The organism is Sphingobacterium sp. SG20118, from assembly GCF_044740685.1.
Taxonomy (GTDB): domain Bacteria; phylum Bacteroidota; class Bacteroidia; order Sphingobacteriales; family Sphingobacteriaceae; genus Sphingobacterium.
This window is the reverse complement of the sequence record NZ_CP172826.1, coordinates 2,364,532-2,422,202: the sequence shown is the minus strand read 5'-3', so window position 1 is coordinate 2,422,202 and position 57,671 is coordinate 2,364,532. Positions and strand designations below refer to the sequence as shown.

Genomic DNA, 57,671 nt, shown 5'->3' with positions numbered 1-57,671 from the left:
ATGGTGAAGGTACAAACGTTACTGATGCAGGTATGTTTGTGGAGTTCGATGTACGCAAACAGAAAACGGTACAATTACGTACGGGTGTTTCTTATGTCAGCATCGAAAATGCTGAGGAAAATCTTCGAGAGGAAATCAGTCAACCATTTAAGTGGTCTTTCGATCAGGTTGTTGCTCATCAGCACGCTGTGTGGAATGAATTACTTGGTAGATTGGAGATTACTTCTGATGACTATCTGGAGAAGGAAAAATTCTATACAAATATGTACCGGGCATTAGCCAGTAGAAATACCTTTAGCGATAGCAACGGTCAATGGCGAGATTCGCGCGAAGTTGTCCGTGTGCTAGGTGATAAGAACGATCTAGCGCTTGGCTGTGATGCCTTCTGGAATACTTTTTGGAATCTGAACCAATTTTGGAATCTCGTGACTCCAGAGTGGTCGAGTAAATGGGTCAAATCACAATTGGCCATGTACGACGCCGACGGATGGTTAGCTAAAGGACCGGCAGGGATGGAGTATATCCCCGTTATGGTTGCAGAACACGAAATCCCACTGATAGTCGGAGCATATCAAATGGGGATTCGCGATTATGATGTTCAAAAGGCATTTGCAGCAGTGAAAAAGATGCAGATGACCAGTCCATTGAAATTTGAGGGTGGTTTCGCTGGAAATCGAGATTTAGATGTCTACCTCAAGTATAAGTATGTTCCATCAGATTTGGGACGATTTTCTAATAGTCTGGAATATAGTTATGATGATTGGACGGTTGGTCAATTTGCTAAGTCGTTAAATAAAACCGCTGATTATGAATATTTCAATGATCGTGGTACATGGTGGAAAAATGCAATAGATACCACGACAGGCTATTCACGGATGAAGGATTCAAAAGGAGCATGGTTAAAAGATTTTGATCCATTTAAATCAGGTGCAAATCATCATTATGTAGAAGGAAATGCTTGGCAGTTGACTTTCTTTGTGCCACAAGATCTACCTGGACTTGCAAAGTGGATAGGCGAAGATGTTTTATTGAAGCGATTAGAATGGGGATTTGGGGAAAGCGAAAAATGGCGTTATAATGGACCAAATGACCAATATTGGGATTACCCAGTCGTTCAGGGTAACCAGCAATCGATGCATTTTGCCTACATCTTCAATTATATGAACAAACCTTGGTTGACTCAAAAATATAGCCGTTCCATCGCCGAACGTTATTATGGACAGGGAATTTCCAATGCTTATCTGGGAGATGAGGATCAGGGACAGATGAGCGCATGGTATATTATGACCGCAATCGGTTTGTTCCAGATGGATGGTGGTACCCGAAGTAATCCGGTATATGAAATTGGGAGCCCGATGTTTAAAGAAATAACGATCAAACTGGATAATAGGTATGGTAGAGGCAAGCAATTCGTGATAAAGGCTCATAATAACAGTAAACAGAATATGTACGTGCAAGCAGCTACTCTAAATGGAAAGAGACTCGATACGTTTTATTTTGATGCTTCCGAACTATTAAAAGGTGGGGAGCTTGTACTTGAAATGGGGCCAGAACCAAATAAACAATGGGGACTCATGAAGCGCTAATATATAGATCCTATTACTATTATTGCAGGTAAGTCTGAGGCGGAAATTCGTAAAGGTTGGAAAACAGGGTCTTGAAATCTATAAAGTGATGCGGAAAAAACACCTAATTTATCAATAATAGTTTTCTAATCCTGAGACTATTTCTTAACTTAAATAGCGGTTTTATCTCTTTACCTAGGCATGTATAGGTAAAGAGATAAAAAATCAATGCCTATTCAAGTATCTGTTTCTAGCTGTAATATTTCTTTTTAAGCCAAAGACTAGTCCTCACTAGGAGAATTAATACTGGTACTTCAATCAATGGACCTATAACACCCACAAATGCCTGAGGCGAGTGTATCCCAAACACCGCTATAGCCACTGCAATAGCTAGCTCGAAATTATTTCCAGTAGCTGTAAAGGATATAGCCGCATTCTTATCATAGTCCACCTGCATAGATTTATTCATGAAAAAGCTAATAAAGAACATCAGTACAAAATAAATTACCAATGGTACTGCCACTTTAACAACCTGCATGGGCAATTGAACTATTTGTTCACCTTTGAGGCTAAACATGAGGACAATCGTAAATAATAAAGCATATAGAGTGAATGGGGATATGAAAGGTATAAACTTACGATTGTACCAATTTTCACCTTTTACTTTAGCGAGGTATCTATGGCTTAAAAACCCAGCTAAAAAAGGGATTCCCAAATAGATGAATACGCTTTTTATGACTTCGCTCATTTCAATTGAAACCGTATATGCTGCAAATCCAAAATATGACGGTAAAACATTGATGAACAACCATACGAATAAACTGTAAAAGAATACTTGAAAAATACTGTTTAAAGCAATCAGAAGTGCTGCGTATTCTCTATTCCCTTTTGCAAGGTCATTCCATACGATTACCATGGCAATACATCTCGCGAGACCAATAAGAATCAATCCCACCATATAATCAGGTTCATTTCTTAAAAAGAGAATTGCTAGAATAAACATCAAGATAGGTCCAACAAACCAATTCAGGACAAGTGATAAACTAAGTACCTTTTTATCTTTGAAGGCCAAAGGCAGTAAATTATAGTTTACTTTTGCCAGTGGGGGATACATCATGACTATTAATCCGAAAGCTAATGGAATATTTGTCGTCCCAATTGACATGCTATCCATTACATTGGAAATACCTGGGAATAAATTTCCAATAAGTATCCCCATTCCCATGGCAAGGAAAATCCAGAGGGTTAGATACCGATCTAGAAACTTCATTTTGACTTGCATAATGTATTAATTGATATTTGAAAAGATGTAAAACATTTCGGATGCAATCTCTAAACTTCGGTTCTTATATACTTGATCCTGTTGTTCAGTATTGTCTGAAATTTTAGGGTCTTCATAAGTAATGGGTATGCGTTTTTCGGCACCGGCAATAAAAGGGCAACCAGCGTCTGCCTGTGAACAGGTCATAATAGCTACAAACATGGATTGCGGATTGAAAGGGGTATCGTATTTTTTTGAAAACCCTATTATCGGTAATGCATTTTTATCATATTTTAGCGCATAGATTGGATTCGAAGTATTGGAAATAATATTGACATCGAGTCCTGCATGTTCAAATGTTTCTGCAATTTTAGAAAACATCGCTGTTGCTTCTGTACCACCTGAATAACAATTTACCTTTGCTATCTCATAATATGTAGCGGCTATTTGTGCCCATACTTGAGACAGGTGACTTCTTCGTGAATTATGGGTGCAAATAAAATTGATGTTGATATCTGAGCCAGATGAAACTTTATTTTGGATATAGTCAATCAAAGGCTGTAAAACAGATTTGCGCCCTTGATTGATTTTTAACTTTAGAATGCTCGAAATGGTGTTGTTTAATTTAGCGTTCATAATGGTGTTATGATTAACAACAGCCTGAACCTGGTGTACAGCTATTCGTACTAGAAGCAACAACTGTCAATGGGGTGGGAATACCACAAGCATCCTGAGCTAAACATGCAGTTGTCTTGTTTGTTAATACGAAATTCTTTCCATTGAAATCTAACCCATATTTCCCAATCGTTCCACTTTGATACTCTACTTCAATCTCATGATCCCCGATGTTTAATTTCTGTTCAGATAGTTCGATGATATGCAATAGCTTTCCAGGTTTCAATCTGTGCTCGTAATCATCGGCATTCCATAGTTGGAAATTTACAGTGTTTTCTGTACGGGTTACACCGCCACAGTCAATAAATGTTTTAATGACCTGACCAACTTCCGTAACATGGAAATGTTCTGGAACGAATGTTCCATCTTCTAATTGGAATTCAACATTTTCTAATGTTGGAAGGATTTGCTTAATTTCTGATAATTTCATTGTAATACTATATTAATACATCGTTATATTACGATGTATGTAGGTGAAAAATTTTAACAACATTTTTGATCGTTCACAGACAAGATGATGTCTCCAAAATAGGACTTCATGAATCTGAATGTGTTTTCGTCTATGCAGTAGCATATTGACGCACCTTCAATACTCCCTTTTATAAGACCAGCATTTTTTAACTCTTTCAAATGTTGTGAAATCGTAGACTGTGCAAGAGGTAATTCTTCTACAATATCACTGCAAATACAGGTATTGGCTTTTAAAAGATATTCTATTATTGCAATACGAGCAGGATGTCCAAGTGCCTTTGTGATTTTGGATATGAGCATTTGTTGATCAGTAAAGTAATCTGTTTTTGTAATTCCCATAGTAGAATATTAATACATCGCAATATTACGATTATAGCATTAATAAATAATAATTTATTTAAAAAAAAGATTTAGAAATGACAAAATCGAAGTGCTATGTTTTGTATTTCGATTCCTAAATGGAAATATTTTCATCGATGATTATAAACCTAATTTATTAAGCGAATTCTCAAACTTTTGTATTTGCAAGATTGTTTAAGAGATAAAATACCCCATTGAAAAACCGTATAAAGAATTCAATACCATGGAAACAATTGTTTTTTTAACTGACTTTTCTGTCCCCGCTCGGCATGCCTTTAATCAGCTATTGACCGTTGCTAAACAGACAAAAATTAAGAATGTAATTATTTATCACTCGCTTGCATATTTTAATAACGGGTTTTATAGTACAGGAGATTTTATGTTACCACCTCCGCTGATGGATGAGGCAGAAATAGCTGATGTATCTGGAAAATTACGCCTTCTAAAACAAGAACTGTTGAACATTTCTCCCATGACAGAGGTAGGTGCACATTACGATAAATTGACCGTTAAAGAAGGTATTCTCCGAATCTCTGAAAGTGAAATTATCGACCTCATTGTGGTTGGTTTGAGAGGAAGTGACGATGGAGGCAAAAATAGTATCGGATCAACGACAATCGATCTTATACAAACACATGCCTACAATCTGTTATTGGTACCAGAAATGAATCCGGCACATGTATATAGAAATGCGCTCTTGGCTGTAGATCTATCACATTTACGAGAAAGGCTACCTGTAAAAACGATATTCCGAATTCAGAAATTTTTTAATTTAAATTGGCATGTTGTTAATGTAAGCGTTCAAGGTAAGCAGTCAGCGGCAGAATTGATAGAGGAGCAGTCATTTTTACATACAAGTTTAGATAGTCTTGAACCATCCTATTCTTATTTGGAAGGAGAAAACATGATTGAAATGCTTAGCTCTTATGCAGAGGACCACGAAATTGACATCTTAGTTACTGTGCCTCGGAAATTGGGATTTCTGGCTACATTCTTTCAAAAAAGAGCTTCAAAAAAAATGGCGGTCCACACCAAGATTCCAATTTTGATGCTCGTACCTTAAGTCAGGTAATCGTCCAATTAGTACATAAGCGTTCGTATCCTTCAGTTGAAGGATGAGCGTGTGGACTTACAAATAAAACCCTTACATGACTATACTTAAATCCCCCAATCGTTAATCGTGAATATGGAAATCTATTTATTATCGAATCAAAATTTAGCTCGCTTAAGGTTTTATCGATATTAACTTTACGCCTCAATGTAAGAAAGGTCATATTCAGGAATCAATTTTGTGGGTTGAGAGAATAATTACTGTTATATTCAGTCAATAAATGCCACCTTTGTAAAAGGAAGAATAGACGACATAACTAAAGTTCTGCACAATTAATAATTCCCGGATTTTTAATAAGCTAAGTGAAGTCATTATTAGTTGATAGAATAAGTCGAATTGAAACTCACAATGACAGAAGTGGATAGGTGAATATACCATGAAGCCATCTGTGAATTATCAATAGATAAAAAAATATACAATTATGGGTCAAATAGATAAACGATTTTTACCAACTCGTTTCAAACAAATGCTGTTAGTTTTTTTTGCATTTATATTATTTTATCTTGTTTCGTATATATTAGATCCATATAGTATTTTTTGGAAAGAATATTTCAATAGAAAACTCCACGAAATTTTTACTGAATGGACAGTGTCATTTCTATTTTGCTATCTAATATCTGGATCTAGCGTATTTATCCATAAAAAACTAAATTCTCGAGTACCTTGGACAGAAAATAAGAGCAAGCGATTATTTCTTGAAGTTTTCCTCAATTTCAGTGTCGTTGTTATCCTGATCTTGATGAATATGCTTTGTTTTTCTTTGATTTATTCCGACTTACCTGACATAAATTCTGTTGAGGAAATTACAGGATTTTTACAGTGGATAGTGACAAGCTTGCTCATATCCTTTATGATTATAAGCGTTAATACGGTGAGCTATCTCATTAATAATTGGATAGATACCTCGTTGGAAATGTCTCAGCATAAGATTCAAGCAGCTGAATTGAAACAGGCATCTGTAGAAGCAGAACTCAATACTTTAAAGCTACAGCTTGATCCACATTTTATTTTTAATAACCTCAGTGTATTATCTGAATTGATTCTAGAAGACCAACAACTCGGATTTGAGTATTCCGAAAATTTCGCGAAAGTGTATCGATTTCTACTTGTAAATAGTAAAAAGAATCTAATTTGTTTAGATGATGAAGTCAAATTTCTCAGTTCATATATATTTTTAATAGAAAATAGGGTAGGTACGGCTGTACATTTTAATATTGAAATTCAGGATCACAGTAGAAATTACTATATACCACCGCTAACATTACAGTTATTGATTGAAAATGCTATCAAGCATAATACTACTAATCAAAAAAAACCACTGATTATCAATATATCAAATCCTGAGGTTGGACGAATAGTTGTTGAAAACACACTTTCTCCTATTGATAACAGTAAGATTATATCAACTGGAATAGGATTAAAAAATATAAGCAGTAGATTTAAACTTTTGGGGAAAAAGATTCCAGAGGTCAATCAAGATAAATATACCTTCAAAGTTTCTATTCAATTAATAGAGTATGATAGAGAAAATAGTAATAGTTGAGGATGAAAAACTCAATGCAGACCGTCTTAAACGCTTAATTAAAGAGATAGATCCAAATGTGACTATTATTGCGGTCTTGGATAGTGTTATGGATACAGTGGACTGGTTCAAGGAAAATGAAGAACCAGATGTGGTCATGATGGATATCCGCCTATCTGATGGGGTGAGTTTTGATATTTTTGATAAAGTCACGATCCAATGCCCTATTGTTTTTACAACTGCATATGATGAATATGCAGTACAGGCTTTCAAATATAACAGCGTAGATTATATATTAAAACCAGTTCAAAAAGAAGAGCTAAAAACAGCATTAGACAAAGTAAATGCTTTTAAAGCACCTGCGGAAAATCAATTGTCGATAGACAAATTACTCAACTATATCAAGAAGAAAGACTATCGTTCTAGATTTTTAATACCCTATCGGGATGGTTTTCAAACGATATTGGTCACCGACGTGTCTATCATTTATATGGACTCAAAACTGACGAAAGCACGTTTGAAAAATGGTAAAGATGTCATTTTAAATATGAGTCTTGATGATATTGAAAAGCAACTCGATCCAAAACTATTTTTTCGAGCTAACCGCCAATTCATTATCCATATAGATGCGGTCAATCAATTAGTGAACTATTTCAATAGGAAACTTAAAATAATCATTTCCGATTCGGATTTTGAGATAATTGTGAGCAGAGAAAAGTCGACTTTATTAAAAGAATGGCTTGATTCATAATCTGTATCACCATGTTTATAGATTAATGCTATATCAGTGAGGTTTCAAAGAAAACGATCGGCTCTGAAATTAGAGCCGATCGTTTTTTCACCTATTCATTGCAGTTTTGTTATTCAACTCCACCACCTAAGGCACGATATAAATCTGTGGTTGCATCAAATCTCTCTTTTTGGATTGAGATAGCTTCAAGATCATTTTGAAGAGAACCATTCTGTGCCGTAATCACATCAAGATAAGTTGCCATTCCACTTTTATAGAGCAACATGGCATTATTAACAGCTTTTTGCAATGCTGATTTTTTCTGATCTATCAAGAGCATACGTTCACGGATATGCTGTCTTTTTGCTAAAGCATCAGATACTTCTCCAACAGCTGTCATCATTGCCAGTCGGAATTGTTCTGCAGATTTTTCCTGTTCAATTTTAGCTATTTCATATGCCGTTTTTAATCTCTTATTTTGAAAAATTGGCTGTGTAATATTACCCGCAATATTCTTAACAAGGGACCCGGGTAAATCAAACCAGTTGTTAAACTGGAACGAATTGATACCTATCGAAGGAGTGAGCTTAAAGGATGGGTACATCTCTACCTTGGCAAGACCCGTATTCGCGTTGGCAACTACAACAGCATATTCTGCAGCTCTTACATCAGGGCGCCTGCTGAGCAGATCTGCAGGTATACCCAAAGGGAAACTTTCAACAAATGGAGTACTGTCCAATGTATTTGCACGTTGGACACTATCTGGGAATGATCCACACAGAATACGCAATGCATTCTCCTGTACAGCAATATTTTGCTTGGCAAGCGGAACAAGTAATTCGGCAGTTTTCAATTGCGCCTCAGCTTGATTGACTGCCAGTGAATTGGTCTGTGCCGACTGAAACTGAAGTTGAATCATCTGCAGCGTAGTATCGCTTAATTCAATATTTCGGGAAGCAACTTTAAGCTGTTCATCCAATGTAATTAAATTGTAGTAAGCCTGTGCCACTTGACTTACGATACGTGTTCTTAATGCAGACAGATTTTCGTGTTGCATGAAGAAGTTTGCTCTTGCAGATTCCTTTTGCATCGCTACTTTACCCCAGATATCTGCTTCCCATGCAACAGTAAGCGTAGCAGAGTAATCATCCATATACTGATTCCCTGTAAATTGTTCGCTCAAAGAACCGTTCATAGAACTTTTTGACAAATAGTTTCTTGCCGCAGATATCGAAAGATCTGCCGTTGGAACAAGTCCCAATTTTGCCTGTTTATAGGAAAGATCTAGCTGACGGAGACTCATCATAGCGACCGATATATCCTTGTTCTTTTCAAGTGCTCTATCGATCAAAGCCGTCAAATGAGTATCTTTAAAGAAGGTTTTATAGGAAAGACTAATGGTATCACCTGTCACCTCAACCGTATTCCTATAATTTTGCGGAGTCTCCAACTCTGGACGAATATACTTTTTGTTTACAGAGCAAGAGGACAATAAAGTTGCCACTCCAACACCGTAAATTATATTATTTATAGATAATGCCATTATTCAACATTTTGAATTTTTTGATTTTTATTTTTACCCGATATCTTTTCCTGAAGATATTGAAAGAGTATATAAAGGATCGGTATTACAAATACACCTAATATTACGCCTGAAAGCATCCCAATTGCTGCCCCCGTACTGATCGACCTATTACCCATTGCCGAGCCACCTGTCGCAAACATCAATGGAATCATACCTGCAATAAAAGCCAAAGAGGTCATGATGATAGGACGTAACCTCGATTTTGCTCCATCAATAGCAGACTCTACGATAGAAGAACCTGCTGCCCGACGTTGTACGGCAAATTCTATGATTAAGATTGCATTTTTAGCTAATAGACCCACAAGCATAATTAAACCTACCTGTACATAAATGTTATTATCCAATCCAATTGCTTTGATTGAAGCAAATGCCCCAATTATACCTGTCGGAATAGACAGGAGAACTGCTAGAGGTAATAGATAACTTTCATACTGTGCTGCCAATAAGAAGTAGACAAATAGGAGACACAACGATAAAATTATCATCGTTTGGTTACCTGCAGACTTTTCCTCTAAACTTAATCCAGTCCATTCATATCCATAGTCCGAAGGGAGTTTGCTTAAGACATTTTTCTCCAGATTATCCATGATATCACCATTACTAGCCCCTGGTAAAGGCACTACGCTAATCGTAAGTGCGTTAAACAAATTATATCTGCTTAAGGACTCTGGGCCATAGACCTTATGTAGTGTCACCAGCGACTTTACTGGAACCATTTGATTCTGGTCATTACGTACAAATATTTCATTAAATGAATCTTCATCTGTTCTGAATATTCCATCAGCCTTTACATTGACCCGGTAGAATTTACCAAAGCGGGTAAAGTTCATGGATTGATCACCTGCGAAATAGGTTTGGATTACGTTCATCATGTTACTGATTTCAACGCCCATTTGCTGAGCTTTATCCTCATCGACTTCAAGTTCTAGCTGTGGAAAATCGGTACGGAATGTCGTATAGGCAAACTGTACCCCGGGTTGCTGCATAATTTGTCCGATAACCTCATCAGACATCTGTTTCAGTTTTTCAGGAGATTTCCCGCTTTTATCCTGTAGAACGATTTCGGCACCACTTGTTACCCCGTAGCCATCTATCGGAGGACTTCTAAAAGCCATTATAGTAGCCTCCTTGACAGTCGCAAACTGTGCTGTTAGATTTCCTAAAATCACATCGATGTCTTTCTCTTCACCACGATCTTTTTTATCTTTCAACTTGATAAAACCCATCGCATATGCTGGACTGGCACTATTAGATAAAATATTGAATCCTGTAATAATGGTACTATTCTGTACAGATTCTTCTTTTTCCAACATATCATCTACACGTGCAGCAGCAGCAGTTGTCCGATCTAAGGCAGTACCCGGAGGCATACTTAAACTGAAGATAATAAATGAATCATCTTCCATAGGAACAAAGCTTTTTGGTGTACTGATCATCATCCAGCCTGCTAATGCAGTAATCAGAATAACTAAACCTGCACCGATCCACTTTTTAACAATTAGGAATCGTAATCCTTTAATGTATTTACCCGTTAGGTTTTCAAAGCCAGCATTGAATGCTGTAAAGAATCGCTTCCCAAATCCTTGTTTTTCAGATTCGCCATGATGACCATCGGCATGATTATTTTTCAATAACAAAGCACATAGAGCAGGAGTAAGGGTTAATGCATTTACTGCCGAAATGATAATGGCAATTGCTAAGGTATAAGCAAACTGCTTATAAAAAATACCCGCAGAACCTGTCATAAATCCGATCGGTATAAAGACAGCCGACATCACTAATGTAATCGAGATAACTGCGCCAGTGATTTCACCCATAGCGCTATGAGTTGCCTCTTTACCGGTCATATTGGTGCCTTCCATTTTACTATGGACGGCTTCGACGACGACAATAGCATCATCGACGACAATACCAATTGCCAACACGAGTGCGAAGAGTGTCAGTACGTTTATGGTAAAACCAAAAGCAAGTAGAAAGAAGAATGTTCCTATGATCGCTACCGGTACCGCAATTGCAGGTATGATGGTGGATCTAAAATCTTGTAAAAATAAGAATACGACGATAAACACAAGTATAAATGCTTCAATCAAAGTAGATTTTACCTGCCCTGTAGCTTCGTCAAGTCGTTCTTTTGTACTCATCAAACTCGTGTAATCCACGCCTGGAGGAAAATTTTTGGAGGCACTCTTCAGTACATCGCGTACACCGATTTCGATATCATTGGCATTCGACCCCGTAGTCTGGAGAATCGCAACAGTAACTGAATTTTTACCGCTCATGGTTGTATTTCCACTATAACTAAGTGAACCAAACTCTATACGGGCTACATCTTTCAAGCGTACCAAAAGTTCACCATCTCGTTTTACAACGATATTTTCATATTCATGAGGCTGGCTCTTTTTACCTTTATAGCGCATCACGTACTCCAAAGCTGCATTTGATTCTTCACCCAATTTACCCGGTGCCACTTCTAAACTTTGGGTACCGATTGCATTACTGACATCAGCAGGTTCTAAACCATAAGAGGCCATTTTCTGCGGATTGAGCCAAACACGCATCGAATAGTCCTTTAAGCCAAATACTTGTGCTTGGCCTACACCAGGTACACGTTTGATCTGGGGTATGACATTGATGTTGACATAATTTTGTAGAAACAACTCATCATATTTATCATTATCATCCGTGTATACGTTGAAGATCATGATCATACTATTTTGTTGTTTTGAGGTTGTCAGTCCCATCCGGATTACCTCTTGAGGAAGTATCGGCGTAGCCTGTTGTACTCTATTCTGCACGTTTACAGCGGCCTGGTCAGGATTGACACCTTGTTTGAAGATGATGGAAATGGAAAAAGAACCATCATTACTTGCAGTTGATTTGATGTACTGCATGTTCTCGACTCCGTTAATCTGTTCCTCCAGAGGTGTAACTACAGAACGGATAACAGCCTCACTATTTCCCCCTGGATAACTTCCCGACACCATGACAGTTGGTGGTGAAATATCTGGAAACCTTGTTACAGGGAGTCTTAATAACCCTATAACGCCCAATATTAATAGCACAACCGAAATAACGGTGGCCATTACTGGTCTATCTATAATCTTTTTTAACATGTTGATACTCGTCTAAAAATTAATTTTTCAATGAGTCTTGACTTATTACTTTAGGTTGAACAGCGACTCCCTCTGTCAATTGGTCAATACTATTTACCGCTATTTTATCGCCCGATATTACACCCGATTTGATGATATAATCTGAACCTGTTCTACCATTTATTTCGATAGCTTTCATGGCCACTTTATTACTATCAGCGAGTACATAAACAAAAAACTTGTCCTGTATATCTTTCACTGCCGCCATCGGTAAGGTAACTGCACTATTTAGATTCTTTGTTAAAACAACACGAGCAGCTCCGCCCGAACGTAAAATTTTATCAGGATTTGCAAATACTGCCTTTAACGCTATTGTTCCCGTGTTACGATCAATGTTACCACTTGCGATTTCGACCTGACCTTTTTGACTATATCGGTTACCATCGGCCATGATAATTTCTACCGTGTTCATTCCTGCATCATTCTTTCTATCATTCATGAATGCAATAAATTTTGCCTCATTGAGATTGAAGTAGACAAACACTTGGTCTATTTCGGACAGGCTTGTTAGTGGATTAGCATCGGAAGGTGTTACCAAATTTCCGACTCTGCTCGGGATACGTCCGATATATCCACTTACCGGTGCTTTGATAATTGCGAAAGCAGCATTCAGCTGGGAAGAGCTCAGCGCTGATTTTGCCTGAGCAACTTGTGCGGTCGCCGCATCATATTGAGCTTGTGCAGTTTTTAATTGTAGCTCTGAAACAACTTTCCCCTGAACTAACGGTTTTATTTTCTCAAGTTCGACCTGTGCGTTGGTTTGAGAAGCCAAAGCCGATTGTAAAGACGCATTACTGTTATTAATCTGTTCATTGAATACGTCACTTTTGATCTTAAACAGTGATTGTCCTTTTTGTACGTATTGCCCTTCCTTCACATATGTTGCTTCGAGGTAACCAGAAACCTGTGCTCTAATATCGACATTGACTGTTCCCTCTATGGTACCCGGATAAGTTTCTACGATGGTGGTTGGAGATTCTTTTAGTTCAATGAAATCAGCATGAATAGCTTGCTGTTCATATGATACATCCTGTTGTTGTCCGCCACATGAAATAAATAATAAACCGAAAGCAAATACGGCTATATATAGATTGAAATTGTTCTTTGCTTTGAATTCTTGCATGACCATTTTTTTATGATTAAAATTTCAGGCACAAAGAACAGGAGATTCGACCGTTTAAGAAAGAGATAAGTGACTGAACTGGAGAAAATAGCATCTGAAACGAAACTGTTGCCATCTGAATCAGCAGATACACTTCGTTAAAGAACCTTATAGTTATGTAGTCATTTGGGAAATGTCAAATAGCGTTTTCGTTTGTACTATTATTACAAACGAAAACGCTACATCAATTACTGACATAAAGAAAAGATTTAATATTGGCTTACCTAATTGGATTCGATTCTAATTTTATAAGGCGTTTAATGTCGGTATTTATATCATCCACTTCAAAACATAGGTGCCTCTGATATATTGTTAAATATCAGAGGCACCTACTGTCATTATTTTTAAATATTCCTTTGCTTTCAACTTTTATATTTTTAAAAGTTCATTGTCTATGACTCTCAATTCGTCTTGCGACAACTTGAAATCAAGTGCCTGTGCATTGGCAATTGCCTGCTCTGCATTTCTGGCTCCAGCCAAAACAACACTGATCCCGGGTTGAAGGATCGTCCACTGTAAGACCAGTTGCGAAAGTGTAGAACCTTTGCTTTTTGCAATAGGTTCAATTGCCTGCAAAAAAGATTTTACTTTTGCCAGATCAAATTGGGAGAAATAACCATTTCGGTGGTCATCGCCTTTTAGTTTGCTTTCTTTGAAGTATTTACCTGTTAACAAGCCTCGTTCCATTGGACTGTACACGATAATTCCCAATTCATTTTCCAGTGCATAGGGCACCAATTCATTTTCGATCGTACGATTCAACATACTGTAAGAAACCTGATTGCTGGCTAATTTAAAGGTTATTGAAGCTTCGCCTAATTGATCTACACTGTAATTGCTGACTCCAGCGGCACGGATTTTACCCTGTTGTATCAATACATCTAGTGCTTCCATCGTTTCTCCGATGCTTGTTGAATTGTCTGGCCAATGCAGCTGTAATAAGTCTATATAATCCGTGCCCAAGCGTTTTAGGCTTTCTTCAACCTCTTTAATAATGCTCGCTTTAGCTGCATATTTGTAAACAGGTATTTTCTTTCCACCTTCTTCAGCATCAAAAAAAAATTCACCTTTACCTGCATTGCTTTCATCCCAAACCAACCCGAACTTGGTTAACAATTGGATATTGCTTCTGTCTTTTCCTTTAATAGCTTCACCGATTATTTCTTCACTTAGACCAAAGCCGTAAAAGGGAGCTGTGTCAATACTAGTAACACCATGATCCAGTGAAGCATGGATAGAGTCGATGGAGTCTTTCTTCTCATTGCCGCCCCACATACTTCCTCCGATTGCGAAAGCACCGTGTGTAATAGTAGATAATTTCAGTTCTGTATTTCCTAATGTTCTATATTCCATTTTGTGTAGATTTTATAGTAATGTTGTTAAAAAAATTGTCGGTTGTTCCTGTAACTTCTCCGTAACAAGTTCTCCAAATGCCCTGATGTAGGGTTGATCATTGTGCTCCGTTAAACCGTCCCTACTTTTCCATATTTCGTAGAATGTGAATAGGTTTGGATCTTCCAAACCTTGATGGAGATTGTAGAGCTCACATGCTTCTTCTTTTCGGGTTTGAAGCACCATGTTTTGCAATATGGAAGCAACTTCTTCACGGTATTGTTCTTTAACCATAATAATGGCTGTTAAATGGATCTTCATTTTTTTAATTGTTGTCCAAAAACCTTTTCAAGATGTTTGGTATATTCAGTCATATCTCTTGTAACGTCAGCGTTTTTTTCTACATCATAGAAGTGGAAGCTCTCCATTTTTTCAAGTGAGGCAAAAGCATTCATACGGTGGAAGCCGAACAAAGGGCCATTGTCAACGCTGGTTTCGTTAAAAAATTCACCAGGTAGCGTAAATGCTGTCTTCGGGGCATTCCAACTGCTTGTTACCATATATTTCCTGCCTTGTAACATACCTCCAGTGCCATAGTTGATTTCAGGGTTTTTCGAAGTACGCCCATCGCTGTTATAGATTCCTTTCTTGTGTCCAACCGTAAAGACTTCATCAATGTATTTTTTAAATCCGTTAGGGATCTGAAACCACCACATGGGTGTGTGATAGATGATGTAATCTGCCCAGACGAAATTCTCTACTTCTTCTTCATTGTCATATCCGTCTTCGATATTGGTCAATTTCACTTCAACGTTTTCGAATCTTTCAAAAAAGGAAAGCGTGTTTTTGGTAACTGTCTGATTATATCTTCCGCCGGAATGAGCAAATTTTTGTCCTGCATTTATGATTAATACATGTTTCATGTTTGATCGTTTTTAAATTCTGATACAAAAGTATAACAGTAATTTCTATTACGAAAATAACCTAATTAATAGCCTGATATCATAATTATAATAACTACTCAATACTTGGCTTTTATACCTATTTCAATTGTTTATCAGCTCAATATTATATTTTAGGATAAATTAAATCAGAACATACTATTATTAAAGTAATACAATTTATACCTTTACATAGTAATTTTAGTATCATGGTTAACTTAGAATGGTATCGCACTTTTAAGGCGATTTACAAAACAGGCACATTGACAGGTGCAGCTGGAGCCTTATTCATATCCCAACCGGGAGTAAGTCTACATTTAAGTTCTTTGGAATCTTATGTGGGCTATAAGCTATTTGACCGCACTGGCCGCAAAATGATTCCAACGGAACGAGGAAAGGTACTTTTCAATGCATTAGTGGAACCGCTGACAAAACTAGAAGAGATTGAAAAGAATTTTCAGCAGTCTACCGAAAAGCATACCCCAACTATCAGCGTTGGCATGTGCTTTGAAACCTTTCAGATTACTTTGGAGCAATATGTATCCACATTGCCTTTTAATTTGATCATCAGCTTTGGTGAGTATCCGGAAATGCTGGATCAATTGGAGAAGGGCATTTTAGACCTAATCATCACGCCAAAAAAAGGCGTATCTCCCAATATTGAACATGAGGCATTTTCTTGTGAAAATATCGTATTGGTCGGGGGAAAAGACATTGACCTGAAAGCATTCAAAGATGTTCACAAAACGAAAAACAGGACAAAGATTGAACTTTGGCTAAAACAGCACAAATGGTATGGAAACTACGGGCGATATGGAACATTTGTTTCAATTCTGGAGTCTGAACTTTGGGAAAAAGCCAGATTTCAGACCAAACTATATTGTACCAAATCTCAATTCCATTGTGCGCTGCCTGAGCGGAGGAAGCGGTCTGGCTGTTATCCCTGATTTCTTATGTCATGATGAAATACAAAGTGGCGAAATCCAATTGGTATGGGAAGGAGACAAGAAGCTAAAGAATACGCTTTATTTTGGAACACGTAAAAAAACGACCCATAATCAGGAAATTAATCATATTAAAGACCTGTTCAAAAAAGTGATGAGCTGAGCGAATGATCATTAAAGTCCGTAAGAAATATGAGAATTCCACTTCAACCATTCTTATGCATAATATCTAGACAAACAAAAGGTATAGCGGGGCCTACATTAAGGTGACTTTTCAATATATCACCTTAATGCTCATTGCCCTTATAAATCCACATCGGTTCGGTTTGGCCAGCACGTGAAAACCCCATTTTCTTGTAGAATTCTGTAGCGTCGCCATCAGCAGTAAGCATCTGCATATGAAATGAACCATATTTCTCCTGCATCTTATCCATGATCATTTTACCGATACCTTTGCCCTGATAATCCGGATGTACGAGTAGGTGAGGGTAGTATACAACTAGATGGCCGTCAGAAATAGCATTACCAAGCCCCACGAGCTGTTCATTGTCCCATGCAGTGATCAATGAGTGCGAATTACGCAACGCATTATAAAGCTCTGCAGGCTTATCTGCAGAGCTCCATTCGTTAGCACGGTATAAGTTAATTATCTCTTCAGGTTCAATGTTTCTACGTTCAGAAATACTAATTTCTATATCATGTTCCATATTATTTTTTTAATAAAGTAATTTCAAGAAGATAATTCCCGAGATGCAAGTCTGATAAACTTAATTATAAAATTTAAAAGAATTCCGTTTTCCATCGATAAGACTCGATATGGCATCTCCTTTAGATTTATTCAAAAGCTAATCAATTAATTTAAAGCTCTTTAATTGCTCCAATATCAAGTGGTCTACTGGAGAAGTTCTGTGCTTATCCTTGTAGGTTATCCATTCAAATGATTCTATTTCGTTCGACGCTATCAAAGCGCCTTCAAATTCAGCAATATAGCATAGCATTTGCACCACAACACCTTCTTTGCGACCATCAGCGGGGGCTTCGAAACAACCAAAGAAACTGACAGTGCCATCAATAATGTGTACATTGAGTTCTTCGAATATCTCCCTTTTGAGACATTCTAAATCAGACTCATTATTTTCTCTCTTTCCTCCAGGGAAATATAGCTTATTCTTTGACTTGGAAAGAGTACTCAATACCTTTCTATTGGATATATTAATTAAGGCAACTTTGTCGATAACAGTATGCTCCATAATTTACTTTTTAAAACGGGGTTTATGATAAAACTTTCTGAATGACCCTATTTTCATGCACCTTGCCCATAATCATTTAACTTATACCTTGTATATATGGTTAATAGAGCCGTTTCAGTGGCCTTATTACCAAACAGATGTTAGCTACAGTTTTTTTATTAATTTATCAATTCTTCTTTTATTCTGTTGTTGCAATAAAGAAGGGTTTAAATTCATCAATATATTCACGATCATTATTGTCAAACCAAATAGCCATTCAGTCTTATTAAATTTCACTAAGGCAAAAATTGTTACAAAAACAAAACCTATTAAATGCTCAATTTCTGAATTTGTCATTTCTTCACGCAATTTATGCAAGTCGGTTTTTTCAATTTTATTACTCAGTTTAAGTTTTTGATTAAAAAATTTAAATGGTGTATTTTTCACCGTCCATTTAACAATTCCAACTCCAAACCATTTGTTCAATTTTTCGCTTCTAATAAAACAAAAGTCTGATAATCCATTGTTGTAAAACTTTGTTTTTTTCAAGACTGCATTAACGGCCATTCCAACAATAAACGAAATAAATGTTATTGCTATACTGAATGATAAATATTTATAAACCATTTTTAATCTTATATTTATATTTGGTCATTTGGAAAAATTTCCTGTTTTAGGAGACCTCCGATTTCTCAAACAGTTAATAAATATAAAGACATACTTTTAAGAAACCAAAGATTCTTGGAGCAGAAACTGCCAAGATCTTGTAAAACGTTTCGATTGTTCCGACATCAGCAAGTAAATCCTTGTGATGTGTTTACATTTAAAAAAAGTCTATTATTTTAAGTAAAAATAATACCGATCTGATTTAGGATATTCAGACCAGTAAAAACTGTTTTTTAGAGGATGCTGCATGAAGATAAAATTGATCAAGGGTTCGTCGAAAAACTACAATTGAGGTATTCTTGGCAATGTAATTTAAGACCTAGATTAGAAACAGATTTTAGAACTGTCGTCTATATTCGCTTGGACTAACTCCTAACACCTTTTTTACATATCGAGTAAAAAATGAATAGCTAGAAAATTCCATTTCATTTGCAATTTCTGAAACATTCATATTCTTGTTCCGCAACATAACAACTATTCGGTCTTTTGTAAGACGTTGTATCCACTGAGAAGCAGGAACACCTGTATTTGCTTTGCAGATCTGATTCAAGTATTTTGGAGAAACATTGAGTCGATTACTGTAGTACTGCACCTCACGTTCCTTCATACAATTATCTTCTACCAATTGTAGAAATCTTTCATAAAGTGTTCCTGCCTGTAACGAACGTCTTCGTCTATCCAACTGATTGGCAAAAATATTCCACATCTCCAAAACGAACAATTGTATCTGAAGTTTCAATACTTCATCATAAAACCGATGTTCTGTTTCTAAATACCTATTGTTCAGCATCTGGAAATTGACAAGAATCTTTTTTTTATCATTTTTATCGTCAGGATGCAAAATAGGGTTCTCCTTATGATATACAATAGAATCTATACTCAGGTTCTGATTGGGGAGGTTGTCCAAAAGAAATTTTTTTTCAATAAATAATACCATTGCCAGAAAATTTTCGGAAAGGAATAAATCTGATACCTCACTTCCAGCAAGCCAAAAAATAAATTCACCTGTTTTACAATGGAATATCTGGTCATTGAATCTGAATTCTGCGTTTCCACGTTGACAGTAAATATGTGTGTGAAATCGGGATTGAAAATCCTTGGGAAATTGAGCTAAATTCGAAGCCTTAAATGATATTATTCTTTGATTCTCATCTATCTGCATACTCAATCGTCATAAAGTTATACGTAAACATAAGTAATATTTAAAATAGTACCGACCTACTTTTTAATAAAAAAATTAATTATTCAAATTTATCAAACGATCAATAATATTTATTATAAGGTTCGATATGTGACATTATTGCTGTACAATATGTAATATAATAGCGCTACTTAGTATCTACTTTTGTACTGTCGCTAGAATGCTAACACAATAAATCCGTGTGATCACATTCGGTTTGTCATTAACAAAAGCAATAATATGAAAAGGATATCAATTTTATTAATCGTTTCTATGATAGTTTTATCTCAGGCTTACGGTCAAGTTTCATCTTCTAAAGATCAAATCAAAATGGAAAATCAAGAACGTTATACCTTTCAATTAAGTGAAAAGGTAACACGACAAAAAATTACCTTTAAAAACCGTTACGGTATAACATTGACAGGTGATTTATACACACCCAAAAATAATAACAATCGGTCGTTACCAGCACTAGCAATTAGTGGACCATTTGGCGCAGTCAAAGAACAATCATCGGGATTATATGCTAACCAAATGGCAGAACGTGGTTTTATCACACTTGCATTCGACCCATCTTATACAGGAGAAAGCGGTGGCGAACCTCGTGCCGTAGCATCGCCCGACATCAATACAGAAGATTTTAGTGCGGCAATAGATTTTCTAGGAATACAGGAAAATATAGATAGAAGTAAAATAGGCATCATCGGGATTTGTGGTTGGGCCGGTTTCGCATTGAACGCCACTGCTATCGACAAACGTGTGAAAGCCGTGGCAGTTACCAGTATGTACGATATGTCAAGGGTGAACGCAAAAGGCTATAATGATGCAATGACATTGGAGCAGCGTACTGAAATTTTAGAGCAACTAGGCAAACAACGCTGGAAAGATGCAGAAGCAGGGATATTCCACGCAGGAGCAATATTAAATGCTGAAAATCCGAGTGATGATGCACCGCAATTTGTAAAAGAATATGCTGATTACTACAAAACTGAAAGAGGTTATCACGAACGTTCTCTAAATTCAACAGGTGCTTGGAATGCGACAAATGCGTTATCGTTTATGAATATGCCCTTATTAACCTATATCAAAGAGATTTCGCCAAGACCACTTTTGATGATTGCAGGAGAAAATGCACATTCACGTTATTTTTCTGAAGATGCTTTTAAGGATGCATTAGAACCAAAAGAACTTATCATTATCCCAAATGCTGTCCATGTGGATTTGTATGATAAGTTGGATGTCATTCCGTTTGACAAAATGGAAACATTTTTCAGGACAAACCTAAAATAGTTTTCGTACTAAACAGATAAGCAAAATAAATCTAAAAAAGAGTTTGGGCGGTCTCAAAAGGGTCGTTATAGGCTACTTTTTGACTTTATTGAACGCGATAATTAAAATAATAAGATGATTTATTTAATCAAAAATATAACAATAGCTGTATTGTCTACTACGCTTTTTGCTTCTTGCATTGGTAGTGAAATCACTCAGGAGGAAGAGCGTACTTACCCAGTTGTGGAGGTTGAAAACAGGGATGTTTTAGGGTATCAAACCTATCCAACCTCCATACAGGGGATTAACAATAATGATGTTCGCACTAAGATTCAGGGCTATATAAGTGAAGTATTGGTAGATGAGGGACAACGTGTCAACAAAGGACAGGTCATGTTTAAGCTAGAAACCAATGTACTCTCCCAAACTGAAAGTGCGGCACAATCAAGTGTTGCTGCAGCACAGGCCAAAGTAGCAGTTGCCCAAGTTGAAGTGAAAAAATTGGAGCCATTGGTCGATCAAAACATTATAAGTCCAATATTATTGGAAACAGCCCAAGTTAGGCTATTGCATGCAAATAGTGAATTGAAGCAGGCAAAGGCAAATTATAACAGTATTGCTGCCAATGTAGATTATGCAATCATTCGTGCACCTGTGGATGGTGTGGTCGGTAAAATAAATTTAAGGACGGGCGCTTTAGTAGGACCTTCCGACCAGACACCTATTACCACCGTTTCAGATATTCGAGCCTTGTATGCCTATTTCTCAATGAATGAATCTGAATATCTCAATTTTCTATATGAAACAGCGGGTAACTCATCAGAAGAAAAACTGAAAAATATTCCTCCTGTTGAATTGTTAATGGCCAATGGTAGGATTTATGACGAAAAAGGTACTATAAGCGCCATTACTGGCCAAATCAATCCACAAACAGGAAGTATGCAGTTCCGGGTTTCTTTTCCGAATAAACAAGGAATACTTACTAACGGCAACAGTGGTACGATCCGAATCCCCAAATCTTATAAAAATACTCTCGTTATACCTGAAACAAGTGTTTTTGAACAACAAGGAAAAGTATATACATATATCGTTACAAACGATACTGTACGATTGACAGAGATAAAAGAAATTGATCGAATCAATAACCTTGTACTGGTTGAAAGCGGACTGAAACAAGGCGATATCGTAGTGGCAGGAGGTATGTCAGGTTTACGTTCAAACACGGCAATCCGTCAGACGAAAACAGTAACAGATAGTATTATTAACAACATTAAGCCAATATTCTAAATTATGATTAAGAAATTTATTGAGAGACCGGTGTTTTCTGCCGTCATCTCTATTTTTATAGTTGTTTTGGGAATACTTGGTTTAAAGGGACTTCCGATGACACAGTATCCTGACATCGCACCACCTACTGTAAAAATAACCGCTAATTATCCCGGAGCAGACGCGATGACTATTATCCGTTCTGTCATTACGCCTATTGAAGAGCAGGTAAACGGGGTGGAGGGGATGACCTATATTTCTTCAACAGCTACCAACGACGGGACAGCAAGTATCGACGTGTTTTTTGAACTAGGAACCGATCCAGATATTGCATCGGTAAATGTTCAGAATCGGGTAAGTAGGGCTACACCTTTACTTCCCCAAGAGGTTACAAGATCGGGAGTAGTGACACAAAAACAGGAAAACTCGGCTTTGATATTTGTCCGATTTTATTCTACAAACCCTTCGTTCGACCAAGTCTATATCGAAAACTATATCAACATCAACGTCATTCCTGCGATTAAGAGAATCAAGGGTGTGGCAAATGCCGATATACACGGTGCTAAAAATTACGCGATGCGCATCTGGCTTAAACCGGAGAAACTGGCATCCTATGGATTAGAACCCGATGATGTGATTGCAAAAATCAATTCCCAAAGTAGAGAAGCCGCAGCCGGTCAGGTTGGCGTCAACGCAGGACGAACCAACGAGTATGTAATCCGCTACAAGGGAAGGTTCGATACTGAAAACGAATATGAAAACATCATTATTAAGGCGTTAGGGAACGGACAATTTTTAAGATTGAAAGATGTTGCCGATGTATCATTCGACTCACAAAGTTATTCTGGCGTAGGTGAAACAATGGGTTATGTCAACGGCGTATTCGGCGTGTATCAAAGTCCAGGTTCCAATGCCCAGGAAGTCAACAAAGAAGTGTTGGCTTACCTTGAAAGTATTGAATCTACGCTGCCTGAAGGTTTACATTGGTTAAACGATTACGATCTCAATACGTTTTTGGATGGAGCTGTCGACCAGGTAGTCATAACACTAATAGAGGCGTTTCTTCTTGTATTTTTAGTCGTATTGCTTTTCTTGCAGGATTTTCGTTCTACCCTTATTCCAGCCATTGCGATACCCGTTTCACTTGTGGGCAGTTTCTTTTTTCTAAATTTGTTTGGTTTCTCCCTGAATCTGCTGACCCTTTTTGCGCTTGTACTCTCGATCGGTATTGTCGTTGACGACGCCATTGTGGTGGTCGAAGCCGTTCATGCTAAATTACAGCAAAAGAAGCAAGATAGCCGTTCAGCAACTATTGAGGCAATGGGAGAAATTTCAGGAGCCATCATTTCCATTACCTTGGTTTTGGGTGCTGTTTTTGTTCCTGTAACGTTTATCAGCGGACCTGCGGGCGTTTTCTATCAACAGTTCGGGATCACCCTAATGGTTGCCATCTTTATTTCGGCAGTCAATGCCCTAACATTAACGCCTATGCTGTGTGCCTTGTTTCTAAAATCTGATCATACAGACAAAACATACGCAGAGAAAAATGTGGTACAGAAATTCAATTATAAGTTCAATGTTGCATTTGATTTGACTACTAAACGATATGGCGTACTGGTAAAAGGATTGATTGCTAAAAAATGGATTGTAGGTACGATGTTTATCGTTGCAATCGGTCTGCTGTTTTGGGCAAATAGCTCCATGCCAAAAGGTTTCGTGCCTCTGGAAGATAGAGGAGTAATTTATATTAATGCAGAACTCCCTCCAGGCTCATCAATGGAACGATCTTATGCGGCAATGAAAGAACTGGAGAAAAAAGTAGTAGATATTCCAGGGGTGGATAGGTTCAGCATTTCTACTGGAGCGAGCTTATTCTCTGGAACTGGGAGCAACAATGCTACAGGTTATATACACCTACCTCCATTTAAAGAGCGAAAAGGAAATGATGAATTGAGCGTAAATACAGTTATTAGGAAACTTTATAAAGAGGCGGCCACCATTCCTGATGCCAACTTCGTGTTTTTTGGTCCTTCGAGCGTGCAGGGATTTGGTAGCAGTGCCGGATTTTCCATGGTGCTGCTCGATAGAGCTGGAAACGATATTCAGGAGCTCGACAAAGTAGCCAAAAATTTCATTGAGGAGTTAGAGAAACGGCCGGAGATTGAATTTGCACAGACCCCGTTCAATGTCAGCTATCCGCAGTATGAAATGGACATCAATGTGGAAAGAGCGGAGGAGTCCGGAGTGGAGGTTGAGAGCATCCTTTCTGCGATGCAGGGCTATGTGGGTGGTTTCTATGCTTCCGATTTTACGAAATTCGGAAAGCAATATCGGGTGATGGTGCAGTCGCTACCGGAAACCAGAAAGGATGAAAAACTTTTGGAACATTTTACGATAAAGACAGGGTCGGGAGAAATGGCACCTATATCCCAGTTTGTTTCACTGAAAAGAACTTATGGTCCGCAGGTGGTCAACCGGTTCAACCTGTTCACATCGGTACAGATCGATGGGGCAAATGCACCAGGCTATAGTACCGGAGACGCGATTACGGCATTCCAGGAAGTAGCAGCACAGACCTTGCCTGTTGACTATACCGTAGATTATGCCGGTTTGACAAGAGAAGAAATCGCCGTGGGAAATCAAACCCTGTTTATTTTTCTCCTCTGCGTTATGTTCATTTATTTATTGCTGTCAGCACAGTACGAAAGTTTTATACAACCACTTACAGTAATTCTTTCCTTGCCTTTTGGCATAATGGGTGCATTTCTGGGGCAGCATCTTGCGGGATTGGAAAACAATATTTATTTCCAGGTTGCCTTGATTATGCTGGTCGGTTTGTTAGCGAAAAATGCGATTTTGATTGTTGAATTTGCGCTACAACGAAGACACGCTGGGGAATCTATTACCGATGCTGCCATCAATGCTGCCAGAGCAAGATTACGACCAATTCTAATGACTTCGTTGGCATTTGTAGCAGGTATGATTCCCTTGGTATTCTCTTCTGGAATGGGAGCAGTTGGAAACCGGTCGATCGGTACTGGAGCGGCAGCAGGTTTGCTGATCGGAAACCGTATGCGGTGTATTGGTGATCCCTGTTCTGTTTGTCATTTTCCAATGGTTACAAGAGAAAGTAAAACCGATAAAATCAAAAGAAATTTCGATTGAAAAACCATAAAATGTTTAACGATAAAAAAACTAAAGTTTTGAAAAATATAAAAATTGCAAAATGGATCCCATTGATTGCCCTACTATTTACGTTGCAGTCCTGTTTTGTAGCGAAACGATATGAACGACCACAGAATGCCCTGCCCACAGCAGATCTGTTCAGAAAGGAATATCAGCAGGTGGATTCCGCGAACATAGGGTTGATAAAAAGGGCTGAGTTTTTTACCGATCCACTTCTTCAGGTGTATATCGAGACCGCGCTGCAAAATAACTTAGATATCAACATTGCTTTGGAAAATATAAAGGCAAGCAGATCTTATTATTTGCAATCTGGTAAAGCATTCCTGCCGTCCCTGAATGTAGGTCCAGGTGTAAACTATACTTCCCAGTCATTGAACACGCAATTTGGTCAAATGATTGGCAAGCGGCAACATCTCTTTCAGTTCGATCTGACGGCTTCAGTATCTTGGGAAGCCGATATATGGGGGAAATTGACGAGCTCGAAGCGTGCGGCTCTTGCCGAAATGCAACGTACAATTACGGGGCAGCAGGCTTTGCAGACCACATTGGTAAGCCATGTCGCTTCGCTTTATTATCAATTGTTGATACTGGATGAGCAGCAGAAAGTTACGGAACATACCATTGAAACAAGGACAAAATCGTTGGAAACTTCAAAGGCTTTGAAATTGGAGGGCACGTTGAGCGAAGCAGCAGTGAAGCAAAGCGAAGCATTGATATACAATGCACAGTCACTTTTGGTCCAGGTTAATAATCAGATTGAAGTTACCGAGAATGCTTTTAACCTACTTTTGGCAGGCGAATCGAAAACAGTTGAAAGGGGAACATTGGACGACCAACAGATTGTAATGGATTTAGCAATTGGTGTACCATATCAGCTTTTGTCCAACCGTCCGGATGTCCGTGCAGCAGAATATGATCTTATGCGTAATTTCCAATTGGTCAATGTTGCAAAAGCCGAATTTTACCCCAGTTTTAGATTGACCGCAAGTTCAGGTTTTCAAAGCATTGATATCGATCAGCTATTTAGTCCGAGAGCTCTGTTTGGGAATGTTATAGCGTCACTGACCCAGCCCGTATGGAATAGACGTCAACTAAAAACCCGACATGAAATAAGTTTGGCAAACCAACAGATTGCCTATCTGAATTACCGTAAATCTATTTTGAATGCAGGTAAGGAAGTATCCGATGCGTTGAGCAATTTCAAATCACAGACACAAATCGAAAAATTTAAAGAAAAGGAATATTTAGCTTATCAGTCCGCCACAGTATATTCACAGAAATTGATGAACCACGGTTTGGCGAATTATCTCGAAGTATTAAGGGCACAAGAGCATGAGCTCAACACACAGATTAATATTCTTGACGCAAAATATCAAAAGCTAAATGCTATAGTACAATTGTACAAAGCTTTAGGAGGAGGAACGAAATAATTAATAGAAAAATATGTATCTTTTATATTCATTAGGCCTATTTATTCATATAGTAGGCATCACTATTACATCTGGAGGATCTATTGGAGGATACCTATTGGAGAGGCAGATTTGGAAACATATACCTGAATCACCTTTAAAGTCTAAATCACTGACTTGTTTATTATCTAAGTACTCTATGATAATTCATACTGGCACTTTATTGATGATTATAAGTGGGATTATGATGTTGGCTGCTTTAGGTTGGGTTGCAGTTGGGCAACAGTGGTTTGTCATAAAAATGGTATTTGTTATAGGCTTGTTTTTAAGTGGATTTTTTATTGCTGGACCAAATAGTATGCGTTTAAATAAGTTAATCATCCGGCAAATGAATGCTGAAGAAGTATCAATAGAGCTCAACAAAGTGAAAAGGAATATGATCTTGTTTCGTATATCAGAGGCCTTGATGGTATTAACCATCTATTTATTAGCCATATTTCGCAATAATATATAACTTTATATAGCATGTTCATTAAATCAATATTTCAAAATGTTAAGTCAAATATAAAACTTATGAAATCTCAGTATTCAATTTTACTATTTTTGCTTTTCTTTGTCATCAATGCCTCTGCATGTGATAGCAAAGATGCGCATCATGATATCCAAAACAATGTTGTGAATAAGGAAAATGACAATATGAAAACGATTAAGATAAAAATTAAAGTCAATTCAAAAGATTTTACTGCTACTTTATTAAGCAATAAAACCACAGAAGATTTCATAAAGCTGCTTCCACTGACAATAAAAATGGAGGACCATCTCCGTAATGAAAAACATGTTGATCTGGCTACAAAACTTCGCATTAATCCATCAAATCCAGGCACAATCCAGAACGGTGACATTATGCTTTTCGGTTCAAAAACGTTAGTTCTATTCTATGACAGTTTTCAGACATCATATAGCTACACAAAGCTAGGTAAAGTGGATGATCCAACTGGTTTGGCCAAAGTTCTAGGTTTAGGAAGTATAACAGTCCATTTTGAATTAAAGTAAATTTCCAATTAAAATAGGACTCTATTTGTATTCTCTCAATTTCAAGAATTAATGGACATGATGTGCTTGAACCAAGCTCACATCTACAATCAAATGGCTGGCTAAGACATCCTAGCATTACGGGATATCTTTTGGATAGACCCAAGGATGGGATGATTCAACGTGCTGTTAAGCAAACTATTTTAAATCCATTTTTAGCTAGATCAGTTTTTTATATTCGTTCGGAGTTTGCCCCACCCGCTGCTTAAATAGTCGCGTAAAATGTTGCTGGTAGTTGAAACCCAGTTGATGCGCAACTTCACTGATCGGTTTTTTCTTATCAAACAGCATGATTTTTGCCTCATTTATCAGCTTGCTATGAATATAGTCCAAAGCTGTTCTTCCGGTTTCTTGTTTTATAAGATCACCAAAATAATTACCTGAAATATTTAATTGCTCAGCACAATAACCAACACTTGGGATACCTAAAGTAAGCTGTTTTTTGGTGCTAAAATATTCATGTAATAAATGTTCAAATCTACTAAGTATATCTTTATTGACATTACCACGAGTTATGAATTGGCGATCATAAAATCGCATACAATAATTCAGAAATAATTCAATGTAAGAGACAATAAGCACCTTACTGTATTTGTCAATGTTTAGATCTATTTCATAAGCTATTTTATCTAAGCAATCGTTTATCAAAACACGTTCTTTTTTTGAAAGATGAAGTGCTTCGTTCACCTCATACGAAAAGAAAGTATAGTTTTTCATTTTCTTGCCTAGGTCAGTATTTGCGATAAGATCAGGATGGAATACAAGTGCTTTACCCGCTGGTTTTATTATCTTTCCTTTACTATCGATACCATAAACTTGACCCGGTGCTATGAATACCAAAGTTCCATCCTCATAATCATAAGGTTGACATCCATATCGCATATCTCCACATTTAATATACTTTAAGAAAATGGCATAAACTCCCATTTTACGTCTAAAATATTGATAAGTTGGCATCATATCAAAGTCTACAATACTAACAAGCGGATGGAGGGTATCAACGCCTACCGTATCGTTATACTGCTTTATCGTATCAATCCTTTCTATTTCTACCATACTTATAAAAATGCTTATATAAACAAATTTACAAAACCTAAATATAAGATCTATAAGAGAATATCATAATCCGTAAAACTGGTAAATATATCTGTATTTTGTATAAAATGACTACCTATTTAATCAGGAACTTTGTATTAGGCGATAATTTCAGGACAAACAAAAGTTTAAAATATAATGTTATAAGGATGTTAGCTGCAATTACCACGGTTCAAGGATACGCATACAATACAGATACGAACTTTAATAACTTGACAGAAGGTGGTAAATAAAAATAAAACTATGAACAAAAATATAATTATTAAAGTGGTGTTATTTATTGTGATTACAATACCTATGACAATGGTAAGCGCGCAGCAGCGCGCTACAAATCAAATTGATTTATCTAATCAACAACAAAGCTTGATAAGCATTTCGGCACTAACTGCAGTTGGGGATTTGGAACAACTTAAAATTGAATTGAATAAGGGGCTAGATGATGGTCTTACTATTAATGAAATAAAAGAAGCACTGGTACAACTTTATGCGTATTGCGGTTTCCCGAGAAGCCTAAATAGTATTCAGGTGTTTATGTCCGTATTGGATGATAGAATAGGTAAAGGTATTAAAGATAAGTCTGGTAAACCTATTATTGTGCATAACAATGTAGAAGACAAATATGAACAAGGAAGGAAGGTCCTCGAGAAATTAACTAATGCTCCGCAATTAAAACCGGCACCAGGTTTTGGAGCGTTTGCTCTTCGTGCTGATGCTTTTCTGAAAGAACATCTTTTTGCCGATATCTTTTCAAGCGACGTTTTGAGCTATCTGCAAAGAGAATTGGTGACCATTGCGGCACTGGCATCCATGGGGGGAGTAGAAGGACAATTGATGTCCCATATCAACATCGGAAAGAATATCGGTATCACTGAGAGTCAGTTTGAGAAAATTGCCGATCTTATTGATGAAAAAGTCAGTACGACACAGGCCAATACTGTCAGAAAACTGATTGAAAAACCTTTGGTTTCGATAATAAAACCTGACATGATTGTTCGTGTTTCAGAAATAGAAATACATCCCACATATTTAGAGGAGTACAAAATTATTTTAAAAGAGGAGGCTGCTGCATCTGTAACGCTTGAACCAGGAGTCGTTGCAATTTTTCCGATGTATCAACAAGACGATCAAACACAAGTACGAATTATAGAAATCTATGCAAATAATGAAGCATATCAATCGCATTTAAAGACACCTCATTTCCTACATTACAAAACAAGTACATTACCAATGGTAAAAGCATTGAAACTGGTTGATATGACTAGCATTGACCATGATGCCATGCTTGACATATTTAAAAAATTGAGATAGAAAAGGGTCATACCCAATAACAGTCCGTGAATGTTGCCCATTCTGGTTAGCTCATCATTTTTTTCATCATGATATCCATTTGCTCATCTTCACCTAATTTGAAAATATGCATATCAAACTCAACAAAACCATTCTTTTTATAAAAATGAATAGCTCTAGGATTCTCCTCCCATACACCTAACCATATAAAATCAACATTTTTAAGAATAGCAATCTGGAAAGCCTTATCATAAAGTATCTGTCCCACCTTTTTTCCATGATACTCTTTTAAGACGTATATACGTTCAATTTCCAATGCTTTTTCATATAGAAGTTCTGTTTGAGATTGTCCTATATTAAGCTTTAGATAACCTATAATATCATTGCCAATCATGGCGAAAAAGAAATCAGAGTTTTTATTATTTAATTCATTTGTTAGCTTTTCTAAAGAGAAACCTTCTTCTAGATATTTGGCCATATTTTCGTCAGAATTGCTTGCGCCAAAAGTATCAAGAAAAGTTTGTCTACCGATTTTTCGCAATTCCTCAATATCATTAATCGATACTTTTTTTACTTGTATAGTCTCCATAAGATATATTTAGTTCCTTAAATCTTTTAAAAGTAATTGTTTTATTTTACTTTTTTATGTTAAGGTATTGTACGCATTAAAAAATCCTCTTTATATTTTACCGCCAATATCTAAAAATTTTATGTTACATCAAATAGTAAACTGCTAGTATATAGATTCGCAAATGGTTTACTTATTCTAGAGATATTTTAGAGTTATAATAGAGGTTTTCTAGAGGGTTCATAGAGGTAAAGCACTAGAAACCCTCTATTTAATCTGTCTATAATTTGTTGATATCCTATTTAATACATAAATTAGAATAAAATGATATATGAATGCAATCAGAGCAGGTGATATATCTATCCAATTTCCAATATAAAATAAACCATTATGGCAATACTAAAAAGTGGAATAAATGGACCATTTTCGGGTAAAGTGGGAAATGTAGTAGGCTATGAACTAAATGGCCAAACCGTTATTCGTTCTCTTCCAGCAATTGTAAAAAGAGCTCCAAGTAAATTGACGCTCATAAATCGCATGCGCATGAAGGTTGTATCCCAGTTTTTGAGACATATCAAAACACCAATCGCATTCGGCTACAAAAATATTGCACCTAAAGGTAGCCGAATAGGGACTTTTCAATCCGCTCAATCTTATTTACTCAACAATGCAATAGATTTTGACGCTGAGCATGTACCGTATGTCAATCCGGAAAAAGTACTAGTCTTTCGAGGAAATCTGGTGCCACCATTGCTCATTAATGTGGAACGTCAGGATAATAAACTTCATGTGGAATGGAACAAGGAGGTCTGCAATGGCCAACCTACTGTTTTAGTTGTGCTCGCATATGTAATTGATACTTTTTGTGCTTTGAATGAAGGCGGAGCTCATTCTACTGAGGGTAAGATGACCTGGGAGCATTCGTTGTTTAGTGGTGATGAACATGTGCACATTTACATCGGGTTCTACGATATGCTTCATGACGAATTATCTGATTCTGTATATGGAGGCTGTGTATGAGAATAATTGATAATTCAGTCAGGTAGTAAAGGAAGTAATAAATATTGGATTTATAAAAGTGAGAGAACGATATGTTTACATCGCCTCAATTCATGCTTAATTTGACTCCATATTTACTAACTTATTATTATAACATGACCTAAATTCAGCTACTGATGATTTGTGATTTTTGCTGGCTGAAATTATGTTATTTGAAGTATGTAATGTGGTTTATTTAGGATGGTAAAGAGCTGTATATTAATCATTAGTGATTAATTATACTAATATAATTAGCACCACTACACTTACCCATGAAGTAATATACATAATCAATAATAGTATTAGAATACTAATTATATTAGCTTTTTATTTGATCATAAAGTTTACTTAAGTTGAAATAGTGAGAACAAACTTTTTACTAATTATATTAGCTAATGAATGAAAGAAGTATTTTCACGCTGCAATATCACTAACAAGCAATTTTCTGCAGACATCAGTAATCGCTTAGGTTTGGATAAAATCTACTTTAAATAGGGTAGCCCGTTTAATCTCAAAATTTCACATTCAGAAGTATTCTTGATTTTAACTTTTAATCATTATTTAAGCTCGAAGTGATTGTGAATTAAGTTAAAGGAGTAATAACTTCAAATTTTCAAAGGGTGTTGATCGCCCCAATTAAATATCCTAAAATATACTGCACTGGGACTGGGTGACGTAGGGGCTATGAAGAATGACAAAGAGAAAAAAGAATCAGGGGGGACCAATTCTCATCCGAATATGTTTATACTTAACAAAAGCTAACCTTAAGATTAGCTTTTGTTAAGTAACTCTTTATCTAATTATTAGCACATTAGTATATTAGATTTACAAGTACTTATCTGCCTCGTTTATTTCGAGATCATTGATGCAAGCATATCTTTTTTGCATCAAACCGTTTTCGTCAAATTCCCAATTTTCGTTACCGTAGGCTCTAAACCATTTTCCTTCTTTATTTCTATACTCGTATTCAAACCTGACTGCAATTCTGTTGTCTGTATGTGACCAATATTCTTTTTTGAGTTTATAATCCAGTTCATTTTTCCATTTATTGGCCAAAAATAGAACGATCTCTTGCCGACCATTAATAAACAGATTTCGATTTCTCCATTCGCTATCTAAAGTGTAAGCCATTGAAACTCTTTCGGGGTTTTGACTGTTCCAAGCATCTTCAGCCATTTGAATTTTTTGTTTAGCTGTCTCCAATGTAAATGGAGGAAGCGGATGTCTCTGTTCCATAATTAAAATTAAGTTATCTACGATTAATTTCGATTTTTCCACTAATTCATTCGATTTATAAAGCTGGCTCCCTATAATTGAACTTTCAAACAATAGATAGATATGAGCGGATAACAATTCTTGTCCGAGTTCTTTTTCAAAGAATAATCTGAGATCTTTTTTATGCGACTGTATGACGGAAAGTATGGCAACCTGTTCTATTGATATTTCTGATAAGGTGTTTAAAAAGCTACATCCTCTAAAGTTTTCCTTTTCGTTCATATAAATTATGAAATCAAAAGCTGCTAATATTCTTTTCTTAGTTCCGTTCGATTCTGAAATGTACGTCATCAATTCAGAAAACCAATATTCATGTCTAGTACTTAAAAATGCTAGACATAAATCATCTTTCGATTTGAAGTGTTGGTAAAAACTAGCCTTAGCAACATTGGCCTCTTTAATAATTTGATTAATTCCTGTACTATTGTAACCTTGTTGATGAAATAGTAGTGACGCAGTTTCTATAATTCTTTCTCTGGGAGTAAGCATATCTATATCCTTTATAAAAGCAAATGTAAGTAATAAATAACATACAGACAAGTCTGTCTGTATTGACATTGCAAAATATATCTTCATTCAGAAGTAATACTGCGATTAAGATACAAGCAAAATACAAGTTTAAAACTGATAAATACAGCTTTTATTCCACCAATGTGATTAGCTATTTAGAGACCCCACATACCTGTAAGTGTTTAGCAGCACGCCAGTTGGTGTGGCCACCGTATTGGCAAATTGAAGTTTTTGGGCATCATAGCTGTCTGAAAGAATGCGTTTTCCTCTTCCCAACAATACGGGATATACTATCAGAACAATCTCATCAATTAATCCGGCGTCGAGTAGCAAAGATGTCAGTGATATACTTCCCAAAAGAATAAGGTCAGGTCCATCTGTAGTTTTAAGGCTACGAATGCTTGCTATGATATCTCCAGCCAAGGCCTTTACTGGTTCCCATTCAAGACTCTCGGGCCTGTGGGTGATTACGTATTTCGTTGCACCGTTTATCGCGTTGGCCATCGGAAAGTACCCAGCATTTGGCCAGTATCCCAAAAACTCATCGTAAGTCTTGCGGCCAATCAGCATGTCAAAGTCAGTACCATACGCTTCAAGTAGCATCGCCATCCCAGCAGGTGTGCGATAAGGTGCTGTCCATCCGCCGTACAAATAGTTCTTATCGTGTTCAATGACACCATCAAGGGAGATGTGTTCGAAAATTCTAATCTTTCTCATTCTTGTTATTTACTTAACGACCTCATTGTCTAGGCGTTAATTAGCCCTCAGCGATGTCAGTTTCAATCAACTTAAAATGTTTTTTCATCGGATCCTGCCAATTGACCTATCAATTCAACCATTATTTATAAGGCTACCCTCCATCATGCTTTAGCAAAGTTGGAGGTAAAAACTGATACTAAAAGGGGTGAGATACGACAATTTAACTGTCAATTTACGACAAATTTATCTACGGAAAGAGACGCTTCATTTTATTTCTTGGATTTTTGAGTGGCTTACATAAGAAACAATTAAAACAGCGAGAAAAATAAATTCTGTAAAAACTTTACCTACAGGATCGCCTACCATATAGTGAGCTAAAGAAGCGGAAGCAAACATAATTGCAAAACCAATATATGCTGACTCCTTTAATAAGCGAACTGGCAACCAAAGAAAAACTGCACCGATAAGTTTTGTAATTCCGATCTCAATTCTGAAATAATCTGGAAAACCTAAATGTTCCATTGAAACTTTCACTTCGGGTTTCAAAAGAGTTTCAAACGCAATAAATATCATCATTGCTGTAATAATTCCTGTTGTAGTGTAGTACGTAATTTTTGTTGATTTCATATCTTTATTTCTTTAAATTTGATACTTCAAAAGTATGTATATTAGCTTACTAAATTATAGTAGTTACTATTATGTTAGTAGTAACTTTTGGGTTAGTTACCTACTAAAAAAAGAAATATGGCGACAAATAAATTAGATTACTCACCCTTACAATGCACAAATCGTCTATCAGCAACAGAAGATGCTCTATACGTTCTAGGTGGCAGATGGACAATTAGAGTAATGATAGCAATTTTAGGGGGACATACGAGGTTCAACGATTTACAACGAAGTTTAAATAGTATTTCTGCGAGAGTACTTTCGAGTGAATTAAAAAAATTGGAAGTAAACCATTTAGTAGAAAGGACAGTCTTTGCGGATCAAACTCCTGTTCTTGTGGAGTATGTTCCTACGGAATACAGTCAATCACTTAAAGATATTATCACTGCTCTGGCTGAATGGGGTGTCACTCACAAAAAGAAAATTACAGCTAATTATAAAGGCTGAAGCGGATGGATTACATCCATACCTCGTGCTATAGCACCCTTCCTTCGCATCCGATAGATGCACATGAAGAAAAAAGATCATTACTGAAAAGATTGTTAAAAAGGTGAATGGTAGGGTGCCAGTACTGAACCACGCTATATCAATTTAAGAAATAGATTAAATAGAAATAAACTTGAGTTTCTAGCCTAATGAAAATAGTCTTTTAGAAGAATTAGACGCTGATATTTTCCAAAAATTCAGGAACGAAGTCCGCTAATCATTTAAATGCTTTGCGATTCCGTCAATAATTACATCCCAATCCTCACGATGCAACTCGTGTCCTGTTCTTTCAAGCGGAATTAGTTTTGACCCTTTTATCTTTGCTAGTAAAGCCTCTGTATTTTTAAAATGCCATATAAGATCGTCTGTACCGTGTATGATTAAAGTCGGCTGTTCGATTTCGTTTAATCTATTGTAATATTCTTCACCACCTTGAAGTGTTGCATGATTAAACATACTAATATAGTTTCTGGCTCTTTCAAATTCAGCCTTTATTAATTTTTCTGCTCGCTTTATATCAGTTCCTTTTCTTCCACTCATTAATGCTGCTCCTTCAATTAAGTGGTTTAGTACTGCATTTTCATTCGTCCAGTCGACGGTTCCAGATTTATTATGAAATTCTAAAATTCGATTATCCATTTCAGGAATAGAAGGGTCTGAATCGCCCCATGGTCCAGTTGAAAGAAGTGTTAGCGTTTTAACTCTATCGGGATACTTTATTGAAGCAATTTGGGAGATTAGTCCACCTAATGATAAACCTACAAAATGTGCTTTTTTTATCTTGTAACCATCTAATATTGAGATAGCATCATTCGTCAAATCAACGATATCATAAGGCGTTGTGCCAGGGTCGTAAAAGGTTGATTTTCCAACATCTCGATTATCGTACCTAATGACAAAAAATCCTTTATCCGATAATTTTTGACAGAACTCAGCGTCCCAATAGAGCATTGAAACTGTTGCTCCCGCAATAAGTAAAATTGAAGGATGGGTTTCGCACCCAAAACTTTCTGTGCAAAGTTCAATGTCACCTGTTTTAATTATTTTTTCTTTTATCGTTGTATCATAATTTTCTTCTCTCATTTCAATCGTTTAAAAAGTAAATATTATTTTCGGAATCAATCTATATTTTCAATTGATAGATGAAACGATTAATTTCTATCTTTAAGATTTCAAAACAGCAAAAATAGAACCATAATATCCTGATTCACAATGCCAATTTACTATCTACTCAAAGAGAGATGCTGGCCCCGCGGGTGTAGCTGGTGAAAGAGGCAACAAAAGAGAAACAGGTGCACAAAGAGCTATAATCAAACTAAATCTGCATGAATATATTTTGAAAATATTTTTCATTCGGTCTACCTTATAAATGCAATTCAATGGTAATTGTATTTTAAAACTATTCTATTCCCTCACAGCTATAACCGATACTGACCATATACTGCATAATCTGGTCAGTATCAATTTCGTATTGATTGGCTTCAATCCTAAGGATATTATCGCCATCAGCAAGATCAAAATTTATCTTATAAGATGGGTATATTATTAAAAGAGAAGTTACTATGTTAGCTACATCTTTATAATTTCGAACGTTTGTCTTGAATATTTTAACCGTTTTTATCTTTGTTATTTGAGATTCACTTTCCATTATTTTATTGTTTGCTATTAAACTATCTAAGTTCTATCACACTGATTTTATCCTTCAAACTCTACTTCTTTTAATTATTCAAGAGCATTTAATGCTTCACTAATATTTTCAACAAAATTAACATGCTTCCCCTTATTACTTTCATAGATAAAATCCTTTAAACTTTTACTCGTAAATTTTGTGAAATCGCCAATTATTACTAGATGAACACGATAGTTCGAAAACTTTTGAAGAATATCTCCTGCCATTTTGTTTTTTAAATCAAAAAAATCAGCAGTTATATTTTTTTGATAAATAAGTATATGATCAAAACCTTGATAATATATATTACCTAGCAAATCCAAGGCATCTTCAGTGTTATTAATTATTATTTTATCAGAAATTATTTCAGCAATTGCTGTATCGTCTATTTTGTGAGTTTTAATATCCATGTTAACAATTTATTTTATAAGACAGCTAAACTTATCGCTTTGTCTCCTATATATTAGAAATCAATATACGAATGATTTTTCCGACTCTTCGGATATTCCTTTTGTACCCTGCTGTAAATCACCTTGCAAGTTCTGATTTGCACCTTAATTTTAATTGTATAAAATCAGGAATTCTATTATTATAGTTTCATTTATCAGCATAAATAAAAATTGCCAACCGCCAAATACTGGCTACGAAAATTTTAAATAAAAGGCTTGTTCATTTTTCCTGATTTTTTACAATCTTAACATTTTGGTATGACGTAGCTTGCAAACCAGCAATTTCATAAAACTATGCAGGAAATACCGAGAAAACTAAAGTCTTTTTTAAGCATACTAGTCGCATTGAATCTTTTGTTTGTGGGTTTTATAATCTATCTATTATGTTTTAAGCAATCTAACTCGTTGCAATTAGAAAGAATAGACATCAAGAACCAAGATGGTGCAAACAGAGTTGTGATTTCGAATGAAAATCACATACCGAAACCGATTATTAAAGGAAAAGAGTATCAACGAAAAATGACACCGGCTGGGATTATTTTCTATGATAAAAATGGTGACGAACGCGGTGGAATTGCCATATCAGAATACGATAATATGAATTTGAATGCTATAGCCTTCGATTATCAAAATGCTGATGCAATTGGTATGTATGCCCAAGATAACATACTGACGAATTATTTTAAAGCGGGGATATCCATCAATGACAAGGATCTTTCTGGTAAACCTGGTTACAATATTAATCGAATAAATATAGTTACAGAAAATGGAAATGCCTCTTTGGTCATAAAAGATGCAAACGAAATACCCAGACTTGTTTTAAAAGTAGATAGTTTAGGTGTTCCCGCAATTGAAATGTATGATAAAGAAGGTGTAGTTTCCTGGAAAAAAGGTGATTAAATTGTTTGTGTTTTTTTGAATAAAATTTGCTGCCGAAAATAATGCCATCCAATTTGTCCGCATTTAAAGAATAGGAATAAATAATTTTTCAGTAACTTCATATAAACATCCACTTAAAGTGAGTCTAAAAGCAAGGTGTAACACACCTGCTAATGAAGTTAAACAAACGTAAATTGCATAAATAAAATGAGTTCAGCGTCCTGATGTAGTTTTATATATTTTGCATTTATTCAGCTAAATGAGAACATGATGGACGGGGGAGAAAATAATATTATTTTTTTTAAAGATAATACGAATAATAAGCGAGTAGAATATAGATATGAACCTTGTGATGCTCTAAAGTTAGCCATTAAAGAGTACATGATTTTAGAATGTACGGAGAGTATGGTTCTCGAAACGCTGCCGAGCACTTCATTTTCGCTCAACTATATTTTGAGAGGAAGTATTTATCTATTACAAAACGATGGTTCACAGATTGATTTGCCTAAGGCGGTTTCTTTCGGTATAACGCAAAGATTCTTTCATTTTACATTTTCTGATTTCGTTACCTTATTTGTTGTTATATTCAATCCAGGTTTTGCTTCGACCATAACCGACAAACCTTTGAATGAGTTTTTTGAAAAGTTTATCCCAATGGATGAGTTTTTCAACAGTAAAACAAATCTAACTATGCTTCAGCAGCTTAAAGGTCAGAATTCTCATGATAAAATGGTTGAAGTGATAGAACGTTTTCTAGTTAATAAGATAGCTTCTAATAATTTAGATAGTATTATATACGATTCTATTTCAGAAATAAAAAAAAAGAGAGGAATCATTTCTATCAAAGAACTGGTCAATAAACTCCCCATCAGTAGAGATACCTTTGAAAAGCGATTTAGGCATTTAGTCGGGACCACTCCAAAGAAATATGCAAGCATTGTAAGATTTAGAAACTTATTTGAAAATCCAGTTGAAAATAGTCGTTTAACGGACATTGCATTAGATGCAGGGTACTATGACCAATCACATTTTATAAAAGATTTCAAGTCTTGTACCGGAAAACTTCCTTCAGATTGTTTTTAAGAGCATATTGGAATTCACGTAGAACGAATATTGCTCACGCTTGAAAAGAATTGCCGGAGATAAAAATAAATTTAGATTTAAGTGAAATCGAACTACCTCATTCTGTATGACATACAATTATAAAAGAGTAGGGGAATACAATAAATTCAGAAAAAATAATAACATTCATAATTCGATCGAGATTTATTGGTTACCTTATAGAAGATAAAATTTGCATTAAAAAACAAATACTATGGCAGAATTTTGGGAAGAAGCATTTAAGGATAAACAAGAAATGTGGGGCTTTGAACCCGCTATATCTGCTGTATTGACCAAAGATTTCTTTGTAAAGAATGGAGTGACAAATATACTCATTGCGGGTATCGGTTACGGACGTAATGCACAAATTTTCAGAGAGAATGGAATTGAAGTGACGGGAATCGAAATTTCGAAAACGGCAATTGAGTTAGCATGGAAACATTACGGAACAGAAATGATAATTCATCACGGTTCTGTATCTGATATGCCTTTTGACAACAACCAATATGACGGTATTTTTTGTTACGCTTTAATTCACTTATTAGACTACAATGAAAGAGCGAAACTTATTTCTGATTGCTACAATCAATTAGCGGAAAACGGTTATATGGTTTTTACCACCATTACCAAAAAAGCGCAAACTTATGGACAAGGTAAACAAATTAGCAAAGATCGTTTTGAAATGTTTGGTGGTGTTAAAATGTTCTTTTATGATAAGGAAACAATACAAGAGGAATTTGGTAAGACAGGACTATTTGAAATTACAGAAGTAGCCGAAAATTATCCTTTCTACCTTATAAAATGCCAGAAAATAAATACCGCTAAGTAGGAGCAATAAAATAACAGTAAGCAGATTATTGAAGATGAATTAAATCGAAATACCGCTTCCGCCTACAACTTTTATTCCATCGGAGAAATTTTTCCAAAAGCGAATATATCTATATTGGGCTTCAAATGGCTGACTGTCATAATTCCCTTTTAATTTCATTTTCAACGTAATAACTGCTAAATCATCTATAATATTTAACTGTTCAACTGTTGGAATAAGTTCAACTATTTTTAGATTGCCATTACGATAGGTTTCTAAATCCATTTCTTTGGTAATGGTTTCACCACTTGGGACGATGAAAAGTAAATCATTGTGCAATAGTTTATCGAGTATTTGTAAGTTACTACTTTTCATAGCTTCGTAAAGCTGGTTTTCAAGAGTTAGGATATCGTTTTTTGTTATCATTTTTTTCAATTTATAGAGATGTTATGTTTTAATCAGGTTACAATCAAATCTCAAATTATCACAACGGCATTTTGTATGTATGAGTTATTTCCTCAACTACTAAAATACAAAAAAATATTAATCACATTGATTTTCATTTGATTACATTTTCGATTTCACAGTTTTGAAATTTAGAACTATGCCGCAACGAGCTTAGATCAGTTTAAAAGTAGGTTCTCATCACAGATTTTGGTACGATCAACTTTATGATCGGGGGACAAGGCTGAAATCAAGGGTTTCTTCCAAGCGGTTACCTCGCTTTCAAAGAATTTCTCTGCATCGTCTTCAAAAATTGAAATCACCTCCTTAAGTTTTTAATACTTTTCATAATGTGGTTTTTCAAATATAGTTAGGACTGTTTTGTTAAATCGTTATATGGAAATGCATGACGATGGAGAAATGAGTAACTTTAGCCATTGATAACATAGGTAAATAATGAGTTACTTTATCTCTATTCAGGTGAACAGGTAATTCTGGACAGGAACAAAAAGACAATTATAAAAGCGGGAGAATGCGCCTTTATAAGGAGGGATAACTGTTTGTAAATGTTCAAGAACAGTAAAAGGAAAGAATTTTTCAAAACTTGTCACATTCTTATCTTCGACATTGTCTAACTCTAAAATCAAAAAAATGGACGATTTGAAACAATTTAACAAAAAACTATTTCCTTATGCTTACAACATCTTGGGGAATATTGACGATAGCCAAGACATCATTCAGGATGTTTTTATACGTTATAATGAAAAAGATGTCAGTTCAATTTCCAATCAAAATGGGTATCTGATAAAATCCGTAATTAACCAGGCTATAAATCTAAAAAAGAAAAACGACAGAGAAAGGCAAAAAAAATTCATATTACCTGAACCAATCGTTACCAATCAAGGCGAAAACAACATTGAATTAGACGAGATACTCAACTATTCAATGTTGGTTTTACTTGACACTTTGAATATAAAAGAAAGAGCCGTGTTTCTGCTAAAAGAAGCGTTCGATTACGATCACGATGAAATAGCGGAAATATTAACCATTTCTATAGACAATTCCCGCCAACTACTAACAAGGGCTAAAAAGAAATTGAAGTTGCGGAAGCCCGACATCCTTCCATCGTCCACAAAAGATAGATTACATTTAGAGAAATATGTGGAAACAATCCGTAAGGGTGACGTCAAAACTTTGGAACAAATGCTATCTTATGAGGTCAGGGTTTTGGCTGACGCTGGAAGCAAATTAAAAGTCATTGCTCAATTAACTTCGGGAATTGAAGACACAGTTAAGCTGATGACGTATGTGTTTGAATACTATCAAAAAGACCTTGAAATAAAAATCGAAGAAATCAACCATCAACCTGCATTACTGTTTTACCGAGGTACAACCTTGATAAACTGTCAGATATTTGAGTTAAACCCGGACGGAAAAGTCACCAGTATTTTTTCTGTAGTTGACCCAGATAAACTGTTGAAAATTTAAAATCCTTTTTTTCTTTTGTCACGTTACAACATTTGGAATTGTCTTGTTAGAAACAATTAAATTTTTTAGACAATGAAAGAATTTGCATTAATTTTCAGATTAAAAGACATTTCCGATTTCAGACCCTCGCCCGAGCAAATGCAGGAACGTAAGAATTGGTTAGCAGGAATTGCTTCACAAAACAAATTAACTGACAAAGGCAACACGTTTCTACCAAATGTAGGAAGTGCCAAAACCGTAAAACCCAACAACGTAGTAACAGATGGTGCTTACACCGAAATCAAAGAATTTATCAGCGGATACGTTCTGGTAAAAGCCGATACCATTGATGAAGCGGTAGAAATCGCAAAAGGCAATCCGATTTTTGACCAGGTAGGAGGAAACATTGAAGTGAGAGAAGTTTTGAAACGGGATTAACATTTGATCAAAAGCAAAATGAGCTTTACAGAAAAATAACTAGAGCCTTACAGCAAAACCGCTGTAGGGCTTTAAAACAAGAAAAGCTAATCTTGCGATTAGCTTTTTATTTTGTAATCCAGCTGGGATTTATTACGTCGCTCATATCCCGAACACATATCCGCAATGAGAATGGTCGAACCCATCCCAACGCTTCTTTCGAATCCAGCAGATACAAAAAAAGCCTCACATTTCTGTGAAGCTTTTTTGTGATCCAGCTGGGATTCGAACCCAGGACCCATACATTAAAAGTGTATTGCTCTACCAGCTGAGCTACTGAATCGTACTCTGTTTTTGAAGTTTCCTTCGTTGTTTGGAGTGATACAAAGGTAGAAAAATCTACCATACACTGCAACTAAATTCCCTATTTATTTAACATGAATACTGCTTCGCTTTCATTTAGAGGGGATTAATTTTTATTATTAAGATATATAATCACGATCTTCGGTTGTTAATGATGATTTTGGGCTGGAAATAGACTCAATCTCAGGTAAAGTTGCTTCATTTACCTGAATAACCTCTGTCTTTCTTTTCTTTGGTCTCAATAAGATACCTCCAATAATCATCCCGATGAACAATGTAGCCGCAATAATAGAAGATAATGGAAAATTGTGTGTTCCAAAAAACCAAAACTCAACAGGGGCTGTGTTTTGCATGAAAAAGATGGTAATGATGACGACCAATATCAGTAGTATGATTGTTTTGAAATTCATTTTCTGCTTATTTTTCACCAAAATTAAGCATTGTATTTGAAACTTTGATAACTGCTAGTGAAAGTTTATGGGCTGGAGATAATATAAGCAGGGTTTCCGATTATGGGAAACCCTGCATTTGATATTTTACTTGACGTCAATATTAACGACATTCAGTCTTAAAGAATTTAGAATAACGGATAATGAGCTTAGACTCATAGCTGCTGCTGCAAGCATAGGTGATAATAAGATACCAAAGGTAGGGTAGAGGATACCTGCCGCAATTGGGATACCTAATACATTGTATAAAAATGCAAAAAGTAGATTTTGTTTAATGTTACGGACCAATTTATGGCTGAGGACTTTTGCTTTCACAACGCCTAATAAATCACCTTTTAATAAGGTTACTTCTGAACTTTCTATCGCTACATCTGTTCCGGTACCCATGGCAATACCAATATCTGCTTGTGCAAGCGCCGGCGCATCATTGATACCGTCGCCCGCCATAGCGACAACTTTACCTTCCTGTTGTAGTTTTTTTATTTCCAACAACTTATCTTCTGGAAGTGCTTGTGCTTTGAAATGCTTGATACCAAGCTCGTCGGCTACTGCCTTTGCCGTTTTTGCATTATCACCTGTTAGCATAATGACATCGACCCCATGATCCATCAAATAGTGGATGGCTTGCTTAGCGGTATCTTTTATCTTATCTGCAATAACAAGATAACCTAATAATTCATTTCCTTTGGCAAGGTACGATACCGTACGACCTTTTTCTTGCTCACTAGCAACACGCGCTTTGATCTGGTCTGTAATGGCTATGCCATCATCCAATAATAACGCTTCATTTCCGAGCAATATCTTTTCATTGTGGATATGGCCAACAACTCCTTTACCATTGACTGTGTTGAATTTATCTGCTTCTAATAAAGACAAATTTAATTCTTTTGCTTTTTTCACAACAGCCTCGGCTAATGGATGCGAGCTATTTGCATTGACGGAAGCTGCTAATATCAATAGCTCATCATGTGTGTTCGTGGATGTGCTTTGCACATCTTCTAAACTTGGTCTTCCTTCGGTTATCGTTCCGGTTTTATCAGTAACCAATACATTCACCTTATCTAATTTTTCTAAGGCTTCAGCATTCTTGATCAAGATGCCATTTTTTGCACCTTTGCCAATACCGACCATCACGGACATCGGAGTGGCTAAACCAAGGGCGCACGGACAGGCAACAATCAATACTGCTAGTGCATTTGCTAAAGCGAAGGCTAACTTGGATTCTTGGCCATAGATCATCCAAACAATAAAGGTTAAAATAGCCATTGCTATGACGATAGGCACAAATATACGGGATACACGGTCCGTCATTTTTTGGATAGGTGCTTTACTGCGACTAGCGCTGTTGACCATTTCAATAATCTGTGCCAATAGCGTATCGTCACCTACACGGGAGGCTGACATTAAGAATGTCTGATTGCCATTAATGGTTCCAGCACTTACTTTATCGCCTACCGATTTATCTACGGGTACAGGTTTCTCCGGTCAACATGGATTCGTCAATGGTACTGTTACCAGAGGTAATCTCACCATCTACCGGAATTTTTTCTCCTGGTTTAACGCGTAGGATCTGCTCCAACAAAATATCTTCTACAGCGATTTTCTTCTCGATTCCGTTTTCAACTAAATTTGCTTCTGCAGGTGATAATTTGATGAGCTCTTTAATAGCTGAGTTAGTTCTAGAATGTGCTTTTGCTTCCATCAGTTGCCCTAATAACACCAAGGTTAAGATAACAGCAACGGACTCGAAGTAAAGCGCAACCTGACCATGATGACCAAGCAGGGCATCGGGAAACAGCGAGGGAAAGAATAATGCTACCACACTATAAATAAATCCGGCTCCAGCTCCTAGACCAATTAAACTGAACATGTTTAAGTTCCAGGTTTTAAAGGATGTCCATGCACGCTCAAAAAACATCCAAGTAGCATAAAATACGACTGGAACCGTTAAAAACAATTGGATCCATCCTGACATCTGCGGAGTAATGACTTGACCAATTGGGTTACCAGGAATCATTTCACCCATGGAAAGTATAAACAACGGCACGGTAAATAGGAGTGCGGTCCAAAACTTCTTCTTCAAATTTGAATAGGTATGATCTTCTTCTTCACCAGCAGCATTGGGGACAAGGTCCATACCGCAGATAGGGCATGAGCCAGGTTTGTCACTTTCTACCTCTGGGTGCATGGGGCAGCTATATTTTAAAGAAGGTTTTTTTTCGGGTATCTTCTCCAGGTTCATACCGCAGACTGGACAGGAACCTGCTTGATCATATAGCTTATCGCCCTCACACATCATCGGACAATAGTATTTGCCTGCTGACTTAGCGGTAGCTTTTGGTTTTTCTAAATTCTTATTCTTGCTAGATGAACAACAAGAAGATTTTGTTGCGCCTTCTTTATGTTCATGTAATGACTCGACGGGAACCAGGTGCATACCACAAACTGGACATAAACCAGCCTGATCATAGATCTTGTCATGACCTTCGCAATACATAGGGCAGATGTATTTGCCAGAAGCTTCTACCGTATTAGTATGGATTGTAGTTTTGTTGCCTTTGTTGGATGAACAAGAAGATTTTGTTGCGTCTTCTTTATGATTAGGTAATGACTCGACGGGAACAAGGTGCATACCACAAACTGGACATGAGCCTGCCTGATCATAGGTCTTGTCATGACCTTCGCAATACATAGGGCATATGTATTTGCCAGATATGTTTTCATTTAGCTGATAATCACCAACTTTTAATAGTTCCTCATTTATTTCTTGTATGTCAATTAAACTTTCTCCTTCAATAATTGCTTCTGGAGGATCTAAAGTCACCTTTGCCTTTATTCCTGGTATATGGTTGAGTGTCTCTTCTATTTTGGAACGGCACCCGTTGCAGGTCATGCCCGTTATATGATATGTATGATCCATAGTTTGATTTAAATTAACGTATACAAATATCTCTTTTAAATAAAAATTAATACTGTAACATTTGAGGTTTAAATTATAAGATTTTATACTGAAGCACAATAATAGGAGTGATGCTGATAGATTTCAAAAATAACAAATGATGCATTACTTTGTTTTAATTGAAAAACAAACACTTCTGCCAATTTTCTTGGCGTTTATTTTTTGGGTATTGACGACAATAAAAAAAAGAAATTGGCGGAAGGTAGTTTAATTGATGAGTGTGCAACTACAGCGATTTTTATATTTATGGCGAGTTGCATCATCTCTTTTCATTGCCATGAAAAGAGGGAGCTAAAAGAGGTCAAGCGATTGGAGAACATCGCTGACATCATTTTCTTAACTGGACTATTTGTTTTGTTTGCAGCTTCTATCTTGTTAATATTTAATATAATATAACATATATGGAATTATATAAGATGTGGCAATGGAATCTTAGTCCCAAGATATAAGGTAACGCAATATTTTGCTACATAAAAAGCATCACCTCTGGGTGTTTGATAATCGTTTTGATCAAGGGTTTGGTTTCACCATCAATGACAGCATGAAAATGCGGTTCAGGAATAAAAAGTTTAAACGTCTTCTTATCAATTTTTACGACAAAAATTGCACCGTGCACAACTTGCTTATCATCAATAACCAAAGAAAAATCATCAACTGGTTGATTAGCAAGTTTGTTTGTTTCAATTAACTTTAACAGTTTTTCCATAGCCAAAACTACAATTTCTAGTCAATACTTTGGTTGATATTGACTAGAAATTTGAATTAATTATTATTGATCAGATCTCGTAAAGCAACGGATGCTATGGCGCCACCAAATGCAGCTGGTAGGTAAGACATAGTACCATAGGCCGATTTTTTAAAATTGCTACCATCAGTATACAAAAGTGATGACTTATCCGGAAGCTCGGTAGAAAAGACAACTTTAAAACCGTTATTAATACCATGTTTCCGCAATTTTTTACGAATATGATAGGCAAGTTTGCAGTTGTGGGATTCTGATATATCACCAATGACAATCTTTGTAGGATCCATTTTACCACCAGCACCCATTGAGCTTACAAAGCTCACTTTTCGTTCTAATGCTTGACGGATAAAAAACAATTTTGGTGTGATACTATCAATGGCTTCAACCGTATAATCTGGATTGAGATCCAATAGATCTGAAATCTTTTCTGGAAGAATGAAATCTTCGATTACGGTTAAATCCAATTCGGGATTTATAGACAACAACCGTTCGCGCATGATTTGTGCCTTGGATTGACCATGATTGGTCGCTAATGCCGGTAATTGTCTATTTCGGTTTGAGGGGTCAATGGTATCACCATCAATGATTGTCATTTTTCCAACGCCACCACGGCAGATAAATTCGGCGGCAAATGATCCTACTCCACCTAGTCCTAAAACCATGACGTGCGATTTTGCCAATTTTTCTAAAGCTGCACGCCCCACTAATGCCTCTGTGCGTGATAGCCACGATAAGTCTTTCATATTTTATTCAAATACAAGTTGATAGTTCTTTAATATATTATTCTTTAAATTGTCCAGTGACATGCCTTTCAATTGTGCTGTATAAAAGTACAATTGCCTGATGTCTAACTCTTTATCATCAGTTTCAAAAAATAGTTGATCGATGGGTACTGCTATAAGTGCGGCATCTAGTTTTCCTGTCAAGATCGCTGCGCCAAAAGAAAGGTAATAACCTCTCTTTATCAATTGTTCTGCGACGATTTTATTTTTGTTAAAACCATGGAACACGACAGGACCTTTAAACTCTGCTGTTTTGATGCTGTATAACACTTCTTCAAATGCGCGAACGCAATGAATAATCAATGGTTTATGGTACTGTTGTGCTAAGCTAATCTGTTCTCGAAATACTTCCTGCTGTATGGGCAAGGAAATTTCAATTGCTTTATCTAATCCACATTCACCAACAGCAATAATCTGATCATGTTGTAAGAGCACTCTTAATGCTGAAATACCATTAAAAGGTTCTTTTTCAGAAATATACCAAGGGTGTAGTCCCGCGGATCTGCTACCGGAATATGAAATCTCCTGATCTTTATTGAGAATATTGTTCCATACGGTTTTCACATCAGGAAATGATGAAGGATTTCGATGGGTGTGTATGTCAATATAAACCTGTACCATAATAAGGCGCAAATTTCTGAAAAATAAATGATGTTTTGGAATATTATCTACTAAATATGTCGATATTTAGTCTATTTGTACATTTAATGCTTTTAGCATGCCATTTGCCTTTAATAAACACTCTTGATACTCATCTTTAGCATTTGCTTGTATCGTAATAGCGCCTCCGGTTTGAAAAGATAGGTATCTTTTTTTGGTGTTATATAAAATGGTTCGAATAACAACATTGAAGTCGAAATCGCCATTAGGTGAAAAATATCCGATAGATCCAGCATAAACTGAACGTTGTGCTGCTTCTACTTGATCACAGATACGCATAGCTGCAATTTTTGGTGCCCCAGTCATGGAGCCTGCAGGAAATGTGTTCTTAATGACTTCGACATCGGAGACCTCATCACTTTTTTCACAGGTGATCGTAGAGATCATCTGATGGACGAGTTTGAACGATTGAATTTCAAATAGGCGGTCTGCTTTCACGGATTTAGGCACTGCACTTCGTGTTAGATCATTGCGTACCAAATCTACAATCATCACATTTTCAGCAATCTCTTTTTTTGAATTCAACATGGTCTGTACGATCTGTTGATCTTCTTCAACAGTACTGCCTCGTTTTGCTGTTCCCTTTATGGGTTGCGAAATGAGTTCATTGTTGCGTTTCGCTAAAAACCGTTCTGGTGATGCAGAAAGGATGAACTTATCTTGAAATTTGAAAAATGAAGCAAAGGGTGTAGGGGATATGCTGTTTAATTTTTCGAATGCTGCTAGCGGATTTAAGCTTACGTCTTCGGCATAAAATTCTTGACATAGATTGACTTCATAGATATCTCCTCTACTGATATGTTCTTGCATTTTATGAAATGCATGGAAGTATTCTTCCTTGGACCACCGTGCTTGGACATTCCCATCAAAACCAACCAAGTCAGACTTTAGTAGATACTGGTCTATTTCTTGGTAAATTTCAGCTGGATTTACAGCAGTTATGTATACTTTACTTCCGATGATCTTAACAACTGTAGTAGGAATGAAAAAATAAGCAAGTGGAAAATCCAATTGATCAACATGATTGGTTTTCAGGTCTTCAATTTCGTTTTTCAGATCATAGGAAAAAAAACCTGGAATATAGGTGTTGGGGTGATTAGAAATAAATTTTTGAACTTCTTGAAAGGTGTCTCCGTTGGTAGCGCAATAGTGTGCTTTAGCTTTTACGGCAACCAAACAATCAAATGCACTCCATTGATCGGAATGTGCATTGGAATGGAGATAGGCAACTTCATCAAATTGCGCTGCCCATTGCAGCGCTTTTTGATGAAAATTATTCGTTGAATCTATAACAAAATTGTCTTCGACCCGCATTAACTATTTAGTCAATTTTAATGTTTGCTTACGATCTGGACCTACAGATAAGAACGTAATAGGCACTTCTAGTGCTTTCTCTAAATACGTAATGTAATTCTGTAATGCTGTAGGGATTTCGCTTTCTTTCGTAATACCTGTGCAATCTTGATTCCAACCATCAATTTCTTCCAAAATAGGCTCAGCCTCATTTGTGATAATCTCGTACGGCATGTAATCGATTACTTTACCTTCATGTCTGTAGTGTGTACAAACTTTGATTTTTTCGAAAGTATCCAAAACATCGGCTTTCATCATGATCAATTCGGTAACTCCGTTTAACATGATTGCATATTTTAGAGCAGGAATATCAATCCAACCTGTACGACGTGCACGACCAGTAGTAGCACCAAACTCATGACCCAATTGACGCAAGTTTTCACCTACTTTATCGTGTAATTCTGTTGGGAATGGACCACCACCTACGCGAGTAGCATAAGCTTTGAAGATACCGTATACTGCACCGATTTTATTGGGAGCAATACCTAAACCAGTACATGCACCAGCTGTGGTTGTATTAGAAGATGTTACGAATGGATAAGATCCAAAGTCAACGTCTAACAAGGTGCCTTGAGCACCTTCAGCTAGTACTTTTTTACCGTCTTTAAGGTATTGATTTACCAAATGCTCGGAATCAACATGCGGAATTGTTTTAATGAATTCGATAGCCGCCAAGAAAGCTTCTTCTTTTTCAGAAAAATCTGGAACTTCACCGTAATGCGCTAAAATAGAAAGGTGTTTTTCTTTCAATTTTTCGTAACGCTCTTTGAAATCCGCTAATGTAGTATCACCCACACGTAGGCCATTACGACCTGTTTTGTCCATATAGGTAGGACCAATACCTTTTAACGTAGAACCTATTTTACCGGCACCCATTTTAGATTCTGAAGCAGCATCTAATAATTGGTGAGTAGGAAGGATCAAGTGTGCCTTACGAGCTAACACTAAATTTCCTTTGCCTACTGGATCGAAACCCGCAGTTTTTAAATTGTCTAGTTCTCTCTTTAAAATAATCGGGTCGATAACAACACCATTTCCGATTAGGTTAAGAGTTCCTTCATTGAAGATACCCGAAGGGATCGTGTTTAAAACGAATTTTTTGTTATCAAACTCCAATGTATGTCCGGCGTTAGGGCCGCCTTGGAAACGAGCGATTAAATCGTATTGAGGACAAAATACGTCAACGATCTTACCTTTACCTTCGTCTCCCCATTGTAAGCCCAAAAGCACATCAACTTGCATAGCTTTTAAAGTATTGTGATTAAGAATTTATGTTAATTTTTTGAATTATCTAAAAACAAAATGTTCAGAAAAATGAGCAAATCATTTTCTGAACAAATGTACTATTATATTTGACCAATTAGGAGATTAATTTGAAATAACCTCTTTTTCGTTTTTAGCTTTTGTAGCGGCTAATTTCTGTTGGCACTCATTACAAACCCCATATAGGTTCAAAGAGTGGTGTTTAATGTCGAATTTTAATAGCTCTCCCATTAAACTTTGAATCTGGTTAATACGTGGGTCGCAGAATTCGACTACGATATTGCATTCAATACAAATGACGTGGTCATGTTGCTTGAATCCATAGGATTTTTCGAATTGTGCCATATTGCGACCAAACTGGTGTTTAGTCACCAAATCACAGGATACTAATAATTCCAAAGTATTGTAAACAGTGGCACGGCTAACTCGATATTTTTTATTCTTCATATGGATGTACAATGACTCAACGTCAAAGTGATCCGTACGGGAATAAATTTCTTCCAAAATAGCATAACGCTCTGGAGTTTTCCTTAAGTTTTTATTCTCTAAGTAAGCTTCAAAGATTTTTTTTACTGTTGCGTAATTTTCAGCTGCGTTCATATTAATCATTAAGATTCTTTACAAATTTACCAATTTTGATTCAATAATTGTAAGATAAAAAAAATGTGAGATTCATCTGATCTTAACTTTCAGATTCATAACGCGAAACAGTTGTAATGCCTCTAACTTGTTTGAGCGTTTTCATTAAATTTTCTAACTGGGAAGTGTCATTTACAAAGACCATGATGTTTCCTTCAAAAATCCCATCATTACTCGTAATACTTAGTGAGCGAATATTAACATGAAATTCATGTGAAATCACTGTCGTAATTTTATTGACCAAACCCACATCATCAATTCCTACAATACGTAAACCTGTCAAGAAGGATACATCGTTTTTAGAAGTCCATTTGGCCTTCATGATCCGATACCCATAGTTTGCCATGAGCTTGGAAGCATTTGGACAACTTGTACGGTGAATTTTGATGCCGTCGTTGACCGTCAAAAAGCCAAAAACATCATCACCAGGAATAGGGTTGCAACAAGGTGCTAATGTATAGTCTATCTGCTGCAGATCGTCTCCTATTAATAGGGTGTCTTGGTCTTTTCGGTGTAATTTCTCTACAAGCCCACCAATATGCGCGTTGAATTGCGTGTTTTGTGTACTGAGCGTGGCATCATTATTTTTTTCGTGGGCGACAAACTCCCGCAAGTGTTTAATATCTACAAGTCCTTTGGCTACATTGTAAAACAAGTCTTGTGAACTTGCGAACTTCAGATAATTAGCGACTTTATTGATGTTATCGGTATTGTAGGTTATTTTTAGCGTCTTCAGTTTCCGCTCTAAAATTTCTTTTCCATCTTCCGCAACGCGGCGTCTTTCTTCTTTTAATGAAGAACGAATTTTGGATTTTGCTTTTGCAGTTACTACAAAATTCAACCAATCTTCTTTTGGAGTTTGTTTACTTGAGGTGATAATCTCTACTTGATCCCCATTCTGCAAGACATGGCTCAATGGCACCAACTTATGATTCACTTTTGCACCGATACAGGTAGCACCAATATCCGAGTGGATTTCGAACGCAAAGTCTAATGCAGTGGCATCATTAGGCAATTGAATCAAAGCACCTTTTGGGGTGAAAATGAAGATCTCATCAGAGAATAGGTTCATTTTAAAATCATCTACAAAATCTAGGGCATTCTGTTCAGGATTGCTCAACACTTCCCTAATTTTTTTGATCCACTGATCTAGTCCGCTATCCGAATTCGACTCTTTGTACTTCCAATGGGCTGCAAAACCTTTTTCGGCAATTTCGTTCATGCGGCTGGTTTCTAATCTGCACTTCAACCCACTGTCCACGTGGTCCCATTACTGTCGTATGTAGAGACTCGTATCCATTTCCTTTGGGAGAAGATACCCAATCGCGTAAGCGGTCAGGATTTGGACGATAGAGGTCGGTAACGATAGAATACACTTTCCAACATTCTGTTTTTTCGCGTTCGTCTTCCGTGTCGATAATAATTCGAATGGCAAATAAATCATAAACTTCCTCAAATGGAATAGATTTTTTACGCATCTTACTCCATATGGAATGAATGGATTTTGGTCTTCCAAATACTTGCGCAGATATCCCTTGTTCACGTAAAATCTCTTGTACGGGGTCAATGAAATCGGCTATGAACTTTTCTCTTTCTGCTTTCTTTTCGTTCAGTTTTCGCGCAATAAATTTATACGTATCTGGGTCGGTAAATTTCATGGATAGATCTTCCAATTCCGACTTAATCGTATATAAACCTAATCTATGTGCCAAAGGTGCATAGAGGTAGCTTGTTTCAGATGCAATTTTCAGCTGTTTGTCACGGGCCATGAATTCCATGGTGCGCATATTGTGTAGACGATCGGCTAGTTTTATCAAAATAACGCGTACATCATCAGCCAAGGTCAATAACATTTTGCGGAAATTTTCAGCCTGCATCGAACTGTTGGGGTCGAAGATCCCTGATATTTTTGTCAAACCATCAATAATCCGACGAACTTTTTTACCAAACATCTGCTCGATTTCATCAAGCGTAATATTGGTATCTTCGACTACATCATGTAGGAGTGCACATACAATCGAAGTGGTGCCCAAACCAATCTCTTCTGCAGCAATCTGTGCTACTGCTATCGGGTGGAAAATATAAGGTTCGCCAGATTTACGACGCATTTCTTTGTGGCTCTCTAAAGCTAGATCGAATGCTTTTCTGATCATTTGCTTGTCGCCACGTTGCATCGTTGGTTTACATGCGCGTAATAATGCTCGGTATCTCTTACGTATTTCTTTATTTTCTGCTTCTATATCAATCACATAATCTTTCATAAACTTGCAGTTGCATTATGATTTTAAAAATACATTTCTTAAATTAGTTAATATTAATTTAAAGGAATAAATAGGAAACCAAATTTATTTTTATTAAATGTAATAATTTTTTAATACTATTGACAAAAAAAGTCAATTTTTTAAATTGTAATGATCAAGATAAACTTACGTTGGTTGTTTTCTGCACTGCTTTTTATCCCTGTTTTGGGGATGGCTCAAGCATTGACTGTGCCCCTTTATGGAGAGGGTGAACAGGAAGTACTTGAGGAGTTTAATATGACGACTTTAGAGACTGGAGAAAGACTACCTTGGTTCTTAGTTCCTGAAGTTAAAATAACGAAACAACGTGTCTGGAAATCAGAAGATGCGAAAAAAGAGTACTTAAGACTAAAACGCAACGTCTTACGGGTGCTTCCTTATGCGATTTTTGCGCAAAAAAGATATGACCAATTGGATCGTGAACTTGCATTGGTAACAGACAAGAAACAACAAAAGAAATTAATCGAAGTTTGTGAAAACGAGGTGAAATCTATGTTTAATAAAGAAATTAAGAACATGAGTATCACCCAGGGCAAGATACTCATCAAATTGATAGATAGACAAACCGGGCACTCGAGCTATGAAATGGTCAAACAGATGAAAGGGGGGCTGTCTGCATTTTTATACCAGGGTGTGGCTAAAATATTTGGTCACAACCTCAAAAACACGTATGATCCCCGAGAGGATTATGAGATAGAAAATATTATTAGAGAGTTTCAAAAATCGAGATTAGAGCATCGGTATTTTTAAATATAAATAACTAATTATGAAAACAGTTTATGATTTTGCTGCCTTACAGTTTAATGGTCAAGAAAAATCATTAGCTGATTATAAAGGAAAAGTCTTACTGATCGTTAATACAGCCAGTCAGTGTCTTTTTACGCGCCAATATAAATCTTTAGAAAAGCTATATCAAACCTATAAAAATGAGGGCTTTGAGATACTTGCTTTTCCTTCCAATAATTTTGGTAAACAGGAGCCTTTGACAGGCTATACCTTAGAAACTTTTTGTAGAATAAATCAACAGGTGCATTTTCCCATATTCAAGCGTACACATGTCGTTGGAGAATATGCTTCGCCCTTGTATAAATACCTAGCCAGTAAAATTGAAAATGGTCATATTGAAAGTAAACCGGTTTGGAATTTCCATAAATACCTCATTAATAAAAAAGGTGAAGTAGTAGATTATTTTTACCCAATAACTTCACCAAATGCTACCAAAGTAAAAAAACGTGTGGAGCAATTATTATCAGAGCAGTAAAAAAAGCGAAATGTTTACTACATTTGTGCACAATAGTTGGTTAAACATTTAAATTTCAATACGCCATGATAAAACTCGATTTATTAGTGATAACTGTACATCCGGACGACGCAGAATTAGGTGCTGGTGGCACAATGGCTAAATATGTTGCAGCAGGTAAAAAGGTGGGGATAGTCGATTTAACGAGAGGCGAATTAGGAACACGTGGTACTGCTGAAACCAGAGACCAAGAAGCGAATGATGCCGCAGAAATATTAGGTTTGACAGTCCGAGAGAACCTAGCATTGCGAGATGGTTTTTTTGAGAATGCTGAAAAAGAGAAACTTGCTGTTATTAAGGCTATTCGTAAATATCAACCAGAAATTATCATTACCAATGCAGTCTCTGATAGGCATCCTGATCATGGCAGAGCGGGGCAGATGATTTCTGAAGCTTGCTTTTTAGCTGGCCTAAGAAAGGTAGAAACTGAGATTGATGGTTTAATGCAGGAGCCTCATCGTCCGAGGTTGGTTTTACAGATCGTACAAGATTATTATATTAAACCTGATATCGTATTGGACATTACTGATTTTTATGCAATAAAAGAAAAATCTGTTTTAGCCTATAAGACGCAGTTTTACACGGGTGAGGAGAACAATACTGACGAGCCACAAACTTATATCTCAAATCCAGATTTCATGGAATCCACAGCTGCTAGAGCGCGAGAATTCGGTCGTTCTATTCAGGTAAAATATGCTGAGGGTTTTACAGCTCATAAAATATTGGGTGTAGATGATATATTTCACTTGATTTAATTTTAAAAATCAAATAAAAGCCGTTTCTTTATCATATAGGAAACGGCTTTTGCTTTTTACAGCATAAATATATGAAAAATCGAAAATTCTCATTTCAGGATCGTGCAAAAAGTTTTACTTACGCTTTTGATGGTTTTAAGGTGCTATTTGCTGAGGAACACAATGCACGCATTCACCTTGTTGCAACTGTCGTTACAGTAATTGCTGGGTTTTATTTTGATATTTCTACGGTAGAGTGGATGATTATCTTATTGTGTATTGGTTCTGTTTTTGCATTGGAAATAGTCAATTCGGCAATTGAAAATCTCGCGGACCTGGTTTGCCAAGAACAAAATAGTTTAGTGAAGAAAGCGAAAGACTTGGCAGCGGCTGCAGTATTGGTTGCAGCAATTGTTGCAGCTATTATAGCCATCATAATCTTTATTCCAAAAATTAAAATATTATGGTTTTAATTAGAGCATATGAAGTAAAAGATAGGGATGTGGTATTGCAGATCATGCAAGAGAATATTCCAGCCTATTTTGCACAAGCCGAAAAGGAAGATCTCAAATACTATCTGGATTTTGAAATAGAGCAATTTTTTGTTGTTGAAAAAAATAAAGAGGTGGTGGCTTGTGGAGGTATTAATCTCGAATTGGAGGAACGAAGAGGGGTGATTAGTTGGGATATGGTACTTCCTAGCGAGCAGGGAAAGGGGTATGGAAGCCAATTGCTGGACTATCGTATCTCCATTTTAAAGCGTATGGATACGATTGATAAAATCAATGTACGCACGTCACAGTTAACGTACCTCTTTTATCAAAAAAATGGCTTTGTCTTGGATCAAATTGTAAAGGACTATTGGGCGAAAGACTTTGACCTGTATCGTATGGAATTAAGTTCTTAATGATATAATTCTTATAACAACATGTTTAATCATACTACCTTTTTGTTGTTAATACGTATTCATAAAAAAAGGTAACCTGTATGGTTACCTTTTTTATTTTAAGAACTGTTTTATTTCTTTTTGTCTATTTTATAAAGACGACCTAAATCCGTAATGGCATATAGCGCACCATCTGAACCTTGTGTGATATCTCTAAATCGTTGACCTTCTTTCTCTAACAATCGTTCTTCGCCAACAACTTTGTTGTCTTT

At 36.4% G+C, this 57,671-nt stretch carries 59 protein-coding genes, 1 tRNA gene and 1 pseudogene (2 of these 61 only partly in view); 25 read left to right on the top strand and 36 right to left on the bottom strand.

The window, feature by feature from the left end; all coding sequences use genetic code 11:
• A protein-coding gene (locus ACFX5U_RS11345; RefSeq protein WP_400263522.1) for a GH92 family glycosyl hydrolase crosses the window boundary here: on the top strand, nt 1–1,586 show its 3' portion. It extends 1,552 nt beyond the left edge of the window; 1,586 of the gene's 3,138 nt are visible here — the last part of the coding sequence; its start codon lies off the left edge, out of view; the stop codon is at nt 1,584–1,586.
• Between the two features lie 229 nt (nt 1,587–1,815).
• On the opposite strand, the gene arsB is transcribed toward ACFX5U_RS11345, so the two are convergent.
• The 4 genes from arsB to ACFX5U_RS11325 are packed head-to-tail and all read right to left on the bottom strand — an operon-like array spanning nt 1,816 to nt 4,311.
• Nucleotides 1,816–2,847 carry an ACR3 family arsenite efflux transporter gene (arsB, locus tag ACFX5U_RS11340; RefSeq protein WP_038697817.1) on the bottom strand — a complete coding sequence of 344 codons (1,032 nt, stop codon included), beginning with the start codon at nt 2,845–2,847 and terminating at the stop codon, nt 1,816–1,818.
• 6 nt (nt 2,848–2,853) lie between these two features.
• Entirely contained in the window at nt 2,854–3,462 is a 609-nt protein-coding gene (locus tag ACFX5U_RS11335) for a protein-tyrosine-phosphatase (RefSeq protein WP_400263521.1), read from the bottom strand.
• A gap of 13 nt (nt 3,463–3,475) precedes the next feature.
• Nucleotides 3,476–3,931: a DUF6428 family protein gene (locus tag ACFX5U_RS11330; protein ID WP_038697821.1), complete on the bottom strand. Its 456-nt coding sequence runs from the start codon at nt 3,929–3,931 to the stop codon at nt 3,476–3,478.
• A 53-nt stretch (nt 3,932–3,984) separates the two neighbouring features.
• Nucleotides 3,985–4,311: an ArsR/SmtB family transcription factor gene (locus ACFX5U_RS11325; RefSeq protein ID WP_400263520.1), complete on the bottom strand. Its 327-nt coding sequence runs from the start codon at nt 4,309–4,311 to the stop codon at nt 3,985–3,987.
• Nucleotides 4,312–4,555: 244 nt separating this feature from the next.
• Here ACFX5U_RS11325 and ACFX5U_RS11320 point away from each other — a divergent pair, with 244 nt between their 5' ends.
• From ACFX5U_RS11320 to ACFX5U_RS11310, 3 genes are all read left to right on the top strand, one after another.
• Complete coding sequence (locus tag ACFX5U_RS11320; protein WP_400263519.1) at nt 4,556–5,395, top strand: universal stress protein; 840 nt, start codon at nt 4,556–4,558, stop codon at nt 5,393–5,395.
• 469 nt (nt 5,396–5,864) lie between these two features.
• Nucleotides 5,865–6,986 carry a sensor histidine kinase gene (locus tag ACFX5U_RS11315; RefSeq protein WP_400263518.1) on the top strand — a complete coding sequence of 374 codons (1,122 nt, stop codon included), beginning with the start codon at nt 5,865–5,867 and terminating at the stop codon, nt 6,984–6,986.
• Nucleotides 6,961–7,716: a LytTR family DNA-binding domain-containing protein gene (locus tag ACFX5U_RS11310; protein ID WP_280567533.1), complete on the top strand. Its 756-nt coding sequence runs from the start codon at nt 6,961–6,963 to the stop codon at nt 7,714–7,716. The genes ACFX5U_RS11315 and ACFX5U_RS11310 overlap by 26 nt, the downstream gene beginning before the upstream one ends.
• Nucleotides 7,717–7,825: 109 nt before the next feature.
• Here the strand turns inward: ACFX5U_RS11310 and ACFX5U_RS11305 are convergent, their stop codons facing one another.
• The 6 genes from ACFX5U_RS11305 to ACFX5U_RS11280 form a co-directional block, all read right to left on the bottom strand.
• Entirely contained in the window at nt 7,826–9,238 is a 1,413-nt protein-coding gene (locus ACFX5U_RS11305) for an efflux transporter outer membrane subunit (RefSeq protein ID WP_400263517.1), read from the bottom strand.
• Nucleotides 9,238–12,393: an efflux RND transporter permease subunit gene (locus ACFX5U_RS11300; protein ID WP_038697833.1), complete on the bottom strand. Its 3,156-nt coding sequence runs from the start codon at nt 12,391–12,393 to the stop codon at nt 9,238–9,240. The genes ACFX5U_RS11305 and ACFX5U_RS11300 overlap by 1 nt, the downstream gene beginning before the upstream one ends.
• A 19-nt stretch (nt 12,394–12,412) precedes the next feature.
• Nucleotides 12,413–13,555 (bottom strand): efflux RND transporter periplasmic adaptor subunit, encoded by a 1,143-nt coding sequence (locus ACFX5U_RS11295; protein ID WP_400263516.1) that lies wholly within the window; start codon nt 13,553–13,555, stop codon nt 12,413–12,415.
• A gap of 408 nt (nt 13,556–13,963) precedes the next feature.
• Nucleotides 13,964–14,947, bottom strand: a complete 984-nt coding sequence (locus tag ACFX5U_RS11290) for an aldo/keto reductase (protein WP_400263515.1) — start codon at nt 14,945–14,947, stop codon at nt 13,964–13,966.
• A gap of 12 nt (nt 14,948–14,959) precedes the next feature.
• Entirely contained in the window at nt 14,960–15,247 is a 288-nt protein-coding gene (locus ACFX5U_RS11285) for a putative quinol monooxygenase (protein WP_400263514.1), read from the bottom strand.
• Entirely contained in the window at nt 15,244–15,849 is a 606-nt protein-coding gene (locus tag ACFX5U_RS11280; RefSeq protein WP_038697841.1) for an NAD(P)H-dependent oxidoreductase, read from the bottom strand. Before ACFX5U_RS11280 ends, ACFX5U_RS11285 begins: the two co-directional genes overlap by 4 nt.
• A 227-nt stretch (nt 15,850–16,076) precedes the next feature.
• On the opposite strand from ACFX5U_RS11280, the gene ACFX5U_RS11275 reads away from it, so the two are divergent.
• A complete protein-coding gene (locus ACFX5U_RS11275) occupies nt 16,077–16,814 on the top strand; it encodes a LysR family transcriptional regulator (RefSeq protein WP_400263513.1) in 738 nt (245 codons plus the stop codon).
• Nucleotides 16,771–16,974: a hypothetical protein gene (locus tag ACFX5U_RS11270; protein ID WP_400263512.1), complete on the top strand. Its 204-nt coding sequence runs from the start codon at nt 16,771–16,773 to the stop codon at nt 16,972–16,974. Before ACFX5U_RS11275 ends, ACFX5U_RS11270 begins: the two co-directional genes overlap by 44 nt.
• A 124-nt stretch (nt 16,975–17,098) precedes the next feature.
• On the opposite strand, the gene ACFX5U_RS11265 is transcribed toward ACFX5U_RS11270, so the two are convergent.
• The 4 genes from ACFX5U_RS11265 to ACFX5U_RS11250 all read right to left on the bottom strand — a co-directional run bounded on the left by ACFX5U_RS11265 (nt 17,099) and on the right by ACFX5U_RS11250 (nt 19,643).
• Nucleotides 17,099–17,518 (bottom strand): GNAT family N-acetyltransferase, encoded by a 420-nt coding sequence (locus ACFX5U_RS11265; protein WP_400263511.1) that lies wholly within the window; start codon nt 17,516–17,518, stop codon nt 17,099–17,101.
• Between the two features lie 138 nt (nt 17,519–17,656).
• Nucleotides 17,657–18,061, bottom strand: coding sequence for an NUDIX domain-containing protein (locus tag ACFX5U_RS11260; protein WP_400263510.1), 405 nt, complete (start codon nt 18,059–18,061; stop codon nt 17,657–17,659).
• Between the two features lie 144 nt (nt 18,062–18,205).
• A complete protein-coding gene (locus tag ACFX5U_RS11255; RefSeq protein WP_400263509.1) occupies nt 18,206–18,667 on the bottom strand; it encodes a hypothetical protein in 462 nt (153 codons plus the stop codon).
• A gap of 376 nt (nt 18,668–19,043) precedes the next feature.
• On the bottom strand, nt 19,044–19,643 hold the full coding sequence (locus ACFX5U_RS11250; protein WP_400263508.1) for a helix-turn-helix domain-containing protein: 600 nt from the start codon (nt 19,641–19,643) through the stop codon (nt 19,044–19,046).
• Nucleotides 19,644–20,159: 516 nt separating this feature from the next.
• On the opposite strand from ACFX5U_RS11250, the gene ACFX5U_RS11245 reads away from it, so the two are divergent.
• The 6 genes from ACFX5U_RS11245 (at nt 20,160) to ACFX5U_RS11220 (ending at nt 28,069) form a co-directional block, all read left to right on the top strand.
• On the top strand, nt 20,160–21,176 hold the full coding sequence (locus ACFX5U_RS11245; protein WP_400263507.1) for an alpha/beta hydrolase: 1,017 nt from the start codon (nt 20,160–20,162) through the stop codon (nt 21,174–21,176).
• 114 nt (nt 21,177–21,290) lie between these two features.
• Entirely contained in the window at nt 21,291–22,442 is a 1,152-nt protein-coding gene (locus ACFX5U_RS11240) for an efflux RND transporter periplasmic adaptor subunit (protein WP_400263506.1), read from the top strand.
• Between the two features lie 3 nt (nt 22,443–22,445).
• Complete coding sequence (locus tag ACFX5U_RS11235) at nt 22,446–25,586, top strand: efflux RND transporter permease subunit (RefSeq protein ID WP_400263505.1); 3,141 nt, start codon at nt 22,446–22,448, stop codon at nt 25,584–25,586.
• Nucleotides 25,587–25,624: 38 nt separating this feature from the next.
• A complete protein-coding gene (locus ACFX5U_RS11230; protein WP_400263504.1) occupies nt 25,625–27,037 on the top strand; it encodes an efflux transporter outer membrane subunit in 1,413 nt (470 codons plus the stop codon).
• A gap of 13 nt (nt 27,038–27,050) precedes the next feature.
• Nucleotides 27,051–27,530: a hypothetical protein gene (locus ACFX5U_RS11225; protein ID WP_400263503.1), complete on the top strand. Its 480-nt coding sequence runs from the start codon at nt 27,051–27,053 to the stop codon at nt 27,528–27,530.
• Nucleotides 27,531–27,541: 11 nt separating this feature from the next.
• Nucleotides 27,542–28,069, top strand: coding sequence for a cyclophilin-like fold protein (locus tag ACFX5U_RS11220; RefSeq protein WP_400263502.1), 528 nt, complete (start codon nt 27,542–27,544; stop codon nt 28,067–28,069).
• Between the two features lie 198 nt (nt 28,070–28,267).
• Here ACFX5U_RS11220 and ACFX5U_RS11215 read toward each other — a convergent pair whose 3' ends face one another.
• The gene (locus ACFX5U_RS11215) at nt 28,268–29,164 is read right to left on the bottom strand and encodes a helix-turn-helix domain-containing protein (RefSeq protein WP_400263501.1); all 897 of its coding nucleotides are present in this window, start codon (nt 29,162–29,164) and stop codon (nt 28,268–28,270) included.
• A gap of 282 nt (nt 29,165–29,446) precedes the next feature.
• Here ACFX5U_RS11215 and ACFX5U_RS11210 point away from each other — a divergent pair, with 282 nt between their 5' ends.
• On the top strand, nt 29,447–30,511 hold the full coding sequence (locus tag ACFX5U_RS11210) for a carboxymuconolactone decarboxylase family protein (RefSeq protein ID WP_400263500.1): 1,065 nt from the start codon (nt 29,447–29,449) through the stop codon (nt 30,509–30,511).
• 46 nt (nt 30,512–30,557) lie between these two features.
• On the opposite strand, the gene ACFX5U_RS11205 is transcribed toward ACFX5U_RS11210, so the two are convergent.
• On the bottom strand, nt 30,558–31,079 hold the full coding sequence (locus ACFX5U_RS11205) for a GNAT family N-acetyltransferase (protein WP_400263499.1): 522 nt from the start codon (nt 31,077–31,079) through the stop codon (nt 30,558–30,560).
• A gap of 369 nt (nt 31,080–31,448) precedes the next feature.
• On the opposite strand from ACFX5U_RS11205, the gene ACFX5U_RS11200 reads away from it, so the two are divergent.
• The gene (locus tag ACFX5U_RS11200; protein ID WP_038698654.1) at nt 31,449–32,078 is read left to right on the top strand and encodes a DUF6266 family protein; all 630 of its coding nucleotides are present in this window, start codon (nt 31,449–31,451) and stop codon (nt 32,076–32,078) included.
• A gap of 843 nt (nt 32,079–32,921) precedes the next feature.
• On the opposite strand, the gene ACFX5U_RS11195 is transcribed toward ACFX5U_RS11200, so the two are convergent.
• From ACFX5U_RS11195 to ACFX5U_RS11185, 3 genes are all read right to left on the bottom strand, one after another.
• Nucleotides 32,922–33,860, bottom strand: coding sequence for a DUF1348 family protein (locus tag ACFX5U_RS11195; RefSeq protein ID WP_400263498.1), 939 nt, complete (start codon nt 33,858–33,860; stop codon nt 32,922–32,924).
• A gap of 168 nt (nt 33,861–34,028) precedes the next feature.
• Entirely contained in the window at nt 34,029–34,451 is a 423-nt protein-coding gene (locus ACFX5U_RS11190; protein ID WP_400263497.1) for a dihydrofolate reductase family protein, read from the bottom strand.
• 393 nt (nt 34,452–34,844) lie between these two features.
• Nucleotides 34,845–35,207, bottom strand: a complete 363-nt coding sequence (locus ACFX5U_RS11185; protein WP_400263496.1) for a DoxX family protein — start codon at nt 35,205–35,207, stop codon at nt 34,845–34,847.
• A gap of 117 nt (nt 35,208–35,324) precedes the next feature.
• Between ACFX5U_RS11185 and ACFX5U_RS11180 the strand changes: the two genes are divergently transcribed.
• Nucleotides 35,325–35,693 (top strand): winged helix-turn-helix transcriptional regulator, encoded by a 369-nt coding sequence (locus tag ACFX5U_RS11180; RefSeq protein ID WP_400263495.1) that lies wholly within the window; start codon nt 35,325–35,327, stop codon nt 35,691–35,693.
• A 252-nt stretch (nt 35,694–35,945) separates the two neighbouring features.
• Here the strand turns inward: ACFX5U_RS11180 and estT are convergent, their stop codons facing one another.
• The 3 genes from estT to ACFX5U_RS11165 form a co-directional block, all read right to left on the bottom strand.
• Nucleotides 35,946–36,815 carry a macrolide hydrolase EstT gene (gene estT, locus ACFX5U_RS11175; protein WP_400263494.1) on the bottom strand — a complete coding sequence of 290 codons (870 nt, stop codon included), beginning with the start codon at nt 36,813–36,815 and terminating at the stop codon, nt 35,946–35,948.
• Between the two features lie 316 nt (nt 36,816–37,131).
• Complete coding sequence (locus ACFX5U_RS11170) at nt 37,132–37,380, bottom strand: methyltransferase type 11 (RefSeq protein ID WP_400263493.1); 249 nt, start codon at nt 37,378–37,380, stop codon at nt 37,132–37,134.
• Between the two features lie 74 nt (nt 37,381–37,454).
• On the bottom strand, nt 37,455–37,811 hold the full coding sequence (locus tag ACFX5U_RS11165) for a DUF4180 domain-containing protein (protein WP_280567601.1): 357 nt from the start codon (nt 37,809–37,811) through the stop codon (nt 37,455–37,457).
• A gap of 444 nt (nt 37,812–38,255) precedes the next feature.
• Between ACFX5U_RS11165 and ACFX5U_RS11160 the strand changes: the two genes are divergently transcribed.
• The 3 genes from ACFX5U_RS11160 to ACFX5U_RS11150 all read left to right on the top strand — a co-directional run bounded on the left by ACFX5U_RS11160 (nt 38,256) and on the right by ACFX5U_RS11150 (nt 40,659).
• Nucleotides 38,256–38,750: a hypothetical protein gene (locus tag ACFX5U_RS11160; protein WP_284180473.1), complete on the top strand. Its 495-nt coding sequence runs from the start codon at nt 38,256–38,258 to the stop codon at nt 38,748–38,750.
• Nucleotides 38,751–38,996: 246 nt separating this feature from the next.
• Nucleotides 38,997–39,812 (top strand): helix-turn-helix transcriptional regulator, encoded by an 816-nt coding sequence (locus tag ACFX5U_RS11155; RefSeq protein WP_038698642.1) that lies wholly within the window; start codon nt 38,997–38,999, stop codon nt 39,810–39,812.
• A gap of 232 nt (nt 39,813–40,044) precedes the next feature.
• Nucleotides 40,045–40,659 carry a bifunctional 2-polyprenyl-6-hydroxyphenol methylase/3-demethylubiquinol 3-O-methyltransferase UbiG gene (locus ACFX5U_RS11150; protein WP_038698640.1) on the top strand — a complete coding sequence of 205 codons (615 nt, stop codon included), beginning with the start codon at nt 40,045–40,047 and terminating at the stop codon, nt 40,657–40,659.
• 39 nt (nt 40,660–40,698) lie between these two features.
• Here the strand turns inward: ACFX5U_RS11150 and ACFX5U_RS11145 are convergent, their stop codons facing one another.
• Nucleotides 40,699–41,064, bottom strand: a complete 366-nt coding sequence (locus ACFX5U_RS11145; RefSeq protein ID WP_400263492.1) for a nuclear transport factor 2 family protein — start codon at nt 41,062–41,064, stop codon at nt 40,699–40,701.
• A gap of 197 nt (nt 41,065–41,261) precedes the next feature.
• Complete coding sequence (locus ACFX5U_RS11140) at nt 41,262–41,405, bottom strand: hypothetical protein (protein ID WP_400263491.1); 144 nt, start codon at nt 41,403–41,405, stop codon at nt 41,262–41,264.
• 328 nt (nt 41,406–41,733) lie between these two features.
• Between ACFX5U_RS11140 and ACFX5U_RS11135 the strand changes: the two genes are divergently transcribed.
• Nucleotides 41,734–42,570, top strand: a complete 837-nt coding sequence (locus ACFX5U_RS11135) for a sigma-70 family RNA polymerase sigma factor (RefSeq protein WP_400263490.1) — start codon at nt 41,734–41,736, stop codon at nt 42,568–42,570.
• Nucleotides 42,571–42,642: 72 nt separating this feature from the next.
• The gene (locus ACFX5U_RS11130; RefSeq protein ID WP_400263489.1) at nt 42,643–42,987 is read left to right on the top strand and encodes a YciI family protein; all 345 of its coding nucleotides are present in this window, start codon (nt 42,643–42,645) and stop codon (nt 42,985–42,987) included.
• Between the two features lie 249 nt (nt 42,988–43,236).
• Here ACFX5U_RS11130 and ACFX5U_RS11125 read toward each other — a convergent pair.
• The 11 genes and pseudogenes from ACFX5U_RS11125 to ACFX5U_RS11075 all read right to left on the bottom strand — a co-directional run bounded on the left by ACFX5U_RS11125 (nt 43,237) and on the right by ACFX5U_RS11075 (nt 54,440).
• Nucleotides 43,237–43,309, bottom strand: a tRNA-Lys gene (locus tag ACFX5U_RS11125).
• A 139-nt stretch (nt 43,310–43,448) separates the two neighbouring features.
• Nucleotides 43,449–43,739: a LapA family protein gene (locus ACFX5U_RS11120; protein WP_280567718.1), complete on the bottom strand. Its 291-nt coding sequence runs from the start codon at nt 43,737–43,739 to the stop codon at nt 43,449–43,451.
• 126 nt (nt 43,740–43,865) lie between these two features.
• Complete coding sequence (locus ACFX5U_RS11115) at nt 43,866–45,206, bottom strand: heavy metal translocating P-type ATPase (protein WP_400263584.1); 1,341 nt, start codon at nt 45,204–45,206, stop codon at nt 43,866–43,868.
• Between the two features lie 31 nt (nt 45,207–45,237).
• The gene (locus ACFX5U_RS11110) at nt 45,238–46,698 is read right to left on the bottom strand and encodes a heavy metal-binding domain-containing protein (RefSeq protein ID WP_400263488.1); all 1,461 of its coding nucleotides are present in this window, start codon (nt 46,696–46,698) and stop codon (nt 45,238–45,240) included.
• Nucleotides 46,699–47,203: 505 nt separating this feature from the next.
• Nucleotides 47,204–47,443 carry a hypothetical protein gene (locus ACFX5U_RS11105; protein WP_038698481.1) on the bottom strand — a complete coding sequence of 80 codons (240 nt, stop codon included), beginning with the start codon at nt 47,441–47,443 and terminating at the stop codon, nt 47,204–47,206.
• Nucleotides 47,444–47,499: 56 nt separating this feature from the next.
• Nucleotides 47,500–48,225: a ThiF family adenylyltransferase gene (locus ACFX5U_RS11100; protein WP_038698479.1), complete on the bottom strand. Its 726-nt coding sequence runs from the start codon at nt 48,223–48,225 to the stop codon at nt 47,500–47,502.
• 3 nt (nt 48,226–48,228) lie between these two features.
• Nucleotides 48,229–48,885: a TatD family hydrolase gene (locus tag ACFX5U_RS11095; protein WP_400263487.1), complete on the bottom strand. Its 657-nt coding sequence runs from the start codon at nt 48,883–48,885 to the stop codon at nt 48,229–48,231.
• Nucleotides 48,886–48,951: 66 nt separating this feature from the next.
• A complete protein-coding gene (locus ACFX5U_RS11090; protein WP_280567732.1) occupies nt 48,952–50,238 on the bottom strand; it encodes an anthranilate synthase component I family protein in 1,287 nt (428 codons plus the stop codon).
• Between the two features lie 3 nt (nt 50,239–50,241).
• Complete coding sequence (locus ACFX5U_RS11085) at nt 50,242–51,519, bottom strand: adenylosuccinate synthase (RefSeq protein WP_400263486.1); 1,278 nt, start codon at nt 51,517–51,519, stop codon at nt 50,242–50,244.
• Between the two features lie 126 nt (nt 51,520–51,645).
• Nucleotides 51,646–52,140 (bottom strand): Fur family transcriptional regulator, encoded by a 495-nt coding sequence (locus ACFX5U_RS11080; protein WP_038702577.1) that lies wholly within the window; start codon nt 52,138–52,140, stop codon nt 51,646–51,648.
• An 82-nt stretch (nt 52,141–52,222) separates the two neighbouring features.
• A pseudogene (locus ACFX5U_RS11075) lies at nt 52,223–54,440 on the bottom strand (RelA/SpoT family protein).
• 150 nt (nt 54,441–54,590) lie between these two features.
• Here ACFX5U_RS11075 and ACFX5U_RS11070 point away from each other — a divergent pair.
• The 5 genes from ACFX5U_RS11070 to ACFX5U_RS11050 all read left to right on the top strand — a co-directional run bounded on the left by ACFX5U_RS11070 (nt 54,591) and on the right by ACFX5U_RS11050 (nt 57,420).
• Nucleotides 54,591–55,229, top strand: a complete 639-nt coding sequence (locus tag ACFX5U_RS11070; RefSeq protein ID WP_051959889.1) for a DUF4294 domain-containing protein — start codon at nt 54,591–54,593, stop codon at nt 55,227–55,229.
• A gap of 16 nt (nt 55,230–55,245) precedes the next feature.
• Nucleotides 55,246–55,740: a glutathione peroxidase gene (locus ACFX5U_RS11065; protein ID WP_038698469.1), complete on the top strand. Its 495-nt coding sequence runs from the start codon at nt 55,246–55,248 to the stop codon at nt 55,738–55,740.
• Between the two features lie 68 nt (nt 55,741–55,808).
• The gene (gene bshB1, locus ACFX5U_RS11060) at nt 55,809–56,534 is read left to right on the top strand and encodes a bacillithiol biosynthesis deacetylase BshB1 (RefSeq protein ID WP_038702573.1); all 726 of its coding nucleotides are present in this window, start codon (nt 55,809–55,811) and stop codon (nt 56,532–56,534) included.
• A 71-nt stretch (nt 56,535–56,605) separates the two neighbouring features.
• The gene (locus tag ACFX5U_RS11055) at nt 56,606–56,986 is read left to right on the top strand and encodes a diacylglycerol kinase family protein (RefSeq protein WP_038698467.1); all 381 of its coding nucleotides are present in this window, start codon (nt 56,606–56,608) and stop codon (nt 56,984–56,986) included.
• Nucleotides 56,977–57,420, top strand: coding sequence for a GNAT family N-acetyltransferase (locus tag ACFX5U_RS11050; protein ID WP_400263485.1), 444 nt, complete (start codon nt 56,977–56,979; stop codon nt 57,418–57,420). Before ACFX5U_RS11055 ends, ACFX5U_RS11050 begins: the two co-directional genes overlap by 10 nt.
• 110 nt (nt 57,421–57,530) lie before the next feature.
• On the opposite strand, the gene ACFX5U_RS11045 is transcribed toward ACFX5U_RS11050, so the two are convergent.
• Nucleotides 57,531–57,671, bottom strand: the 3' end of a protein-coding gene (locus ACFX5U_RS11045; RefSeq protein WP_038702572.1) for a PQQ-dependent sugar dehydrogenase. 1,092 nt of this gene lie beyond the right edge of the window; the window shows 141 of its 1,233 coding nt (coding positions 1,093–1,233); its start codon lies beyond the right edge, outside the window — the gene reads right to left on this strand; the stop codon is at nt 57,531–57,533.

Coding starts and splice junctions, on each gene's coding strand:
- arsB (WP_038697817.1), bottom strand. CDS start 2,847: ATGCAAGTCAAAATGAAGTTTCTAGATCGGTATCTAACCCTCTGGATT.
- ACFX5U_RS11335 (WP_400263521.1), bottom strand. CDS start 3,462: ATGAACGCTAAATTAAACAACACCATTTCGAGCATTCTAAAGTTAAAA.
- ACFX5U_RS11330 (WP_038697821.1), bottom strand. CDS start 3,931: ATGAAATTATCAGAAATTAAGCAAATCCTTCCAACATTAGAAAATGTT.
- ACFX5U_RS11325 (WP_400263520.1), bottom strand. CDS start 4,311: ATGGGAATTACAAAAACAGATTACTTTACTGATCAACAAATGCTCATA.
- ACFX5U_RS11320 (WP_400263519.1), top strand. CDS start 4,556: ATGGAAACAATTGTTTTTTTAACTGACTTTTCTGTCCCCGCTCGGCAT.
- ACFX5U_RS11315 (WP_400263518.1), top strand. CDS start 5,865: ATGGGTCAAATAGATAAACGATTTTTACCAACTCGTTTCAAACAAATG.
- ACFX5U_RS11310 (WP_280567533.1), top strand. CDS start 6,961: ATGATAGAGAAAATAGTAATAGTTGAGGATGAAAAACTCAATGCAGAC.
- ACFX5U_RS11305 (WP_400263517.1), bottom strand. CDS start 9,238: ATGGCATTATCTATAAATAATATAATTTACGGTGTTGGAGTGGCAACT.
- ACFX5U_RS11300 (WP_038697833.1), bottom strand. CDS start 12,393: ATGTTAAAAAAGATTATAGATAGACCAGTAATGGCCACCGTTATTTCG.
- ACFX5U_RS11295 (WP_400263516.1), bottom strand. CDS start 13,555: ATGCAAGAATTCAAAGCAAAGAACAATTTCAATCTATATATAGCCGTA.
- ACFX5U_RS11290 (WP_400263515.1), bottom strand. CDS start 14,947: ATGGAATATAGAACATTAGGAAATACAGAACTGAAATTATCTACTATT.
- ACFX5U_RS11285 (WP_400263514.1), bottom strand. CDS start 15,247: ATGAAGATCCATTTAACAGCCATTATTATGGTTAAAGAACAATACCGT.
- ACFX5U_RS11280 (WP_038697841.1), bottom strand. CDS start 15,849: ATGAAACATGTATTAATCATAAATGCAGGACAAAAATTTGCTCATTCC.
- ACFX5U_RS11275 (WP_400263513.1), top strand. CDS start 16,077: ATGGTTAACTTAGAATGGTATCGCACTTTTAAGGCGATTTACAAAACA.
- ACFX5U_RS11265 (WP_400263511.1), bottom strand. CDS start 17,518: ATGGAACATGATATAGAAATTAGTATTTCTGAACGTAGAAACATTGAA.
- ACFX5U_RS11260 (WP_400263510.1), bottom strand. CDS start 18,061: ATGGAGCATACTGTTATCGACAAAGTTGCCTTAATTAATATATCCAAT.
- ACFX5U_RS11255 (WP_400263509.1), bottom strand. CDS start 18,667: ATGGTTTATAAATATTTATCATTCAGTATAGCAATAACATTTATTTCG.
- ACFX5U_RS11250 (WP_400263508.1), bottom strand. CDS start 19,643: ATGGTATTATTTATTGAAAAAAAATTTCTTTTGGACAACCTCCCCAAT.
- ACFX5U_RS11245 (WP_400263507.1), top strand. CDS start 20,160: ATGATAGTTTTATCTCAGGCTTACGGTCAAGTTTCATCTTCTAAAGAT.
- ACFX5U_RS11240 (WP_400263506.1), top strand. CDS start 21,291: ATGATTTATTTAATCAAAAATATAACAATAGCTGTATTGTCTACTACG.
- ACFX5U_RS11235 (WP_400263505.1), top strand. CDS start 22,446: ATGATTAAGAAATTTATTGAGAGACCGGTGTTTTCTGCCGTCATCTCT.
- ACFX5U_RS11225 (WP_400263503.1), top strand. CDS start 27,051: ATGTATCTTTTATATTCATTAGGCCTATTTATTCATATAGTAGGCATC.
- ACFX5U_RS11220 (WP_400263502.1), top strand. CDS start 27,542: ATGTTCATTAAATCAATATTTCAAAATGTTAAGTCAAATATAAAACTT.
- ACFX5U_RS11215 (WP_400263501.1), bottom strand. CDS start 29,164: ATGGTAGAAATAGAAAGGATTGATACGATAAAGCAGTATAACGATACG.
- ACFX5U_RS11210 (WP_400263500.1), top strand. CDS start 29,447: ATGAACAAAAATATAATTATTAAAGTGGTGTTATTTATTGTGATTACA.
- ACFX5U_RS11205 (WP_400263499.1), bottom strand. CDS start 31,079: ATGGAGACTATACAAGTAAAAAAAGTATCGATTAATGATATTGAGGAA.
- ACFX5U_RS11200 (WP_038698654.1), top strand. CDS start 31,449: ATGGCAATACTAAAAAGTGGAATAAATGGACCATTTTCGGGTAAAGTG.
- ACFX5U_RS11195 (WP_400263498.1), bottom strand. CDS start 33,860: ATGCTTACTCCCAGAGAAAGAATTATAGAAACTGCGTCACTACTATTT.
- ACFX5U_RS11190 (WP_400263497.1), bottom strand. CDS start 34,451: ATGCTGATTGGCCGCAAGACTTACGATGAGTTTTTGGGATACTGGCCA.
- ACFX5U_RS11185 (WP_400263496.1), bottom strand. CDS start 35,207: ATGAAATCAACAAAAATTACGTACTACACTACAACAGGAATTATTACA.
- ACFX5U_RS11180 (WP_400263495.1), top strand. CDS start 35,325: ATGGCGACAAATAAATTAGATTACTCACCCTTACAATGCACAAATCGT.
- estT (WP_400263494.1), bottom strand. CDS start 36,815: ATGAGAGAAGAAAATTATGATACAACGATAAAAGAAAAAATAATTAAA.
- ACFX5U_RS11170 (WP_400263493.1), bottom strand. CDS start 37,380: ATGGAAAGTGAATCTCAAATAACAAAGATAAAAACGGTTAAAATATTC.
- ACFX5U_RS11165 (WP_280567601.1), bottom strand. CDS start 37,811: ATGGATATTAAAACTCACAAAATAGACGATACAGCAATTGCTGAAATA.
- ACFX5U_RS11155 (WP_038698642.1), top strand. CDS start 38,997: ATGATGGACGGGGGAGAAAATAATATTATTTTTTTTAAAGATAATACG.
- ACFX5U_RS11150 (WP_038698640.1), top strand. CDS start 40,045: ATGGCAGAATTTTGGGAAGAAGCATTTAAGGATAAACAAGAAATGTGG.
- ACFX5U_RS11145 (WP_400263492.1), bottom strand. CDS start 41,064: ATGATAACAAAAAACGATATCCTAACTCTTGAAAACCAGCTTTACGAA.
- ACFX5U_RS11135 (WP_400263490.1), top strand. CDS start 41,734: ATGGACGATTTGAAACAATTTAACAAAAAACTATTTCCTTATGCTTAC.
- ACFX5U_RS11130 (WP_400263489.1), top strand. CDS start 42,643: ATGAAAGAATTTGCATTAATTTTCAGATTAAAAGACATTTCCGATTTC.
- ACFX5U_RS11120 (WP_280567718.1), bottom strand. CDS start 43,739: ATGAATTTCAAAACAATCATACTACTGATATTGGTCGTCATCATTACC.
- ACFX5U_RS11110 (WP_400263488.1), bottom strand. CDS start 46,698: ATGGATCATACATATCATATAACGGGCATGACCTGCAACGGGTGCCGT.
- ACFX5U_RS11105 (WP_038698481.1), bottom strand. CDS start 47,443: ATGGAAAAACTGTTAAAGTTAATTGAAACAAACAAACTTGCTAATCAA.
- ACFX5U_RS11100 (WP_038698479.1), bottom strand. CDS start 48,225: ATGAAAGACTTATCGTGGCTATCACGCACAGAGGCATTAGTGGGGCGT.
- ACFX5U_RS11095 (WP_400263487.1), bottom strand. CDS start 48,885: ATGGTACAGGTTTATATTGACATACACACCCATCGAAATCCTTCATCA.
- ACFX5U_RS11090 (WP_280567732.1), bottom strand. CDS start 50,238: ATGCGGGTCGAAGACAATTTTGTTATAGATTCAACGAATAATTTTCAT.
- ACFX5U_RS11085 (WP_400263486.1), bottom strand. CDS start 51,519: ATGCAAGTTGATGTGCTTTTGGGCTTACAATGGGGAGACGAAGGTAAA.
- ACFX5U_RS11080 (WP_038702577.1), bottom strand. CDS start 52,140: ATGAACGCAGCTGAAAATTACGCAACAGTAAAAAAAATCTTTGAAGCT.
- ACFX5U_RS11070 (WP_051959889.1), top strand. CDS start 54,591: ATGATCAAGATAAACTTACGTTGGTTGTTTTCTGCACTGCTTTTTATC.
- ACFX5U_RS11065 (WP_038698469.1), top strand. CDS start 55,246: ATGAAAACAGTTTATGATTTTGCTGCCTTACAGTTTAATGGTCAAGAA.
- ACFX5U_RS11055 (WP_038698467.1), top strand. CDS start 56,606: ATGAAAAATCGAAAATTCTCATTTCAGGATCGTGCAAAAAGTTTTACT.
- ACFX5U_RS11050 (WP_400263485.1), top strand. CDS start 56,977: ATGGTTTTAATTAGAGCATATGAAGTAAAAGATAGGGATGTGGTATTG.